This is a genomic window from Enhygromyxa salina, assembly GCF_002994615.1.
Taxonomy (GTDB): Bacteria; Myxococcota_A; Polyangia; order Nannocystales; family Nannocystaceae; genus Plesiocystis; species Plesiocystis salina_A.
In genome coordinates, this window is the sequence record NZ_PVNK01000231.1 from 1 (window position 1) to 51,529 (window position 51,529).

The 51,529-nt window shown below is 68.9% G+C and carries 38 protein-coding genes and 2 pseudogenes; 25 read left to right on the plus strand and 15 right to left on the minus strand.

All coding sequences use genetic code 11. From position 1 onward, the window contains the following. The coding region (locus tag ENSA5_RS38300; protein WP_181198161.1) for a hypothetical protein at positions 1–799 on the plus strand (799 nt) is incomplete at its 5' end. Between the two features lie 378 nt (positions 800–1,177). Here ENSA5_RS38300 and gdhA read toward each other — a convergent pair. From gdhA to ENSA5_RS26435, 3 genes are all read right to left on the minus strand, one after another. Beyond that, positions 1,178–2,518 (minus strand): NADP-specific glutamate dehydrogenase, encoded by a 1,341-nt coding sequence (gene gdhA, locus ENSA5_RS26425; RefSeq protein WP_106394467.1) that lies wholly within the window; start codon positions 2,516–2,518, stop codon positions 1,178–1,180. Between the two features lie 34 nt (positions 2,519–2,552). Next, on the minus strand, positions 2,553–2,783 hold the full coding sequence (locus ENSA5_RS26430) for a hypothetical protein (RefSeq protein ID WP_106394468.1): 231 nt from the start codon (positions 2,781–2,783) through the stop codon (positions 2,553–2,555). A 67-nt stretch (positions 2,784–2,850) separates the two neighbouring features. After that, complete coding sequence (locus ENSA5_RS26435) at positions 2,851–3,438, minus strand: HAD-IA family hydrolase (protein WP_106394469.1); 588 nt, start codon at positions 3,436–3,438, stop codon at positions 2,851–2,853. 380 nt (positions 3,439–3,818) lie between these two features. Here ENSA5_RS26435 and ENSA5_RS26440 point away from each other — a divergent pair, with 380 nt between their 5' ends. The 5 genes from ENSA5_RS26440 (at position 3,819) to ENSA5_RS26460 (ending at position 14,358) form a co-directional block, all read left to right on the plus strand. After that, positions 3,819–5,738, plus strand: coding sequence for a c-type cytochrome (locus ENSA5_RS26440; RefSeq protein WP_258183034.1), 1,920 nt, complete (start codon positions 3,819–3,821; stop codon positions 5,736–5,738). A 194-nt stretch (positions 5,739–5,932) separates the two neighbouring features. Continuing rightward, on the plus strand, positions 5,933–8,122 hold the full coding sequence (locus ENSA5_RS26445) for a hypothetical protein (protein ID WP_146156147.1): 2,190 nt from the start codon (positions 5,933–5,935) through the stop codon (positions 8,120–8,122). 427 nt (positions 8,123–8,549) lie between these two features. Continuing rightward, positions 8,550–9,413: a sensor histidine kinase gene (locus tag ENSA5_RS26450; RefSeq protein WP_106394472.1), complete on the plus strand. Its 864-nt coding sequence runs from the start codon at positions 8,550–8,552 to the stop codon at positions 9,411–9,413. 3 nt (positions 9,414–9,416) lie between these two features. Then, entirely contained in the window at positions 9,417–13,214 is a 3,798-nt protein-coding gene (locus ENSA5_RS39955) for an ATP-binding protein (RefSeq protein WP_106394473.1), read from the plus strand. Positions 13,215–13,233: 19 nt separating this feature from the next. Further along, positions 13,234–14,358, plus strand: coding sequence for a 3-oxoacyl-ACP synthase III family protein (locus tag ENSA5_RS26460; RefSeq protein WP_181198163.1), 1,125 nt, complete (start codon positions 13,234–13,236; stop codon positions 14,356–14,358). 23 nt (positions 14,359–14,381) lie between these two features. Here the strand turns inward: ENSA5_RS26460 and ENSA5_RS26465 are convergent, their stop codons facing one another. Further along, positions 14,382–15,995, minus strand: a complete 1,614-nt coding sequence (locus ENSA5_RS26465; RefSeq protein WP_106394475.1) for an ABC-F family ATP-binding cassette domain-containing protein — start codon at positions 15,993–15,995, stop codon at positions 14,382–14,384. A gap of 266 nt (positions 15,996–16,261) precedes the next feature. Here ENSA5_RS26465 and ENSA5_RS26470 point away from each other — a divergent pair, with 266 nt between their 5' ends. The 5 genes from ENSA5_RS26470 (at position 16,262) to ENSA5_RS26490 (ending at position 22,960) form a co-directional block, all read left to right on the plus strand. After that, the gene (locus ENSA5_RS26470; protein ID WP_106394476.1) at positions 16,262–16,936 is read left to right on the plus strand and encodes an MYXO-CTERM sorting domain-containing protein; all 675 of its coding nucleotides are present in this window, start codon (positions 16,262–16,264) and stop codon (positions 16,934–16,936) included. A 76-nt stretch (positions 16,937–17,012) separates the two neighbouring features. Continuing rightward, the gene (pruA, locus tag ENSA5_RS26475) at positions 17,013–18,662 is read left to right on the plus strand and encodes an L-glutamate gamma-semialdehyde dehydrogenase (RefSeq protein ID WP_219906867.1); all 1,650 of its coding nucleotides are present in this window, start codon (positions 17,013–17,015) and stop codon (positions 18,660–18,662) included. Positions 18,663–18,808: 146 nt separating this feature from the next. After that, positions 18,809–19,549 carry a hypothetical protein gene (locus ENSA5_RS26480; RefSeq protein ID WP_106394478.1) on the plus strand — a complete coding sequence of 247 codons (741 nt, stop codon included), beginning with the start codon at positions 18,809–18,811 and terminating at the stop codon, positions 19,547–19,549. 1 nt (position 19,550) lies between these two features. Then, the gene (locus ENSA5_RS26485) at positions 19,551–20,486 is read left to right on the plus strand and encodes a hypothetical protein (RefSeq protein ID WP_106394479.1); all 936 of its coding nucleotides are present in this window, start codon (positions 19,551–19,553) and stop codon (positions 20,484–20,486) included. A 53-nt stretch (positions 20,487–20,539) separates the two neighbouring features. Beyond that, the gene (locus tag ENSA5_RS26490; RefSeq protein WP_106394480.1) at positions 20,540–22,960 is read left to right on the plus strand and encodes a GH92 family glycosyl hydrolase; all 2,421 of its coding nucleotides are present in this window, start codon (positions 20,540–20,542) and stop codon (positions 22,958–22,960) included. A gap of 20 nt (positions 22,961–22,980) precedes the next feature. On the opposite strand, the gene nagZ is transcribed toward ENSA5_RS26490, so the two are convergent. After that, positions 22,981–24,069, minus strand: a complete 1,089-nt coding sequence (gene nagZ / locus ENSA5_RS26495) for a beta-N-acetylhexosaminidase (RefSeq protein WP_181198164.1) — start codon at positions 24,067–24,069, stop codon at positions 22,981–22,983. A gap of 280 nt (positions 24,070–24,349) precedes the next feature. Between nagZ and ENSA5_RS26500 the strand changes: the two genes are divergently transcribed. Beyond that, complete coding sequence (locus tag ENSA5_RS26500; RefSeq protein ID WP_181198165.1) at positions 24,350–26,362, plus strand: TIGR04551 family protein; 2,013 nt, start codon at positions 24,350–24,352, stop codon at positions 26,360–26,362. Positions 26,363–26,466: 104 nt separating this feature from the next. Here the strand turns inward: ENSA5_RS26500 and ENSA5_RS26505 are convergent, their stop codons facing one another. Continuing rightward, positions 26,467–28,290 (minus strand): DUF2254 family protein, encoded by a 1,824-nt coding sequence (locus ENSA5_RS26505; RefSeq protein ID WP_181198166.1) that lies wholly within the window; start codon positions 28,288–28,290, stop codon positions 26,467–26,469. A 53-nt stretch (positions 28,291–28,343) separates the two neighbouring features. Here ENSA5_RS26505 and ENSA5_RS26510 point away from each other — a divergent pair, with 53 nt between their 5' ends. The 3 genes and pseudogenes from ENSA5_RS26510 to ENSA5_RS39930 form a co-directional block, all read left to right on the plus strand. Further along, positions 28,344–29,144 carry a type III pantothenate kinase gene (locus tag ENSA5_RS26510; RefSeq protein ID WP_106394484.1) on the plus strand — a complete coding sequence of 267 codons (801 nt, stop codon included), beginning with the start codon at positions 28,344–28,346 and terminating at the stop codon, positions 29,142–29,144. Between the two features lie 102 nt (positions 29,145–29,246). Then, positions 29,247–29,546: pseudogene (locus ENSA5_RS39385) on the plus strand (VOC family protein); the annotation flags it as partial. Between the two features lie 171 nt (positions 29,547–29,717). After that, positions 29,718–29,804, plus strand: a pseudogene (locus tag ENSA5_RS39930) (histidine biosynthesis protein HisIE); the annotation flags it as partial. Positions 29,805–30,074: 270 nt separating this feature from the next. Here ENSA5_RS39930 and ENSA5_RS26520 read toward each other — a convergent pair. From ENSA5_RS26520 to ENSA5_RS26525, 3 genes are read right to left on the minus strand one after another with little or no spacing between them, the layout of a single operon-like run. Beyond that, positions 30,075–31,676, minus strand: coding sequence for a UDP-N-acetylmuramoyl-L-alanyl-D-glutamate--2,6-diaminopimelate ligase (locus ENSA5_RS26520; protein WP_181198167.1), 1,602 nt, complete (start codon positions 31,674–31,676; stop codon positions 30,075–30,077). A gap of 14 nt (positions 31,677–31,690) precedes the next feature. Further along, a complete protein-coding gene (locus ENSA5_RS38305; RefSeq protein WP_181198168.1) occupies positions 31,691–32,188 on the minus strand; it encodes a hypothetical protein in 498 nt (165 codons plus the stop codon). Beyond that, entirely contained in the window at positions 32,185–33,984 is a 1,800-nt protein-coding gene (locus ENSA5_RS26525) for a SulP family inorganic anion transporter (protein WP_181198169.1), read from the minus strand. The genes ENSA5_RS38305 and ENSA5_RS26525 overlap by 4 nt, the downstream gene beginning before the upstream one ends. 163 nt (positions 33,985–34,147) lie before the next feature. On the opposite strand from ENSA5_RS26525, the gene ENSA5_RS26530 reads away from it, so the two are divergent. Beyond that, positions 34,148–34,744, plus strand: a complete 597-nt coding sequence (locus ENSA5_RS26530; RefSeq protein ID WP_181198170.1) for a hypothetical protein — start codon at positions 34,148–34,150, stop codon at positions 34,742–34,744. Positions 34,745–35,057: 313 nt separating this feature from the next. Here ENSA5_RS26530 and ENSA5_RS26535 read toward each other — a convergent pair whose 3' ends face one another. Further along, complete coding sequence (locus ENSA5_RS26535) at positions 35,058–36,383, minus strand: vWA domain-containing protein (RefSeq protein ID WP_181198171.1); 1,326 nt, start codon at positions 36,381–36,383, stop codon at positions 35,058–35,060. A gap of 341 nt (positions 36,384–36,724) precedes the next feature. On the opposite strand from ENSA5_RS26535, the gene ENSA5_RS26545 reads away from it, so the two are divergent. Next, entirely contained in the window at positions 36,725–38,182 is a 1,458-nt protein-coding gene (locus ENSA5_RS26545) for a vWA domain-containing protein (protein ID WP_146156151.1), read from the plus strand. A 146-nt stretch (positions 38,183–38,328) separates the two neighbouring features. On the opposite strand, the gene ENSA5_RS26550 is transcribed toward ENSA5_RS26545, so the two are convergent. The 5 genes from ENSA5_RS26550 to ENSA5_RS26570 form a co-directional block, all read right to left on the minus strand. After that, a complete protein-coding gene (locus ENSA5_RS26550; protein WP_106394490.1) occupies positions 38,329–38,661 on the minus strand; it encodes a hypothetical protein in 333 nt (110 codons plus the stop codon). Positions 38,662–38,711: 50 nt separating this feature from the next. Beyond that, positions 38,712–39,728, minus strand: coding sequence for a zinc-binding dehydrogenase (locus ENSA5_RS26555; protein WP_106394491.1), 1,017 nt, complete (start codon positions 39,726–39,728; stop codon positions 38,712–38,714). Positions 39,729–39,762: 34 nt separating this feature from the next. Further along, entirely contained in the window at positions 39,763–40,230 is a 468-nt protein-coding gene (locus ENSA5_RS26560) for a hypothetical protein (protein ID WP_106394492.1), read from the minus strand. A 212-nt stretch (positions 40,231–40,442) separates the two neighbouring features. After that, a complete protein-coding gene (locus ENSA5_RS26565; RefSeq protein WP_106394493.1) occupies positions 40,443–40,832 on the minus strand; it encodes an RDD family protein in 390 nt (129 codons plus the stop codon). A 28-nt stretch (positions 40,833–40,860) separates the two neighbouring features. Continuing rightward, a complete protein-coding gene (locus tag ENSA5_RS26570) occupies positions 40,861–41,214 on the minus strand; it encodes a PDZ domain-containing protein (RefSeq protein ID WP_106394494.1) in 354 nt (117 codons plus the stop codon). A gap of 298 nt (positions 41,215–41,512) precedes the next feature. Between ENSA5_RS26570 and ENSA5_RS26575 the strand changes: the two genes are divergently transcribed. The 8 genes from ENSA5_RS26575 to ENSA5_RS26610 all read left to right on the plus strand — a co-directional run bounded on the left by ENSA5_RS26575 (position 41,513) and on the right by ENSA5_RS26610 (position 51,155). Next, positions 41,513–42,502: an SGNH/GDSL hydrolase family protein gene (locus ENSA5_RS26575; protein ID WP_181198173.1), complete on the plus strand. Its 990-nt coding sequence runs from the start codon at positions 41,513–41,515 to the stop codon at positions 42,500–42,502. A 3-nt stretch (positions 42,503–42,505) separates the two neighbouring features. Further along, positions 42,506–43,939, plus strand: coding sequence for a penicillin-insensitive murein endopeptidase (locus ENSA5_RS26580; RefSeq protein WP_106394496.1), 1,434 nt, complete (start codon positions 42,506–42,508; stop codon positions 43,937–43,939). Between the two features lie 123 nt (positions 43,940–44,062). Beyond that, complete coding sequence (locus ENSA5_RS26585; protein WP_106394497.1) at positions 44,063–45,256, plus strand: acyl-CoA dehydrogenase family protein; 1,194 nt, start codon at positions 44,063–44,065, stop codon at positions 45,254–45,256. A 6-nt stretch (positions 45,257–45,262) separates the two neighbouring features. Beyond that, positions 45,263–46,102, plus strand: coding sequence for a metallophosphoesterase (locus ENSA5_RS26590; RefSeq protein WP_146156152.1), 840 nt, complete (start codon positions 45,263–45,265; stop codon positions 46,100–46,102). A 105-nt stretch (positions 46,103–46,207) separates the two neighbouring features. Next, a complete protein-coding gene (locus tag ENSA5_RS26595; protein ID WP_106394499.1) occupies positions 46,208–47,944 on the plus strand; it encodes a DUF2330 domain-containing protein in 1,737 nt (578 codons plus the stop codon). Positions 47,945–48,171: 227 nt separating this feature from the next. Continuing rightward, entirely contained in the window at positions 48,172–49,920 is a 1,749-nt protein-coding gene (locus ENSA5_RS26600) for a DUF2330 domain-containing protein (protein ID WP_106394500.1), read from the plus strand. A gap of 283 nt (positions 49,921–50,203) precedes the next feature. Beyond that, entirely contained in the window at positions 50,204–50,764 is a 561-nt protein-coding gene (locus tag ENSA5_RS26605; protein WP_106394501.1) for a ClpXP protease specificity-enhancing factor SspB, read from the plus strand. A 4-nt stretch (positions 50,765–50,768) separates the two neighbouring features. Continuing rightward, complete coding sequence (locus ENSA5_RS26610; RefSeq protein ID WP_146156153.1) at positions 50,769–51,155, plus strand: hypothetical protein; 387 nt, start codon at positions 50,769–50,771, stop codon at positions 51,153–51,155. Positions 51,156–51,529: the final 374 nt, after the last annotated feature.

Sequence of the window (51,529 nt, forward strand, 5' to 3'; positions counted from 1 at the left end):
GGGCGGACCTTGCTCGGGCGGCGGGGCGCCCGCGCCCGCCGAGGAGATGCCGATCGCCGAGGGCCCGGTCGCCCCGCCGCCCGAGCAAGGTCCGCCCTACTACACCGAGGACGACATCGACCAGCTCCGCGCGCGCTACGAGATCGCTCCGGACCCCCGGGTCGAGCCGCGCAAGCCCAAGTGGCGCTGTCTGATCCCCGACCCCAGCTGCGGGTTCGGCGTCGAGCTGGTCGCGACCACGGCCTACGCCTACCGGGCGCGCCAGGGCAACATCTCGGTCGATGGCGCCTTCTTCGACTGGAACTCGGCTCGGGTCGCCTACGACTTGTGGCTCAACTTCCCCGCCCACGTGCAGACCGTCGGGACCTACAAGTTCACGCGCCTGACCCTCGGGCCCAAGCTCGCCGTCGTCGCCAGCGACAACCAGGATCTGTGGGGCAACATGGGCCTCGCGCTGCGTTACTGGTTCGGGACCGGCAAGTGGTCGCCCGCGCTCGAGTTCACGTCGGCGCTGAGTTTCAAGCTCGTCGCCGAGGACAACGGCGCCACGACCACGCAGCGCTCACCGGTTGGGATCACCGCCGACATCGGGGTCAACATCGGCGGCTGGGGGGCGATCATCCTCGGCGGCCAGTACGACTCTCCGCTCGCCCGCGAGGAGCTCCCGGAGAAGTTCCGCGTCTCCGCGGGCGGTCAGGTGTTCGTGGGGTTCCGCGGCAACATCTTGTGGGGAGTACCCGCGGCGGCCGCCGTCGGCACCCACATCGCGATCCAGCGCGCGCTCCCGGATCAACCCTGACGCGCTGAGCGACTAGCTTTTCCCGCACACTGCCCCGTCCCATGGGCGCAGTAGATTTTTCCGCGCACTCCCCGTCCAATGGGCGCAGAAAGCAAACGTTCGATCACGCGCCCCAAGCCCCCTTTTAGGGGGCCACGCATGCGGTTGCAGGGCACATGAGGGCCCACCGAGCGAGGAACGAGCGACCGGCCGCTTGCGGCCGTGCGTGGCAAAGTGCACAAGCGGCCAGGGGGGTCTAAAAAAAGCCCCCTTTAGGGGGCCACGCATGCCGTTGCAGGGCAGATGAGGGCCCACCGAGCGAGGAACGAGCGACCGGCCGCTTGCGGCCGTGCGTGGCAAAGTGCACAAGCGGCCAGGGGGGTCATAGACAGCAGTCATTCACAAACACCCCTGGGCGAGCATTGCGTTGGCGACCTTGATGAAGCCAGCGATGTTGGCCCCGGCGACGTAGTCGATCGAGCCGTCGGGGCGCTGGCCATGTTCGCAGCAGGCCGCGTGGATCTTGCGCATGATCGTGTGGAGCTCACCGTCGACGCGCTCGCGTGACCAGTACATGCGCTGGCTGTTCTGAGCCATCTCGAGGCCCGAGGTTGCGACCCCGCCCGCGTTGGCGGCCTTGCCGGGGCCGAACAAGATCTTGTGCGACTGCAGCTGCGCGACGGCCTTGGTCGTCAGCGGCATGTTGGCGCCTTCGACCACGCACATGCAGTGGTTGTCGAGCAGCTGCTTGGCGTCGTCGCTGTCGAGCTCGTTTTGGGTCGCGCACGGGACCGCGACGTGGCAGGGGATCGCCCACGGTCGCTGGCCCGGGTAGTACTCGACGCCAAAGTGCTCGGCGTACTCTTTGAGTCGCTCACGGCGGACGTTCTTGAGCTCCATGATCCACGCGAGCTTCTCGCTGTCGATGCCCGCGGGGTCGTGGATGAAGCCGCTCGAGTCCGACATCGTCACGACCTTGGCCCCGAGCGCGATGCACTTCTCGGCCGCGAACTGAGCGACGTTGCCGGAGCCCGAGATGATCACGGTCTTGTCTTGAATCCGCTGGCCTTGGGTCGCGAGCATCTCCTGAGCGAAGTAGATCGCGCCGTAGCCCGTGGCCTCGGGCCGGATCAAGCTCCCGCCCCACTCGGGGCCCTTGCCGGTCAAGACGCCGTCGAAGCGGTGCCGCAGCCGGCGATACTGCCCGAACATGTAGCCGATCTCGCGACCGCCGACGCCGATGTCTCCGGCGGGCACGTCGGTGTCGGGGCCGATGTGACGCTGGAGCTCGGTCATGAAGCTCTGACAAAAGCGCATGACCTCGGCGTCGCTCTTGCGCTTGGGATCGAAGTCCGCGCCGCCCTTGCCCCCGCCCATCGCCAGCGTGGTCAGCGAGTTTTTGAACACCTGCTCGAAGGCGAGGAATTTGAGCACGCTGAGGGTGACCGTTGGGTGGAAGCGCAGCCCGCCCTTGTAGGGCCCGATCGCGCCGTTCATCTGAATCCGGTAGCCGCGGTTGACCTGGATCTTGCCGGCGTCGTCGACCCACGCGATGCGAAAGCTGACCACGCGCTCGGGCTCGACGAGGCGCTCGAGGATCTGCGCGTCGAGGTAGCGCTGGCCCTCGCGGTGGAGCCACGGCCACAGCGACTCGACGACCTCGGCGACGGCTTGATGAAACTCGGGCTCGTTGGGGTCGCGGCTGCGGACCCTGTCCATGAATGCTTCGGCGCTGGTCATCGGAGCAACTCCTGCTGCCGCGCAGCGGAGCGACTCACCCTTGGCTGGATTCGTCGTCCGGGCGGCTCGTGATCAGGTAGTACACCGCACCGACGACCATCGCGATCAGCAGCCACTTGAGCCACGAGGACATCAGGCGCAGCGCGACGATCGCCGCGATGACGACGAGCACGACGAGCCCGGCGCGCTTGCTCAACCACGCGAGCGGGCCCTCGCTTTCTCCAGTTTTGGTCGTCGAGCGCTTCTCATCCATGTCGTCCGCCATCGCGCGATCGTGCCCGATACCGCGGTGAAGATCACCGCGATCCGTGATCCGCGTTGCGCGCGATCGCTCACAGGCAGCCGCATGCACGCAGCGCGCCGCGGAGCGAGACGGCGTCTTCAAAGCGCAGAGCGTTCATGCCCACGGCCTCGGCTCCCGCACAATTTTTGGCCTGGTCGTCGATGAACACACACGAGGCCGGGCCGCGCGCGAGCGCCTCGGCGGGGCCGAGGTAGGCGCGGGGATCCGGCTTGCGGACGCCCGTGAGACACGACACGAAGGTCCAGTCGAGGAAGCGAGACAGGCCAAGCTCGGCCTCGATCAGCTCCCACCAGACCGGATAGTTGGACAGCGCGTGCATCTCGACCCCGGCCTCGCGCAGCTCACCGAGCAGCGCCTCGATGCCCGGCAAGAAGCGGTACGCCGCCGTCATGCACGCCCGCAGACCGGCGAGGTCGAGCTCGCGGCCGTCGCTGAAGTAGCGCCGGATCAGCGCGGACTCGTCGAGCTCGCCGCGCTCGAACGCGAGCCATGCCTGCTCGGACTTGACGGCGATCAGCGAGGGCATGTCCATGCCGAAGAACTCGAGCACCTCGGTGTGAAAGGGGTCGTGGACCAGGGTGTCCATCACGTCGAGTAGCAGCACGGGCTTGGCCACGACCGCAGCCTAGCAGCCCGGGGTGCGCTGCCTCGCTTGGCCTTTTCGCCGATGGCTTTGTCGCCAAAACTTGCAGTACGCCCGATCGCCCAGGACTTTGTCGCCAACACCTGCGGGGGCCCTCGGCCTGGCGCCGCTCGAGAGCGCCGCTCGCTTTGATTCGCCGAGCGATTTCGCTCGGCGGGGGGAAGACGACGGTCGAACTCGCAAATTAGCTGGCATTTTTGGACCAAGGACTGAAAACAAACGCGCGCCTCAGGCGTCAGTGGGTCTCGATGGGCCCGCGCACGTCTCTCGCCTCCGCCTCGCTGCTCTCCCTCGCTGCCCTCGCCCTCGGAATTGGTCTTGGATCGTCCGACGCCGAGGGCCGCCAGGTGAAGATGCCCATCCAGGAGATGGACCAGATGATGTTCGAGGAGCCGATGATGGGCGGCTTCGGCGTCGCGATCGCGCAGTTTCGTCTCAACGACATGCCCCTCGGCGGAACCGCGGCGCCCACGCTCGCCCCCCACGTCGGCAGCCACGGGGGCACCCTCGCGCTCGATCGCCACGGCGTCCTGGCCCTCGACCGCGACTCCGGCAAGCTCGTTCGGACCAGCCGCAAAGGCGATCACCTAGCGAGTCTCGACTTCGCCGCGGGCGCCGGCGAGATGGTTCGGGACGGGACCAGTGATCTCGTGTACGTCGCGGACCGCCAGGCTCACCGGGTCGTGCGGGTTCGCGCCGGGGCCAGCAGCTTCGATGTCCTCGATCGCGCCGAGCTCCGCGAGCCTCACGGCCTCGCGTTGAGCCCCGACGGCGAGACCCTCTACGTGACCTCGGTCGCCGACCACGAGCTCGTGGCCTTCGACACCGAGACCATGTTCCCGCGCTGGCGGGTCGAGCTCGCCGCCGAGCCCCGCGGGGTCGCGGTCTCCGCCGACGGCCAGCACGCGATCGTCGGGTTCTTGACGACCGGCGCGGTCGCCAACGTCGAGCTCGGGACCAGCCCCAACGTCAGCTACGTCGCCCTCGATCCAGCCCACCGCGTCAACACCGACCCCTTCTCGGGCGCGCTCGTCGACAGCGGCCCGGTCCTCGTCGATGTCGGCGTTGCCCCGGGCCACAGCCCCTCGCTGGCCGACACCAAGGACGTCGGGCTTCGCTTCGCCCGCAACGCCTACGCGGTCGGCTACATCGGCGACGACCTCGCGATCGTCCCGCACCAGCTGAGCACGCCGCACCTGCCGACCAGCGGCTTCGAGAACACGGGCTCCTACGGCGGCGGCGGTGGCTTCACCGCCCCGATCACCCACCGGATGGCGATGATCGACGCCGAGAACAGCTTCGCCCCGAGCACCGCCTTCGCCGAGATCGGCGTCCACCAGCCCCGCGCCCTCGCCTACGACGCGGCCGATGACACCCTCTACCTCGCGGGCTACGGCAACGACCAGGTCATGGCCGTGGCCGAGGTCTCGCAGGCGTCGATCCACATGGCCTGGGTCACGACCGTGCCCAGCCCGACCGGCTGCGGCCCCGACGGGCTCGCGGTCGAGGGTGACGAGCTCTTCGTCCACTGCGAGCTCGACCGCTCGCTGGTCCGCCTCGACCTCTCGACGGTCGCGAGCGCGGGCGTGCCCTCGGCGCGTCAGGTCGGCGCGGCCCTCGGGCCCAGCTCGCGCTCGCCCGCGGCCCAGCGCGGCGCCGAGCTGTTTCGCCGCGGGCAGGACACGCGCGTCTCGACCGGCGGGTTCATGGCCTGCGCCAGCTGCCACGCCGAGGGCCGGACCGACGGCCTGTCGTGGCGGATCGAGGGCCACAACCTCCAGACCCCGCTGCTCGCCGGTCGCGTGGTGGGCACCCACCCCTTCAAGTGGGACGGCAAAGACAAGGACCTGCCGACGAGCTTGACCAACACCGTCGGGCGCCTCGGCGGCTCCGGGCTCACGGCCAACGAGGTCCGCGATCTCCAGGCCTTCTTGGAGAGCCTGCCGCAGCCGCTCGCGCCGACGGTCGACTCCGCCGACTCGATCGCTCGGGGCCAGGCGCTGTTCGAGAGCGCCGAGACGGCCTGCTCGGCCTGCCACGACGGCCCGCAGCTCGCCGACGGTGTTCAGCACGATCTCGCGACCAACATCGGGAGCGTCGACACACCCTCGTTGATCGGCCTGGCTCACACCGCGCCCTACTACCATGACGGCAGCGCGCGAACGCTGCGGGCGCTGCTGACCGACAAGGGCAGCGTCCACGACATGGGCGACACGGCGCACCTCGACGACCGCCAGCTCGACGACCTCATCGCCTACCTCGAGAGCTTGTGAGGCGGGGTCGGGCGAACCCTCAGGCCATCGCGCGCAGGCTCGGGTTATTCGTGATCTCCATGCTCTCGGCTGCTTCGCGTTCCCCCCTCTGGTTGTCTAGCAGCCCGGGGTGCAATGCCTCGCGCCGCCTCGCTTGGCCTTTTCGCCGATGGCTTTGTCGCCAAAACTTGCAGTACGCCCGGTACAGCGGCGTTTTGGCTTCGTGCCCTCGGCGAACATTCCGGCGCGAGGCGACACGATGCATTTCACCCCGGGCTGCTAGCGTCCTGACCGCGGTCGCGCTGCTTGGCGGCTGCAAGACCGACGGCCCGACCCGCCACCCGGGCGACGAGGCGGGTGCGTCGGGCGACGCTGACCACGGCGAGGCCGAGGTCGAGCCCGCGGGGGATCCGGTCGTGTTTGCGAGCGCCGGGGTCCCGCACGGCGCCGCGATCTCGCTGATCGCCGTCGATCCGGGGGGCGAGGCCGCGCTGAGCCGCGACACCGGGGGCGGCGTGCGCCTGTGGCCTGCGCTCGACGGCTCGCGCGAGCCTCTGGTCGTGCCGATCCGAGATCCTCGGGCGATGGCCTTGGCCTCGGACGGGGCCGGAGGTTGGACCTTGGCCTTGCTCGACGCGGCCGGGGGCGGGCGCCTCGTGGGCGTGGACGAGGCGGGCAACATGGAGGCGCTCGCGAGCCTCGCCCCGACCGACCCGATCGCCGAGATCGTCGTGCTGCCGGGGAGCTCGCAGATCGTCGCGGTCGGCAGCGACCACGTGGTCCGCCTCCTCGATCGTCGCGGCACCGAGCTCGCGCGCCTCGATCAGCCCGGCCTCCGACCGGCCTCGCTGCGCGTCGCGCTCGAGGCCGAGGGGGGCCCGCGGGTCGTGGCTGTGAGCGCCGGTGAATTCGACGACAAGGAGGGCCGCTTCGCCGTCGAGCTGCTCCCGCTCGCGCTCGCCGACGGCCGCATCGAGCTCGCGCCCGGCCGCCAGACGATCCACCTCGACTCCCCGCCGACGGCCGACAACCCTTCGATCTCGCCCGACGCTCGCGCGGCGGTGTTCATCCAGCGTCAGCGCCTCGGCGGCGCGACCTGGAAGGTCATCGGCGTCCAGCTCGACGACGGCAAGCGGGTCTCGGTCGACAGCCAGATCCCGCTCGGAGCCCAGCCGCGCTTCGGGCTCCTCGCTGGCGGTCGCGTGCTGCTCGACGACGGGACCGGGCTCGGCCGGGTGGTCGATCTGCGCGCGGGCGAGGTCGAGCTCGTCGCCCTGCGCAGCAGCCCGATCGTCAATCACCTGGCCGCATCCTTCGCGGCCGGTCTGCGCGTGGCCCCGGCCAGCAGCTGGCTCGCGGTCCACGATCTGCGCAGCGACGAGCTCGCCTACCTCGGCTACGAGCAGATCAGCGTGACCGATGCCGGGCTCTCGCCCTCGGCTCGGGCGGTCGCCTGGGCCCTCGGGGATCGTGTCGCGGTCGAGCAGCTCGACGCGGGCGTCAGCGAGGTGTTCGAGGTCCCCGGCACCCGCGCGTCGAGCCAGCGCTTCGTCGAGTTCCTCGACGAGGATCTCCTGATGATGGTCGACTGGGCCGGCGGCGCGCAGCTCGTGGGTTGGCGCGAGGGCGAGGTCGTCAGCGCCGTCGACCTCGGCAGCAACGTGCAGCTGGCCGAGCTCGCCCGCGACGGCAGCGGCAACGGCGTGATGTTCGTGCGCACGAACCTGTGGCAGAACCCGACCCTGGTCGAGCTCAGCGAGGGCCGCATCGCCGGGCGCTACCTGACCCACGCGACCGCCAACCTCGTCGGGGTGCTCGCGGTCGGCGGCGCGGGCATCGACGGATGGGGCGCGTGGACGATCGACGGGGCCGGCAAGCTGCGCGAGTTCACCCTCGGCCGGCTGCGGCCCGGGCTCGACACGGTCTCGGCCCTCGAAGGCGGCGAGGCCCTGAGCTTCGGCGCGCCCGAACAGTTCGCGGTCGGCGCCGACGGAGCCCGCTACTGGGTCCGCACCACCGGCATGCGCCCGACCCTCCACGTCGAGCGCGGCAGCAAGAGCGACGAGCTTCAGCTGCCCGCGGGCTTCGTCATGATGCTGGCCCCGAGTCGGGATGGGCGGCGGCTCGCGATCGTCCAGCAGCGCGACCCTGGCCAGGTGCTCAGTGTCTACGACAGCGCCAAGCTCGAGCCGGCCTGGGCCCAGCCCATGCCCGGGGTCAACGGGTTGAGTTGGTCCGACGGCGGTGAGTCGCTCGCGGTCTCCGCGACCCTCGGCGGTGGCGTGGTGCTCGACGGAGGCGATGGCGCGCCGCAGACCTCTCGGTGTGGGCTGGCCTTCGAGCTGCGGCGATCGCCCCCGGTCGTGCAGGGGTTCTCGAATCAGCTGAGCGTCTGCGACCTCTGACGTCGCCTGGTGGGTGGCGGCCAAAAGGCCGAGACGCGTATTCCACGCATTCGACCGTGAGCGGAGCAAGCGCGCCTGTTCCATCGACTCTTTCAGCTAAGGGGACGTGGCGACCCTATACACTCCACCACTGGTGCGATCATTGAAATCGCATGGGGCACGCATTTCTCCGCGTTCTTTTGTACAGTTGGCCTGGTCAGCCGACCACAGTTCGATCGATCGGACACTCCGATCGCGAACGCGCCCCGACCAACGCGAGCCAAGGTGATCGCCACACCATCGACAGCCGCCCCACGGGCCTGGCGCCGACTCCAACCTGAAGTGCAGGTGCGCCGGCCTTGGGCGTTTGAGCGCGGCCGCTCGATTAGTCGCAGTTTAAAATGTAGCCTGACTGACTCGCAGGTGAGCAGGTTAACACGACGAGTCGATGACTCCGCGCACCGAAGCGAAGGGCGGCATGGACCTCAAGTCCGAGCTTGACCGCCTCTACCGCGAGTCAGGTGACGCCGACGAATTCGGGCGGATCCTGCTCGGCTTTCTCGATGACCTCGGTCGGAGGGTCAAAGAGGAAAATGCCGACGCAATGACTTTCGTCGAGCGGATCGCGGAGCAGATCGATCGAGCCGCGACCGTGACGCTGGCCGCGGGGGCGATGCACGATCTGCGTTCACTGCTCCAGGTGCTGCTCGCCCACATCAACCACTCGCGCAATGGGGTGCTTGGCATGGCAGCGACCGCGTCGGACCCCGCTCAGGTCCGAGACGTGCTGCGCAGCCTCGACGAGCTTCGTTTGGTTGCGACAACGATGGCCAACATCGCGCGCGACGGCGTGGCGGTCCAGCGCGGGGCCGGGGCCGGGACGATCGTCGACCTGCCGGATCTGCTCAAGACCACCGTACGAATGCACCGTCGAGTCTCCAAGGGGCGGGTGCGGCTCGACGACCCGCCACGGACAGACGTCTTGGCACCTCGAGGTGCGCTCTTGCGCGTGTTGGCGAACTTGATCAACAACGCCGTCGACGTGATCCCCGACGGGCCCGACGGCCGCGTGACGCTGTCAGCCTGGGTTGCGACTGACGACGTGTTCGTACAAGTCGCCGACAACGGACCAGGCATTCCGCCGGAGCTTCAGCCCAAAATCTTCGATCTGTTCTACACGACCAAGGAGAAGGGCTCGGGGGTGGGGCTTCCGACCTGCCAACGCCTGGTGGAGGCCTGGGGCGGAAGCCTACAGCTTCAGTCGAAGATCGGAGAAGGCACTCGCTTTACCTTCGGAGTTCCGCGGGCCTGAGCTATGGCGGACACCGAGAATACCGAGGTGTTGCGGCTACCCGGTGAGCCGCCGTTTGTCGGCCGCCAGGATCCGCTGCACACGCTCAGCGAGGGGCTCGCGCGGGCCCAAATTGCGCAGCCGTCGGCGGTGGTGGTGTGTGGGGAGCGGGGCGTGGGCAAGTCTCGCCTCCTACGTCAATTTGTCTCGGCCCGGCTCGAGGCTGACGACGCGTTTGTGCTGTCGGGCACCTGGCAGACGCGCTCGGCCGAAATCCACGGCGGTCTGGCGAGCGCCCTCGAGCAACTCGCACGCGAGATGCGGAGGTTGCCGCCCGACGAGCGCGATGAGGTCCGCTATCGAGTCAATCACGCGACGAGGCACATGGGGGCGATTGTCGCTCGGAGCGCGCCCGCGCTCGGGAGCTTGCTGCGAGATCTCGAGGAGCTGCCGCAGCTCGAGCTGAGCGGTGATTTTAGCCGCCACACGGCAGTGATCGCCGAGCTGTTGCGATCAATTGGGACGCAGCGTCGCCCGTTGGTGCTCGTGCTCGACAACCTCGAAGAGGCAGACGCGAGCTCGCTCGGTGTCTTGAAGATCTTGACGCAAGCTCAGCCAGCGCACCATACGCTGGTGCTCGCTGGCGAGCGCACCGATGGAGATTGGCCCCTGCAGCCGCAGTTCGAGTCTGACTTGCTCGCGCTCAAGCCTCTCCGACCCACAGAGGTTCAACATCTGTTGTCTGCGACCTTGCCGGGCACGATCGTCGAACTCGCTACGGTCGCCGAGGCGCTTCATCGTGTCAGCGGCGGGTTCCCGCTCGCTGTTTGGGCCAACCTCCGTGCGTGGATCGACCAGGGGCTGCTCGTTCGCAACGTCGACGACGAAGCATGGAGCGCGCGAGCGCTGGAGCCCGACGAGCTTCGCGGCGACCGGGGCGTCGCGGATCTGTTCGGGCTTCGCTTCGTCGGCGCGAGCGACGAGGTCCGCGATGTCGCAGTGGCGTTGGCGGTCGTGGGCGTCGAGCTCGAGCTCGCGGCCGTGTACGAGCTCAGTCCTCTGGACCGGGAGCCGCTCGAGGCGGCGCTGGAGGAGCTCGTTGGGCGCGGGATCCTCTCTCGCAGCGCTGGCGGCTACCGCTTCCCCCATGACTCGATCCGCGAGGTCGTGCTCGAGTCCGTCGACGCGGACCAACGGCGTGCAGCCCACGCCCGGGCCGCTGCGTACATGCGCCAGAACAACGCCCCGATCGCGCAGATCGCCTACCACAGCGAGCATGCGTTCGATGACGAAGCCCCGGCTGAGGCCTCGGACGAGCTCTCTCGACTCCACACGGAGGCCGGGCGCGATCGACTTGCGGTCTACGATCTCAAGCGCGCACGCTGGCACCTCGAGTGCGCGCTCGAGCGCAGCCGGGATCCCGAATGTCGCGCCGTCTCCGCGGAGGGGCTCGCCGACGTATGTTTGCTGAGCGGCGATCTCGATGACGCGGTGATGCTCTACACCGCCATCATCGCAGCGTCCGAGGTTGGGCATGCGTTGCGGGCTGCGACCAAGGTCGTCTACTTCTTGGTGTTCAAGTCGGCCCTCGACGACGCCAAGCAGCTCGGGGAGATGGCGCTCGAGCGTGTCCCGGAGCCCGCGCCAAGCACGAGGTTCGGCAAGGTCGTGGCGGCCGCGAAAGCGCTCGTTAGCTCGTGGTTCCGGGACCCTCCCCACGAGCTCGAGATCCGTGAGGCGATCATCTCGCTCCACACGTCGATGATCCCGATTTGCCTCTCGGGGGACCCCTTCAGCTTGATGATGTACTTGGCGCGCGCGCGCTGGTTTGCGCGCGGCATCCAGTCCGGCAGCTCAGCGGCCATTCAGTGTTTCGAGGCCTCGGTTCGGGCGTTGTTGGGGAACTACCGCGCCGCAGACGAGTTGTTTGATGAGGCTGAGAAGGGCGCCCGTCGGGCGCGCGACCCCTGGGCCCTCGGTCTGATGTATCACACCCGAGCCCACAACTCGCTGCTTCCATCCAATCGCTACGAGGAGGGGCAAGACGCGCTCGTCGACGCGATCGCCTCGTTCCGTGAAACGGGCGACGTCTCGGTGGCGCTGCTCTCGCTGCTCTTCAAGGCGATCTACGGGCGTGACCGCGAGTCGACGAATACCTTGCTCGGCTGGATCGATGAGGGCATCTCGATGGCTCACCGCAACGGCAAAGAAATGGTCTTGCCCCATTTCCAGTCGGTGCGCCTGGCCGTGCTCGCTCGTCAAGGCCATACGAACCTGTCCGACCGTATCCTCGAGGTCGCCGAGCTCGCCGAACAGAGCGAGCCCTTCGATGCCGTGAGTGTCGTCGTGAATGGGCACCTGGCGACCGCAGCTCACGTGTCGGGAGACATCCCGCTGGCGCTCAAGTTCGTCGAGGCTGGACACGACGAGCTCGCCGAGCTCCAAGGCATCCTCGACGTGGCTCGTGAGATTCATGTTGCGACCGTGTTCGCGGTTCTCGACCGGCAGCACCCAACCCGCAGGCAGCTGAAGCTTCAGCGCAAGTCGCTGCGTGCGCTCAAGCGGGCCGCGAAGACGGCTCCGCGGCTTCAGGTCCAGGTCGACCTCTATGCCCTCAGGCGGGCGATCGCGGCTCGCAACACCAAGAAGATCCAGAGCAGGGCGGCGCACCTGGTCGAAGGGTTCGAGAGCCACGGCAACCTGTACGCGGCTCGTGAGGCACACTTGGCCCTCGCCCGAACACATCGCGGGGAGAACATCATCGCCGCGTCGGAGCATGAGCGGATCGCCTACAAGCTCGGCCGTCGCCTCGGACTCGTCGAGCAGAACATGCTCAGCGACTTGAGCGATCTCGACGGCGAGCTCCTCGCGCTTCCGTTCAGCTCAGATGCGTCAGCGGCGATCGATGACTCGCAGTTCGATATCCCGGCCGCTGGCATGCTCGACACCGCGGTCGGCAAGAAGCACAAGGCCAGGGAGCAGCAAAACAGCGTCCAGACGGTGACCGATGCCCAGGCGGAGACCCTGGAGGCCTGGGCGCTCGGCAGCGAACGCCATGACCATACGACCCTAGGAGACGTCCTCGCACGCGTGCGCCCCACCGTTGCGACGTCGGTCCCTGAAGCCGAACTGGTCGCTGAATGCAGCGCGCCCGAGGCCGAGGTCCCCCTCGCCTCGGGAGATCTCGAGATCCTCGTGATCAACTTGATCTTGACCAGTCGAGACGCAGTCGGGGCAAATTCGAAGATGCGGCTGACGCTCGAAGTCGAGGATGTCGAGGGCGCGGCTCGGCCCGACGGCAGCCCGGGCGCAGCACCAGGCAAGTATCTGGTCATCGAGCTCCGGACGCTTGGCCGCGGCACCTCGGTGCCAATAATCGGCGGCTTTTCGAACTGCGAGAACCTGGTCCACACCCTGGGCGGGGTGCTGAGCGCTTCGACCGATCGTGGCGTTGCGTTCTTGCAGGCCCGGATTCGCCTCGAGGTCAACACAGATGTACAGGCTGCGGACCAGGCCGGCGTCGTCATCGTCGTTCACCCCGACCCGGAGACACGCGAAGCGATCCGCGCTGCACTGGAGGATATGGGGAGGCCGGTTCGCGACTTTGGCCGAGGTGACTTTCAGTCGGTCTACCTCGAGACGGCGGCGGTCCTCATCGCGGACAGTGCGACCTTGAGCGACATCGCCGCGCTCGAGCCTTTCCTGACCACGCGTATCTTCGAGATCGCGCGGCGTGGTGATGAAGTGCGAGATGCCTCGCGAGCGTTGTTGCGTGTGCCGCTCGAGCGCTCCGAGCTCGAGGTGCTACTTGAACTGGGGTGAGCGAACGAGGGAGGATGAGATGCTGCGACACGACAAGGACAACATGGCAAACCCCACGAGCGTTGGAATTCTCGGCATGGGGGTGTTTCTCCCCGAGACGATCCGCCTCAACGACCACTGGGACGCATACGTCGAGGAGCATCAACGGCGCGCGGCCGAGTCCATACTGCGGAGCATCGAGACGCCGACGGCCGTCGGTGAGATGGACCCGGAGGTTGCAGCGGGACTGGCGGCCTATCGGGAGGACCCCTTTCGGGGAGCGGTGCGGCGTCGCGTCATCGACCCGGAGATGGGAGCGGCCGAGATGGGCGCGCGGGCCGCGAAACAAGCGCTGGACGACGCTGGCCTCAGTCCGCGCGACGTCGGCTTGCTGATGGTGTTCTCCGATCCCCCGGACAACCCGATCCCGGAGGACCATGGGCGCATCGCGGAGCTCTTGGAGCTGCCCGTGAACACCATGTCCTTGACGGCGTCAGCCGCGTGCGCCTCGTATGTGCATCAGCTGACGGTCGCCACTCACCTTCATGGGCGCGCGTATGAAGGCGTCGCTCTGGCGATCCAAACGAGCGCTGCCTCGCGCGTCTCGAACCCCGCGAGGTCCGGGAGCGTTGTGGTCGGCGACGCTTCGGTCGCCTCCGTCATTGGGCCCGTGAGCGCAGACCTGGGCTTTATCGATGCCACGTTTCGGACTCGTGGAAATTACTATCGCACCGTGCAAATAAGGCCATCCGAAGACCAGGGTGCCCTGTGGTACAAGGGCGGGGCGCACAAGTCTGACCTCGCGTACACGGGGCCAGACGCGGCGGGCCTCGCCGAGGTCGGCGCGCGGGCCGTGAGCCTCGTGACCGAGGTCTGCGAACAGCTCCTGGCAAAGGCGGGGTGCACGATCGAGGACGTCGCGTTCTTGGCCAGCCCTCAGACCTTTCCGTGGCTTCCTGGCGCTTGCGCGCGGGCCCTGGGTCTCCCGGAAGATCGAACGCTGGAGACCTTCAGTGACTACGGCCACTGCATGGCGGCCGGCGCCCCCTTGAACCTGTACACGGCCGCTCGCGCGGGGCGGCTGTCTCGCGGGGACCTCGTCCTCACCTACGCGCAAGGCGCAGGGTTCATGCAGGGGGCCTCACTGCTGCGTTGGGGCCGCTAGCGGCCCCCGGCCCCCGCCCCGCCTCAGCCCTTGCCGGTCTTGCGCAGGAAGTCCTCGTACCCGCCCGGAAAGAAGTCCCAGCTCCCATCCGGCCGGAGCTCCAGCACACAGGTCGCGACCTCCTCGAGCAGCGCCTGGTCGTGGGCGACGAAGATCAGCGTCCCCTCGTACTTGGTCATCGACTCCTCGAGCGCGCGGATCGACTCGAGGTCGAGGTGGTTGGTCGGCTCGTCGAGCAGCAGCAGGTTGTCCTTGGTCAGGGTCAACTTGGCCATCAGCAGGCGCACGGTCTCGCCGCCCGAGAGGGCCGAGACCGGCTTCTCGGCGTCCTCGCTCGGGAACAGCATGCGCCCGAGGAGGCCGCGGACCTCCTCGACGGTGGCCTTGATGTCCCACTGGTGCAGCCACTCGTAGGCGGTCATGCCCGCGGCGCCGGCGAGGCCCTCCTCGTGATCCTGGGGCATGTAGCCGGCGGTGACCTCGTGGCCGAGGCGGATCTTGCCGCGGTCGGGCTCGTAGACCGAGGCCAGGCACTTGAGCAAGGTGGTCTTGCCGACGCCGTTGGGGCCGACGACGGCGAGGCGGTCGCCGCGGGTCAGCGTGAAGGTCACGTCGTTGAAGACCACGTGGTCGTCGAAGCTCTTGGTCAGGCGCTCGACCTCGAGCACGAGCTTGCCCGAGGGCCGCGCGACCTCGAAGCGGATGAAGGGGCGCTGGATGTTCGAGCGCTTGAGATCGGCCATCGACAGGCGGATCTTCGAGACCTCGCGCTTGCGGGAGCTGGCCTGGGAGGCCTTCTTGGCGTTGGCCCCGAACCGACGGATGAACTCCTGGAGGTCGCCGATCTTCTTGGCCTTGCTGATGTTCTGCTTCTCCTCGGCGATCCGGTAGGCGACCTTCTGCTGCATCATCTTGTCGTAGCCGCCGGGGTACAAGATGATGTTCTCGTAGTCGACGTCGGCGGTGTGGGTGCAGACCCGGTTGAGGAAGTGGCGATCGTGGGAGATCACGATCAAGACCCCGCTGTAGTTGAGCAAGAAGGTCTCGAGCCAGCGGATCGAGTCGATGTCGAGGTGGTTGGTCGGCTCGTCGAGCAACAAGATGTCGGGGTCGCCGAACAGCGCCTGGGCCACGAGCACGCGGAGCCGGAGGCCGCCCTGGAGGACCTCGAGCTTGTTGTGGTGCTCCTCGGCCGGGATCCCGAGGCCGATCAGCAGCTCCTCGGCCTTGTTCTCGGCGTCGTAGCCGTCTTGCTCGGCGATGACCATCTCGAGCTCGGCGAGGCGCATGCCGTCGTCCTCCGACAGGTTGTCGTAGTCGACGGTCTCGAGCATCTTCTCCTTCTCTGCGAGCGCCTTCCACAGCGTGTCGTTGCCCATGATCACGACGTCGCGAACCTTGAAGTCCGCGTACTCGAAGTGGTCCTGGTGGAGCACGCTCATGCGCGCGTTGTTGGGTATCGAGATGTGGCCCTTGTCGGGCTCGACGTCGCCCGACAAGATCTTCATGAACGTGGACTTGCCGGCCCCGTTGGCTCCGGTGAGGCCGTAGCGATTGCCCGGATCGAAGGTCGTGGACACGTCCTCGAACAGGGTCTTGCCGCCGTAGGCTTTGGTGACTTCAGATACCGTAAGCATGGAGGACTCTCTTCATCGTCTCTCGACCTCGAGGTTGGGCCCGACACCTTCGCTGCGCTCGGCCCCCCAGGGTCTAAGAGACGGTGTTTTTGGGCTTTTTGGGGCCGCGCGAGGGGGTGTGTAGGTCAAGCTCGGGCGGGTTTCAAGGGCGCTCGCCAGCCACGCATGGCCGCACGCGCCAGCAGGCACGTCGTGTCGGGGGCTCGGGGGCCAGCTCACAGCGGTAGTCGCGGGCTGGGAGCTGCGCCCGGTGGTAGCTTGGGCGGATGCGACGACTCCTCGGCGTTGGCATCCTGTCCCTCACCCTGCTCCCGGCCGCGCTGGTCCTGGCGCCAAGCGAAGCGGCCGCCTGCTCGTGCATCCCCACGCCGGGCGCGCTCGAGTCGGCCCGCGACTCCGATGCAGTGTTCGCCGCCAAGCTCGTCTCGGTGAGCGACGCGCCCAAGGCCGGGCCCCACGACCTGGAGACCAAGAACGTCACCTTCGAGGTCACGCGCACCTTCAAGGGCCAGCTCGACGCCCAGATCAACATCAACACCGCGGCCAACAGCGCCGCGTGCGGCCGCAACTACGGCGACCCGGGCAGCGAGTGGCTGGTCTACGCCCGCATCGACGACCAGGGCCAGGCCCGCGACAACCTGTGCTCGCGGACCAGGCCCCTCGCCGACGCGGCCGCCGACATCGTCGAGCTCGAGGCCAACGCCGACACCCTCGATCAGCCCAACGAGGCGCCGTCGAGCACCGACCCGGGCCCGGCGGACCCCGAGCCCGAGCCGGTCTTGCCCGGCGAGGCCGGCGGCGAAGCGGGGCCGGAGCCGACCGAGCCGAGCAAGAAGGGCTGTGCGCTCGCTGACACCGATCCCGGCGCCGGGGGCCTCGCAGGCTTGCTCGGTCTGGGGCTGGTCGTCGGGTGGGCGCGGCGCCGCCGATCGGGTCGCTGAGAAGTCGCGAAACTCGGCGCCGAGCTGGCCGTCCGAGCCGCCTGGGCCCTCGAGATCCGCCTCGCGCGGTTGTGGTATGTGCGGAGTCATGTCGTCGTTCGGTTCTGCTCCAATTCCCGTGCCTGCCAACGAACCCGTGCGTGACTATGCGCCCGGCAGCCCCGAGCGCGCGCGCATCGAGGCCGAGCTCGATCGTCAGCTCGGCATGAAGGTCGAGGTCCCGCTCGTGATCGGCGGCGAGAAGGTCTCGACGAGCACGACCCGCGACATGGTCATGCCCCACCGTCACAGCCACGTGACCGGGGTCGCCCACCAGGCCGGCGAGGCCGAGGTCGCCAAGGCCCTCGCCGAGGCCGAGCGCGCGCGCGGGCCGTGGGCTGCGATGCCCTTCGAAGACCGCGCGGCGATCTTCCTGCGCGCGGCGCGGCTGCTCGAGGACGAATTCCGCGACAAGCTCAACGCCGCGACGATGCTCGGCCAGAGCAAGACCGTGTACCAGGCCGAGATCGACTCGGCCTGCGAGCTCATCGACTTCCTCCGCTTCAACGTCCACTACCTCGAGGGCATCTACGCCAACCAGCCGATCTCGCCGAGCTCGGCGGTCTGGAACCGGGTCGAGTACCGCCCGCTCGACGGCTTCGTGTTCGCGATCACGCCCTTCAACTTCACCGCGATCGCCGCCAACCTCCCGTCCGCGCCCGCGCTGTGCGGCAACACGGTGATCTGGAAGCCGGCGTCGACGGCGATCTTGTCGGGCCACTACATCATGGAGTTGTTCGAGGCCGCCGGGTTGCCGCCAGGGGTCATCAACTTCTTGCCCGGCGCCTCGTCGGTGATCGGCGCGCCGATCATGGCCGACGCGCGCCTCGGCGGCGTCCACTTCACGGGCTCGACCTCGACCTTCAAGTCCCTGTGGCGCCAGGCCAGCGCCAACCTCGACAACTATCGGGCCTACCCGCGCCTCGTCGGCGAGACCGGGGGCAAGGACTTCGTCGTCGCCCACCCGAGCGCCGAGCTCGAGACCCTGACCGTCGCGTTGCTGCGCGGGGCCTTCGAGTACCAGGGCCAAAAGTGCTCGGCGGCGTCGCGGGCCTACATCCCGGACAACCTGTGGCCGCAGCTGCGCGAGCGCCTCGCCGACGGCCTGACCGAGCTCGGGACCGGCGACGTCCGCGACTTCTCCAATTTCTTGGGCGCGGTCATCGACAAGCACGCGTTCGCGGATCACAAGGCGGCGATCGACGCGGCCAAGGCCGCGATCGGGTCCGGCGTCGCCGAGGTCATCGGTGGTGAGTACGACGACTCCGTGGGCTACTTCGTCCGCCCGACGATCATCGTCGCGACCGATCCCAACTACCCGAGCATGGTCGAGGAGCTGTTCGGGCCGATCCTGACGATCTACGTCTACCCCGAGGCCGAGTTCGAGCAGACCCTGCAGCTGTGTGACGAGAGCAGCCCCTACGCGCTGACCGGGGCGATCTTCGCCGAGGACCGCCAGGCCGTGGTCACGGCCGTCGAGCAGCTGCGCTTCGCGGCCGGCAACTTCTACATCAACGACAAGCCGACGGGCGCGGTCGTCGGCCAGCAGCCCTTCGGCGGCGGCCGGGCGAGCGGGACCAACGACAAGGCCGGGAGCATGTGGAACCTGATCCGCTGGCTCTCGCCGCGCACGATCAAAGAAAATTTCAGCCCCCCGCGAGACTGGCGCTACCCCTTCCTCGGCTGATCACAAAGACAGTCGATCCGAGCCGTTTTGTTGCCGCTTTGGTCTCTCGGCTGTTACTCGTGATCCAGGAGGCCGCCCGTTCGGCGGCAGGACGCATGAATAGGTTCGCGCCGCGAGCTCGAAACCATCTCAAGAACGGTCTGACGATGGGCCTGCTGGTCGCCACCTCGATGGCGGCCAGCGGCTGCACCCCCAACACCGGACCGGCGGCGACCGTCGGGCCGGCCGAGCCCGCGCGACGCGCGGCTCAGTCTTTCGTCCACTGTGTCGAGAGCGAGGGCGGCGGCTGCGTGGCCCGGGATCCCAAGCAGGGCTCCTGGGACGCCTTCGCGCTGCTGCAGTGGTTGGGCGCGGGGTCGCCGACCTCGATCCTCCAGGCCCTCAGGCGCGAGCTCGAGCATCACCGCAACCCCTTCGCGGTCCAGGACCGCTTCGTGGTCGTGGCCAGCCGCTACCGCGAGCCCCTGCGCGGGGCCGAGTGCACGCCCGAGTCGGCGACGCCGATCGCCGAGCTGCTGCCCAAGGCCGTGAGCCAGGTCGAGACCCGCATGCAGAGCCTGGGCCTGTGGCGCAACGACCTCGAGGAGGTCGTCGGCGGCCTCGCCGAGGAGGCCGAGACCGGGCTCGCCGACGGCTGGCTGGTCCACATGACCTGCTACGGCGACCCCTACGAGATCTGGGTCGCGACCGCCAAGCGAGACGAGCGCCAGGTCGTGGTCGGGATGCTGACCAGCATGCCGGGCTGGCTCGGCAGCGGCCCGCTCGACGACGAGCGGGTCGAAGGCCGAATTCACAGTCGCACGCTCGGCGACTCGACGACACTCGGCGTGGTCCGCGAAGGCTCCGTCGACACCCGCTGGATTCCGATCCCGATCGAGGAGTTTTGACATGCTCGAGCTCGCTGTACTGAGCGCGACGCTGCTGGCGACGCCCCTGAGCGTCAACGTGATCGACGCGACCACGGCCGGCGTGGCCCAGCTCGAGGCTGCCACGCAGCTCGACGCCGGGTTGCCCGAGCCACCCTCGCTGGCCGAGCTGATCCGGGCCCAGACGGCGCCCGAGACCCTGCAGGGCTTCGACACCGTCGTGCTCACGCAGATCAACGCCTCGTTCGGCTCGGAGAACTTGCCGCTGGCCAACGGCGGCTCGCTCGAGCCCGGCATCTACGTGACCGTGTCGCCGCAGGAGGCCATGATCTTCGACGAGAAGATCATGGATCTGCAAGACGGCGTGGTCCCGCCGGGCCCGGCCTCGCGCGAGTGCAAGAGCGGGTGCAAGGCCTCGCTGTGGAGCCCCTTTCGCAACGTGTGGCTGCGCGCGCTCGAAGAGGCCCAGACCTACGTGCTCGAGGTCCCCAGCCGCGTGCTGTTTGGGGCCGAGGCCAGCGTGCCGGCCAAGACCCTGGTCGAGCTGGCCTACGCGGCCGCCGAGACCCGACCCGGCCAGCCCCCGAGCTTTTCGTTGCTCGTCAACGGCAGCAACGCCGGCCTGCGCGCGCGGCCCTTCTACCTGATGCCGCCCGGCGGCATGCGGGTGTCCCCCGGCGACAACGCCCTCGGCCTCCGGGTCACGATCGGGGCCGGCGAGACCTTCACGATCAGCGCCGCCCACCCCCGCTTCTCGCCCAACATCGAGGGCGTCGGGTGGAAGGAGCTGGCCAAGCAGCTCGTCGCTGTCAAGAAGCGCTACCCCAACAAGGGCACGATCATCATCGACGTCGGTGACGACGCGACCGTCGGCGACGTGGTCATGGTCATGGTCGCGTCGCAAAAGCAGTTCCCGACCGTCGTGCTGACGGACGCCTTGCCGGTCCGCTGGGGCTGATCGGCGGCTGATTCGCGTGACAAGGCGTCGGCGCGGCGACTATCGTCGGGCCGATGTCTCGCTCGTCTGCGCGTTGGTGGGGATCGCTGGGCCTGTCGATCGGGCTGGCTTGCGCTTGCAGTGACGACCCGGGCGGGGCCGAGGCTGAGGCCGGCGACGCGACGGGCGAGCTCGCTACCGACACCGCGGCCGACGACACGAGCGACGACACGACCGGGGGCGAGACCGAGGACGGCTTCGAGCCCTACCCGTGGCCCGAGGAGGCGCTCGGCGAGCTCGTCGATCCGACGATCGGGACCGGCGGCGTCGGCTACACGGTCGGGACCATGAACCCGGGGCCCTCGCTGCCCTTTGGCATGATCAAGCCGGGCCCCGACACCGGGCTCGGACCGATCCAGCTCTCGTTCCTCAATTGCACGGGCTACCACTGGGATCAGACCTACATCTGGGGCTTCTCGCACTCGCGCATCAACGGCATGGGCGTGCCCGACTACGGCGCCGTGCAGGTCTCGCCGACGCTCGGGATGGACGCCGACAAGGCCGTGGTCGGCGGCGCGCGCTCGCTCTTCGATCACGCCCAGGAGCAGGCGGCGCCGGGCTACTACGCCGTGTCCTTGCTCGAGCCGGGCGTCGAGGCCGAGCTCACGGCCACGACCCGGGCCGCCCGCCACCGCTACACCTTCGATGAGCCGAGCCCCGAGGCCACGCTGGTGTTCAACCTCGCCTACAACCCCGGCGAGGGCCGCTCGATCGCCAGCGAGGTCACGATCGATCCGGCGAGCGCCACGATCCGGGGGATGATGACCGTCCACGGCAGCTACTCCGATCGCTTCGGCGGGGTCCCGACCTACTTCGCCGCGCGCGTGTCCCAGCCGATCACCGACTACGGGGTCTGGGATGACATGGCCACCCTCGCGCCCGGCGTCGCAACCATGACCGGGGCCGAGATCGGCGCGTGGCTGAGCTTCGATCTCGACGGCAGCGAGGACCCCAACCCGCTCAGCGTCGAGCTCGAGCTCGCGATCTCTTACGTGTCGATCGAGGAGGCCGAGGCCAACCTCGCCGAGCTCGACGGCCAGTCCTTCGAAGACACCCGCAGCGCCGCCGCGCAGGCCTGGGACGACGAGCTCCGCCGCGTCCGGGTACTCGGCGGGACCGACGAAGAGCGCGGCCTGTTCTATTCGGCCATGTACCGGGCGTTCCTGGCCCCGACCACCTTCACCGAGGCCAGCGGCGCGTACCGGGGCTTCGACGGCCAGGTCCACAGCGCGGAGGGCTTCACCTACTACAGCGACTTCTCGCTGTGGGACACCTACCGGACCCTCCACCCGCTGCTCAACCTGATCCAGCGCGAGCGTCACGCAGACATGCTGCAGTCGCTGGTCATGATGGCCGAGTACGGCGGCGACCTGCCCAAGTGGCCGCTGGGCATCGGCTACACCGGTGGGATGCTCGGGACCAGCGCCGACATCGTGCTCGCCGACGCCTACCTCAAGGACGTCACGGGCTTCGACGTCGACGCGGCCTACGCGGCCGCCCGGCTCCACGCCCTCGAGCCGCGACCCAATGCCGGGCGCGGGGGCATCGCTGGCTACCGGGAGCGCGGATGGGTTGCGAGCGAAGACTCGGGCGCGTCGGCCTCGCGGACCCTCGAGTTCGCCCACGCCGACTACGCCCTGTCGCGCTGGGCCGAGGCCCTCGGTCACGCCGACGACGCGGCCCTGTTCGGGGCCAGCGCGGGCAACTGGCGCAACCTGTGGGCGCCCGAGCTCGAGTTCTTGATCGGCCGCCGCGCCGACGGCAGCTTCGAGCTCGACGGCTTCGATCCCGAGGTCTGGGCCAGCTACTACAGCGAGGGCACCGCCCACCACTACCTGTGGGCGGTCCCCCACGACGTCGCCGGGCTCGCCGAGCTCATGGGCGGACCCGAGGCCCTGCGCGAGCGCCTGGCCGCCTACTTCGAGACCTCGGCGGCCTTCCTTCAAGGCAGCGACTACAGCCCGCTGATGCCCGTGCCCTTCTACTGGCAGTCCAACGAGCCCTCGCTCCACGACGCCTACCTGTTCACCGAGGTCGGCGATCCGGCCTCGACCCAGCGCTGGGTCGACTGGGCGCGGCGGCGTCACTACGGCCCCGGCCCCGACGGGCTGCCCGGCAACGACGACGCCGGGACCATGAGCGCCTGGTACGTGTTCGCGTCGATCGGGCTGTACCCGCTCCCGGGCAGCGACGGCTACTGGATCACCGCGCCGATCTTCGAGCGCGTCGAGCTCGACCTGTCCGACGCCGCCGCGCCCGAGCGTCGCCTCGCGATCGTCGCCGACGGGGCCGGGCCCGGGATGATCTACGTGGCCGGGGCGAGCTTCAACGGCGTCGAGCTCGAGCGGCCCTGGATCACCTGGGAGCAGCTGCGCGACGAGGGCGGGACCCTGCGCCTGACGCTGTCGGACGAACCCTCGGACTTCGGCGCGTGATCGTCGAGCCGAGGGCGCGCTCACGCGCGCTCGGTCGGATCGTGCGCGTCCGGGGCGTCAACGCCGTCTCGCAGCCGCGTCGCCAGCTCGCAGTGGCTGGCAAAGGGCGGCCCAGCCTCGGTCAAGGGGACCACGCTGAGCTTCGCGCCGAAGCGCTGCTTGAACGCGACCAGCCGCCGGAGGCCGTGCTCGACCACGCGATCGGGCGCCCGCTCGAGCTTGGCGAGGACCTCCTCGCGCAGATCCGCCTGCGAGCAGACCAAGACCACGTCGACGCCCGCGCGCAGGACCCCGAGGCTGCGCTCCTCGACCGAGAAGTGATCCGCGACCGCCTTCATCTCGATGTCGTCCGAGAACACCAGGCCGTCGTAGCCGAGCTCGTCGCGGAGCATGCCCATGACCTCGGGCGAGAGCGTGGCCGGCCGCTTGGGGTCGAGCTTCGGGAACAGCACGTGGGCGGTCATGATCGACGCGACCTCGGCCGCGATCGCGGCCCGAAAGGGCGGCAGCTCCGTCCGCTCGAGGCGCTCGCGCTCGAGCTCGAGGCGCGGGAGCGCGAGGTGGCTGTCGAGGTCGGTGTCGCCGTGACCGGGGAAGTGCTTGGCGCAGGTTGCGACCCCGAGCTCCTGCATCGCCTCGATCATCGCGGCCGCGTGGCGGCCGACGGTCGCGGGCTCCCGCGCGAAGCTGCGGTCGCCGATCACCGGGTTGTCGGGGTTGCTGTCGACGTCGACGACCGGGGCGAAGTCGAGGTCGAAGCCGGCGTCGAGCAGCTCGAGGGCGAGGGCCCGGGCGAACCCGCGGGTCTCGGCCACGGGCCGGCCGCCGAGGGTCCGCATCGGCGGCCACTCGGTCCACGGATCGCGCAGCCGCTGGACGCGACCGCCCTCTTGATCGAGCGCGATCGTCAGCGGGGCGTCGGGCGGCGCGAGCTCGTGGAGCGTCCGGGTCAGGGCTCGGACCTGGTCCGGATCTTTGATGTTGCGCCGGAACAGCACGACGCCGCCGACTCGACCCTCGCGGATCCGGGCGGCGAGATCCGGGGGGACCACGGTGCCCGAGAAGCCGACGAACAACAGCTGACCCGGCTGCCACTTGCTGGCGCTCACCCGAGGGACTCTACGCCAAGCCACGCCAACGGCGCTCGGCCGGGTCGCTTTCACCGCCTGCGCAGATGAGCAAAATTCAGTCAAAGTGGCCGTTTTGGGCTGGTTTGGACGATTTGGGCCGAGTTGACGGTCCCAGGCGCGGTCGCTATCGTGCCCCGCTTTCATGCCCGTACAACGGCGACTTTGCTCTCTCGGTGGACCGATCCTCGCGCTGTCGCTCGGACTCGGGATCTCTGCGACGGCCCTAGCCAACCAGCCGCCGCCGGGAGGCGTCGGGGGTATGGGCGGCGGCGGTGGTGGTGGCGGCCACGGCGGCGGTGGTGGCGGCGGCGGACCTGGCGGTGGCGACGACAAGGAAGGCCCGGCCGAGGCGGCGCCCAAAGACAAGGGCGCGCTGGCGCCGGTCGTCTCGGTCCCGGCCCAGCCCGAGGGTCGTCGTCGGCTGCAGCTGTTCGAGCTCCACGGCAACCTGCGCATGCGCGCGGACTACTTCCACCGCCTCGATCTCGATCTTTCGCTGCCCGACGACAGCAACCTCGAGCACAAATTCTTCGTCCCGCCGTCGACCTACGAGCCGATCGCCGACGACGGCAGCGGGGACACCGGCATCCAGTACAACGACGCCGGGTGTCAGGCCCAGCTGGCGGCGAGCGGGGTCTCGGCGGCGCGGATCGCCAAGCGCTGCGATCGGCGCCGGGGCTTCGGCGGCGCCAACATGCGCCTGCGCCTCTCGCCGACGATCCACGTGACCGACACGGTCAAGGTTCACGCGCAGGTCGACCTGCTCGACAACCTCGTGCTCGGCAGCACGCCCGACAGCTTCGCGGCCGAGAGCCCCTTCGCGCCGATGGATCTGTTCACGCGGACGCAGTATCCCCCGCTCGAGGGCGTCAACTCCTTCGACGACAGCATCACGGTCAAGCGCGCCTGGGGCGAGATCCGCTTCGGCTTCGGCATGACCCTCGAGTTCGGCCGCATGCCCAACCACTGGGGCCTCGGCATCGTCCAAAACGACGGCAACGGCGTCGATCGCCAGGAGAAGGGCGACATCATCCGGATGATCGACACCGACTACGGTGACTCGGTCGACACCGTGCGGCTGACCTTCGATTTTGGCCCCGACAAGCGCAACGCGATCACCCTCGGGGTCAGCTACGACTGGGCCGCGAGCGGGCCGACGACCGCGCAGCTGCTCGGGCCCGAGTGGGAGAGCGGCAACCTCGTCGCCCAGACCCTGTCGGCCGAATTCTACGACAACGTCCACCAGTTCAGCCTCTGGATCGAGCGCCGCGACGACCCGAGCATGCTGCGGCGCAAGCTCTCGACCGGGAACCCGGTCGTCAACTACGGGTTCAAGACCTGGATGCGCTGGCAGACGATCGATCGCGCGATCGGTGCCCCGGGCCTCGGCGACGGCCTCGGCACCAACCCGTCGATCTACCCCGACGACCCCAACGCCGAGCCCGGCGACCCCGACGGCCTCAACCACGCGGGCGTGCCCCTCGGCAACGGGATGTTGGACGAAGACGGCAACAGCGGCCTCGACAACTACTCGGCCAGCCTCGTCCACCGCCGCGGGTGGTTGCTGACCCCGGATCTGTGGCTGCGCATCAACTGGCGGACCCTCCGGGTCGAGGCCGAGGCCGCGCTCGTGGTCGGCAACTTCAGCCACCGCGACATCGGCGACAGCCGCATCTTCCCCGACGAGATCGCCGCGGTCACCGCGACCGAGGACACGGGCATCTTGCAGTTCGGCTACGCCCTCGAGTTCAAGTACGGGCTGTTCAAGGACCGCTTCCACATCGGCCTCGACCAGGGCTTCGCGAGCGGCGACAGCTCGCCGCCCTACAGCAACCAGTACCAGTCCCCGCTGCCGGTCACCGGGGGCGACTACGCCGGGTTCGGGACCTTCCGCTTCAACCCGGCCTACGTCCAGGATCTGCTCTTGTTCAAGGAGCTGCTCGGGACGGTCGCCAACGCTGCCTACGTCAAGCCCTGGGCCGCCTTCTACTTCTTCCAGAACAACGTCAGCGCCCGGGCCGACGTCGAGTTCGCGGGCGCCGTCGATCCCAACGGGACCCTGGCCGGAGACCGCTCGCTGTGGGGCCTCGAGCTCGCGGGCTCGGTCCGCTACCACGACGCCGAAGAGCCGATCTTCTTCCAGCTTCAGTACGGCGCGATGTTCCCCTTCGGCGCCTGGAACCCCACAATCACCGACAGCGAAGGCAACGTGGGCCGCGTCGATTCGCGCGCAGCCCAGACCGTCCAAGCCCAGCTCGGCGTCCGGTTCTAGTCTAGCTACCCCCCCCCGTGCGGCCTGCGCGCTGCCGCGCGCGGCCTCCAGGGGGCTCGGTTCGCGGGGCCCTGGCCCGTGCCCGTGGGCGGCCGCTCGTGTGATCAGGGCGCCGTGGTCACGAGCTTGCTGGCCCCGGGCGGCTCGGTCTTGCCGTTGCGCAGGGCCGTGAGCGCGTCTTTGTTGAGGGCAGGGAACCACGAGAAGAACACGGGCAGCTGGCCCTTTTGCTCGTCGCTCAGGTAGTCGAAGTTGGACCCGCGGTCGTTGACCTCCCAAAACTCGCGGGTGCGCAGGGCCGAGAGGTGCTGCCAGATCCCGCGCATGCGCTCGGCCGGCTCGTTCTTCATGTCGGCCTGGATCCGCCGGGCCAGCGACTCGGCGCCGTGGAGCATGTAGATGGTCGCGAGCTTGACCTGGGCCCGACGCACGCCCTGGAGGGTGGTGTCGGAGGTCTCGGTCTCGGTGCTGTCGTCGACCCGCAAGAAGGTCGCGAGGAGCTCGTCGTGGAATTGGGTGTCGGCGTGAAAGGCCCTGGCGCACAGGGCCCCGACGTCGTGGGCGATGACCTCGGTGATGAAGGCCATGTTGCGGCTGAAGGCGATGCCGCTGTAGTAGCGCATGTAGCGCGCAATCTCGAGCCCGCGCCGCTCGAGCTCGCTGAGGTCACCCGCCGGAGCCCCGATCGTGACCGTCAGCGTCGAGGTCATGCTCAGCGGCTGGTCGAGGATCAGATCTTCGGGGTTCGTGTCGGTGTGCTCGATGACGAACTCACCGAGCTGCCGATACTGGTGGAGGATGTTGTAGCAGGTGCGGATGTCGTTGGCGTTGATCGTCGCGCGCAGGTAGGTGTTGAAGAACTTGATCGCGAGGTCGAGGGCCGGCAGGTCCCCGTGGCGCGCCGCGGCCTCGCCGAGCCGCCGGGTGTTGATCGCGATCAGGTAGCAGAGGTCCTTCATCCGCTCGAGGCCCTCGCCGTACAACATCTGGTACTGGCGGAGGATCTTCCACTCGAGCCAGGTCCCGCGGTTGCGCAGGTCGTCGACGGCCTCGTCCGAGAGGCTGACGAAGTCGGGGCTCTGGCGGTTCCAGTCGGGGATCGAGTGCCAGGCGTGGATCATGCCGGCCTTGGTGTCCCCGTAGTAGATCGCGTAGTTGCACAGGGCGTTGGTCGCGCTCGACGCGATGTTCTTGTCTTTTTGCTGGACCGCGTTGAGGCCGATGTTGGCCAGGTGCTCGACGCCCTGGGTCGCCTCGCGCTGGCGCCCCCCGATCGAGCGCCGACCGCGGCCGCGGTAGGGCGTCGACGCGGCGAGGCCGTCGGTCGTGATCCGCGAGATGATCGAGTCGGGCTCGAGGAAGTTGAACACGAACGAGAAGTAGGGAAACAGCAGCAGGAGGCTGGCCGTCATCAGCAACATCGAGACCAGCACGCCGTAGCTCGGGACCGACTCGGGCCCGACGACGAAGTTGATCCAGAGCACGTAGATGTTGCAGACGACGAAGAAGCTCAGGACCAGCTGGTTGGTGCGGTCGCGGAAGAAGAGCGAGGTCACGATCGGCGTGAAGCGCGTCGCGGCCAACTGAACGATGATGCTCGAGACCGTGAGCGCGAGGCCGAGGACCGCGGCCATGATCTCGCCGAGGCTGCCGAGGGTGTTGCGGGCCTGATCGGGCTCGACGGCCAGGAGCGCCTCCTTCAGGCCGTGACCCGTGAAGTCGGACCCCCCGAGGAGCAGGTCGAGGCAGATCGACAGCCCGAAGAACAGGCCTGCGACCGAGCCGATCGCCGCGAAGGGCCGGAGCCAGTCCTTGAGCGGTAGGCGCAGCTCCTTCTGACGTTGGCCGATCAGCGTGACCGGATCGGTCTGCGCTGGGGCCGGCGCGCCGAGGTCGAGGCGCTCGCCTGGCTGAGAACCCTCGCTCACGGGCCGTGAAGGTAGCAGATGCGGTGTCCGGCTGTGGGGTAAAGTCCCAGCCCATGCTCCTCGCCGTCGACGTCGGCAACTCCAACACTTCGATCGGCGTGTTCGAGGGTGATCGCATGTGCTGCGAGCTGCGCCTCGCGACCCACCGCGACTGGACCCGCGACGAGTTCGCTATCAAGCTCGAGCGGGCCCTGGCGCTGCAGGGGCTCTGCTTCGAGGGCATCCATGACGGGGTCCTGGCCTCGGTCGTGCCCCCGGTCACCGAGCCGATCGTCGCCGCGCTGGCGCGCTATGTCGGCGTCGAGGCCCTCGTCGTCGGCCCCGGCCTCGATACGGGCATGCCCGTGCTCTACGAGCCCCCTCGCGACGTCGGCGCCGATCGCATCGTCGCCGCGATCGCGGCTCACGAGCGCTACGCGACCCCCGCTGACGGCTCGGCGGGGGCCGCGACGGTCGGGATCATCATCGTGGACTTTGGCACCGCGACGACCTTCGATGTCGTCTCGCCGACACCCGAATACCTCGGGGGCGTGATCTCCCCGGGCGTGGGGATCAGCGCCGACGCCCTGTTCAAGCGCGCAGCCAAGCTGCCCCGGGTCGACGTCGCCAAGCCGGCCGCGGTCATCGGTCGCAACACCGTCACCGCGATCCAGTCGGGCTTGTTCTACGGCTACGTGGGCCTCGTCGAGGGCATGCTCGGCCGCATCCGGGGCGAGCTGCCCTGGACCGCCCGGGTCGTGGCGACCGGGGGTCTCGCCCGCAAGATCGCGCCCGAGACCGCGGCGATCGACGTCGTCGACGACAACCTGATGCTCGACGGCCTTCGCCTCCTTCACCGCCGCAACCGCGGCTGAGGCCGCGCTCATCCGGCGCGGCGAGATCAGCTGCGATATCCTCCTTCTCGCTCACCGAGGTGAGTGAGAAGGAGGAACCACGCAATGAGCAATTTCGTTCACATGGAGCTGAACACATCGGATCCCGAGGGCGCCAAGGCGTTCTATGGGGCCGTGTTTGGTTGGACCTATCAAGACGTCGCCATGCCCGACGGCACCTACTCGATGATCTTGACCCCGACTGGAGGAATCGGGGGCATTGAGCGAAGCTCGGCCCCGGACGCGCCGAGCCACTGGCTCGGCTACGTCGGCGTCGAGTCCTTGGAGCGCACGATCGCCAAGGTCGAGGAGCACGGCGGCAAGGTCCTCATCGGCGAGACCGAGGTCCCGGGCATGGGCAAGCTGGTCGTGTTCAGCGACCCCGCCGGGGCAGTGGTCGCCGCCTGGGAGGACGCAGCCACGCTCGACGAAGAGGCCGCGGCCGACGAAGAGGGCGCGGCCGACGAAGAGGCCGCACCTGCGAAGAAGAAGGCGGCGAAGAAGAAGGCTGCGAAGAAGAAGACCGCGAAGAAGAAGGCGACGAAGAAGAAGACCGCGAAGAAGAAGGCGACGAAGAAGAAGGCTGCGAAGAAGAAGGCGACGAAGAAGAAGGCGGCGAAGAAGAAAACCGCGAAGAAGAAGGCGACGAAGAAGAAGGCGACGAAGAAGGCGGCGAAGAAGAAGGCGACGAAGAAGAAGGCGACGAAGAAGGCCGGGACGAAGAAGGCGGCGAAGAAGAAGGCCGGGACGAAGAAGAAGGCGGCGAAGAAGAAGGTCGGGACGAAGAAGAAGGCGACGAAGAAGAAGGCGGCGAAGAAAAAAGCCGCGAAGAAAAAAGCCGCCAGCTAGCAGCCCGGGCTGCTAGCCAAATCGGCCCCGGGCACGGGACCGACCGCGGCCCCGTGCCCTTGCTCAGTCCGGTTGGCGGCGCCGTCCAGAGGCTGGGCAGGGTCCCGCGATCAAAGCAGCCCGCAGCGCTCGCTCGGCCTGCTCGCGATCGTCAAAGTGGATCTTCGTCGTGCCGAGGATCTGATAGTCCTCGTGCCCCTTGCCGGCGATCAGCAGGACATCCCGGCGGTCGGCCTCGGCGATCATCCGGGCGATCGCCGCCCCGCGATCGACCTCCCGGATCAGCTCGGCGCCGCCCTCTTTGGGGGCGAGGGCGCCCGCGATCATCTGATCCACGATCGTGTCGGGATCTTCGGTCCGCGGGTTGTCGGAGGTCGCGATGAAGCGGTCCGCCCCGCGGCTGGCGATCTCGCCCATGAGCGGCCGCTTGCTGGCGTCGCGGTCGCCGCCGCAGCCGAGCAGGACGACGAGCTTGCCCCCGCTCCGCGTCGCGCTCGGGCGCAGGGCCTCGAGCGCCCGGGCGACGGCGTCGGGCGTGTGGGCGTAGTCGACGTAGACCGTCGGGCCGTCGAGCTCGGGGACCGTGACCAGCTCGAGCCGACCGGGGGCGCCGCCAGCGAGGGCGAGGGCGGCCTCGATGTGCTCGAGCTCGACGCCGAGCCCGATCGACAGCCCGATCGCAACCAACAAGTTGTCGAGGTTGTACTCGCCGACGATCGGCGAGCGGAGCTCGAGCTCTCCGACCGGCGTGCGGACCCTGGCCGCGAGACCGAGCGGGGCCGTGTGGCGCTCGACGACCGCGATCTCGGCCTCGCGCGTGGCGACCGGGGTCCGCGAGCTTCGCCAACAGCGGGCGACCCCAGCCTCGGCCGCGGCGCGCAGGAAGGCCGCCGCCGCCTCGCCCTGCTCGCGCGGGGCCACGGCCACCCCGCTGTGCAGGCAGTACTCGCGCGCGAGCAGACACTTGGCCTCGAAGTAGTCGGCCATGGTCCGGTGGTAGTCGAGGTGATCCTGGCTGAAGCTGGTCAGCGCGACCGCGCGAAAGCGCAGGGGCTTGGCCCGACGCTGGACGAGGGCGTGAGACGCGACCTCCATGACCCCGTGGGTCGCTCCGCGTTCGCGGGCTTTTGCGAGCAGGCTCTGGAGCTCGGTCGGAAAGGGCGTGGTGAAGCCCGCGTCCGACTCGTGGTCGACGAGCCAGTTGCCGGTCGTCCCGAGCCGCACGTGGGGTCGACCGGCGGCGCGCAAGACCGCCGCGACGAGGTGCGCCGTCGTCGTCTTGCCGTTGGTCCCGGTGATCCCCGCGAGCCACATGTGCTCGCCGGGCCAGTCGTAGAAGCCCGCGGCCAGGGTTGCGAGGGCCGCGACCGTGTCGTCGACGACGATCCGGGCCGCGGCGCTCGGGACCTCCCGATCGCGCTGGACGACCAGCGTCGTCGCCCCAGCCGCGAGCGCGCGCTCGATGAACGCGTGGCCGTCGACGGTCAGCCCCGGGATCGCGACGAAGCAGTCGCCCGGCTCGACCGCGCGCGAGTCGGTCTTGGGCGGCCCGAGCGGCGTCGTTGGGCCGCAGGCGAGGGCCTCGGCGCGGAGCTCAGGGTCGAGCACCGCGAGCAGCTCGCCGACGGATCGCAGCGCGGTCTTGATCTCGCTCGAGTCGGTCACGGTCGGACGCGAAGCTAGCACGGGCGCGCGGACTCCAAGAGTCGCTCGCCGATGAAGCCCTGGGCGACCACGAAGCTGGTCGAGACGCCGACGCAGATGAGGACCGGCAGCGGCTCCCCGCCGACCATGAGGCACAGCGTCGAGATCAGGCCGGGGACCTGCGGGATCGAGGTCATGAGCAGCAGCGTGTCGCGGACCTTGGCCTCGGGCGTGGCCTCCTCGGCCTCGCCGCCGGTCGCGCGGCGGACGGTGCGGTGCAGGAGCGCGATCCCGATGATCCCGGCGACCACGGTCACGGCGATCAGGATCCAGGCCAGCCGCGTGGCCCGCGTGGCGAGGAGCTCGGAGCTCAGCTCGGGCCAGTAGTATCCACGCAGCTCGGTCAGGATCGGGCCGTAGAGAGGCCCGATCACATGGATCCGGAGCAGCGTCTCGATGCCGAGGAGCATCGGCACCGAGATCGCGATCAGCACGACGATGACGCGCAGACCTGGCTGAGACGGCGCGCTCATATCTGGGGGGTGAAGCGGGCGGCCTTGGCCCGATCTCGAACCAGGGCCGCGCGGGGGATCAGGGTGCAGCTCGGGAACGCGAACGCGCGGCAGGTGCCCTCGCAGTAGCTGCGGTCGACGGCGGCGCTGAGCTTGGCCGCGGCCTCGGCGAAGTTGCGGTGCATGTGATCCTCGCCGAGCAGCTCGAGCAGGCCGCTGCGGGCGAAGAGATCGCGCACGGGCCCGATCGCCCCGATGATGTGGAGATCGTTGCCGCCCGCGCGCAGGGCCTCGATCAGGCGGTGGAGCGAGAGGACCGCGGTCGCGTCGACGTCGTTGACGGCGGCGAAGTCGAGCGCGAGCAGCTTCATCGGCTCGCGCTCGGCCAGCAGCGAGGTGATCCGATCGTCGAGGAAGCGGGCGTTGGCGTAGTAGAGCGGCGCGTCGATCCGCAGCATGCTGACCTGGGGGCAGACCTCGGCGGCCTCGACCCGCTCGATGTTGCGGTAGACGGTCGTGCCCGGGACGCGGCCGAGCTCGGCCGTGTGCGGCTGCGTGGTCCGGGCGACGAAGAAGACCAGCGCCGCGACGATGCCGACGGCGAGCCCGACCTCGAGGCCGATGACGAGCGTCGCGATGAAGGTCAGGACCGAGGTCACCCCGTCGGCCCGCTTGGTCTTGAACACCTCGCGCACGCCGCCGACGTCGATCAGGCTCGAGGCCGCGAGCATCACGATCGACGCGAGCACCGGTCGCGGGAGCCACTCGAACAGGGCCCCGGCCAGGATCAGCGCCGCGAGCACCCCGAGCGCCGCGATCACCCCGGTCAGGCGCGTGCGGGCCCCGGCCTGGGCCGTGACCGTCGCGCGCGCGAGCCCGGAGCTGACCGGGAAGCTGCCGAACACCCCGCTCGCGAGGTTGGCGAGCCCGAACGCGAACAGCTCGCGGCCGGGCTCGACGGTCCCGCGGGCCTTGGCCTCGAGCGCCTTGACGACCGTGATCGACGACACGTAGCCGATCACGAGGATCGAAGCCGCGGCCGGCAGCAGCGCGCGCATCGTGTCGAGCTCGAAGCTCGGGAGCTGCGGGCGCGGCAGCCCGCGCGGGATCTCGCCGACGACCGCGACCCCGTGGGCCGGGAGGTCGAGCGCCCACGCCAGCACGATCCCGACCACGCAGACCAGCAAGTAGTTGGGCCAGCGCGGCGCGTAGCGGCGCATCGAGACCAGCGCGACCAAGGACCCGGACGCGACCGCGAGGGTCGGCAGGTGGACCGCGTCGAGATGCAGGAGGATCGGCCACGGCTTGGTCGCCGGGAGGCCCGGCGCGATCTCGCGTGGGATCCCAAAGAAGGGCCGCAGCTGGCTGCCCGCGGTGATCAAGCCGGCCGCCGCGTTGAAGCCGAGGATCGTCGGGTAGCCGAGGAAGTTGACCAAAAACCCGGCCCGAACCAGCCCGAAGAGCACGAACAACACCCCGACCTCGAAGCTCAGCAAGACCGCGAGCTCGGCCCACTGCTCGGTCCCCGGCTCGGCCAGACCCTCGAGCCCCGACGCGATCATCAGGGAGGTCAAGGCGACCGGGCCGATCGCCATGAACCGACTGCTGCCGACCAGCGCGTAGACCAGCGGCGGGATCGTGGCCGCGTAGAGCCCGTAGACCGGCGGGACCCCGGCGAGGACCGCGTAGGCCAGCGCCTGCGGGACCAGCACGACCATGACCGTGATGCCCGCGAGGAGGTCGCCGCGGAAGTGTTGGCGGAGCGTCGCGAGCCCGCGCGCGTGGGCTTGGCTCAGGCGCTCGCGAAGACCGGGCACGCGCGAGAGGATACTTGATGCTCGGGTTCGAGTTCGGGGCCCGCCGTGAGCGCCAGTGCGCTGAACGACCCCCGCGGCCGCTCTCGCACCTCGTCTCGCGCGCGCTCGACCCTCGCGGGTGAGCGCGTGGACGGGCAAGCGCGCAGCTGCCACACTTTGGGCGATGTCCAAAGATCGCAACAAGCTGATCACACTGGCCCTCGTGGGCGCCTGTAGCTTCGGGGTCTGGAAGGCTGGCCAGGCGCTGCTCGCCGACGACGAGACCCAGGGCACCGAGCACGCCGTCAACCAGGTCTGGATCGACCACATCCCGCGCGACGATCGCGACATGATCAAGCACTTCGTGCTCATCGATCACCGCGACGGCCAGTTTGGCTCGGTCGGCCGATCCTCGCAGTGGCGTCACTCCATCGAGGTGTTTCGCTGGCGGCTGCAGCACAACACCTTGAACCTGTTCTTTCCACAGGAGCGCCAGCGCGGCGAGGTCAAGGTCCGGACTTGGCGTTGCGAGGGCGAGGCCCCCGCGCCCTTCGAGCTGTGCCTCGAGCTGACCAACAAGAGCGGTCACAGCCTGGTGCTCTACAGCCGCGACGACTGGAAGATCGAGCCCCGCGACGTCCGCGACTCCCTCGACGACATCGCCGAAGACGCCCCGACCCTCGCCGGCGTGCTCCACAGCTTCGAAGACGGCGAAGCCGAGGCCCTCGCCGAGCTCGATCTCGAAGGCGCCGAGTCCTGGCAGCTACGCGACTGGTTCTAGGGGAGGGGGTTAAAACCCCCCCGGGCGCTTTCGGACCTTGCCATGCACGGCCGCTGCGCGGCCGGTCGCTGCGTCGCTTCGCTCCTTCGCTCGATGGGCTGGTATGAGCTTCGCTATCTGGGTGCGTGGCCCCCTGGAAGGGGGCTGGTCAAGACCCCCCGGGCGCTTTCGGACCTTGCCATGCACGGCCGCTGCGCGGTCCCCTGGAAGGGGGCTGCGTCGCGTATGGTCCCCTGGAAGGGGGCTGGCTTAGGCCCCCTCGGGCGCTTTCGGAGCGAACTGAAGTGCAGGCTGGCTGGGGGGCCTCAACGGCTCACCCGGCGTCGCAGAAGTACTTGACGTCCGCGCTGCCGGCGATCTTGAGCGCCTCGCAGGACTGCCCACACACCTCGACCGAGTCGTAGGGTCCGTTCGGGTTGGGGTAGACCCAGCCGTCTTCGCTGTCGCAGTCGTCGACCTTGGGGATCGTCATCCCGTCGATCTCGACCTCGAGGAGGTCGGGGAAGGGCGGGACCGGGTCGAGCAGGACCACGCAGCTGATCGCGTCTTCGATGATGGCCTGGAGGGCGTCCTGAAGCTCGATCTCGTTGCTGGCCGAGTAGAAGTCCTGGTTGTCGGTGTTGGTCTCCTGGCAGGACATGCCCGGGGCCTCGTCCTTGGGCTTGCCGCCCTTCTCCCCGAGCTCGTCCATCTTGCACCACGGGACGATGCCGTCGGGGGAGCCGTCGACGCCGTTGCCCGAGTTTTGCGTGCTCATGTCGATGCCGACCACGTAGGTCGAGATCTCGCTGTCGTCCCACAGCTCCTGGATCGTCTGGGGCAGCTTGAGGTCGTAGTCCTCGAACAGCTCGTTGGGGCTGTTGGCCGCGTCGCCACAGTTGGCGGCGCCGTCGCTGATATAGAGGAGGACCTTGGGCAGGTCGGGGTCGAGGCCGGCGAGGTGGGCACCGGACACGGCGACCGCGTCCTCGCCCGGGGTGCCGCCGGCCAGCGACATGTCGCCCGCGAGCGGGATGCCGTCGAGCACGGCCTGGCCGTCGGGGCCAACCGGGACCTCGGGCGCGTTCGAGGTCACGCAGGCCGCGTTGCTGTATGAAGCGATCGCCTGAGTCGACGGGAACAGCATCGCGCCGAAGTCCATCTTCGTGTCGAAGTTGTCGATGATGAAGGAGACGACGTTGTGGAGGCTGTTCCAGCGGGTGATGTTGGGCGTGCCGTTGTTGTTGTCGTGGTCCCAGGTCGTGAGCATGCTGCCCGACTTGTCGAGGACCAGCATCACCTGCGGCGTGGCCGGGGCGAGGTTGGCCTCGGGGATCTCGCAGGGCATCGGGCCCTCGCCCGTGTCGCCGTCGCCCGAGTCGCCGTCGCCGTCGCCCGAGTCGCCGTCGCCCGTGTCACCGTCGCCCGTGTCTCCGTCGCCGTCGCCCGAGTCACCGTCGCCGTCGCCCGAGTCGCCGTCGCCCGAGTCGCCGTCGCCCGAGTCGCCGTCGCCGTCGCCGTCGCCGTCGCCGTCGCCGTCACCGTCGCCGTCACCGTCACCGGTCTCGGTCGTGACGCCGGTCTCGGTCCCGCCGACCGACATGAACCCGCTGTCTTCGGCCGCGCCCCCGTCGTCCGAGCACGCGAGCGTCATCGTCAAACCCACCAAGCTAAGAATTGAGATTGTCTTATTCATGTCCCCTCGGCCGTCTCCGGGTGACCTACCCATCCACGGGTAGCTGTCACTCGGTACGAGTGCACGATAACACAAGGGCACTTCGGGGACGGACGTCGTTGGGGGTCACCGGGAGAGGCCAGGCGCGATTTGTGCCGGTCGAAGACTCCCATATCTGCCGGGTACAAAACGAAGCCTGAGGCTGTAAGGCGGCTTCTGGAGCCTGCGTTCTCGGGCGCGACTCACGGACATTCGCCATGCGACGCCTCTCGATTCAGCTCACCTGCATCCTCGCCCTTTTCCCCGCCCTCGGTCTCGGTTGCGCCATGAAAGCCTCCGAGGACTACGCCTACCCCGACGACAGCTCTCACGATGGGGCCGTTGCGATGGAGAAGTCCTACGACGGTGACGATGCGGCCGCGGACATGGTTGGTGACGAGCCAGTCCCCAGTGAGGGGCCGGGCGCGGTTGCGCCCGCGCCCTTGGCCCCGATGGGCGAAGCCGAGGCGTCTGTGGCCGCGGACATGGGCGGCGCCGAGGGCAGCGGGCCGATCGGGACGAGCTCGCACAAGGCCAAGATCGCGAGCAGCAAGGGCGACAAGCGCACGGGCGGCGCTCGGGACCGCGCGCCCGCCGAGGAGGCCAAGATCGCCGTCGACGACGAGCGCTCCAGCCGCTTCGATCGCAACATTCAGTCGGGGACCCTGACCGCCGGGAGCTTCGACGACAACCTCAACCCGTGGGTGTTCGACAAGTTCGTCGACCAGGCCCGCGCCCAGCCCGACCTCTCGCCGCTGGCCTCGGCCTTCGCGACCCAGCGCACGGTCCTGCGCGTGCAGGACGCCCAGGGTCGCCCGATCGGCGACGCCAAGGTCGAGATCGACGGCAAGCAGATGATGACCCGCAGCGACGGCCGCGTGGTCTGGGTTCAGGGTTGGGACAGCGACCGCCAGGGTCGGGGCAAGGCCACGATCGAGCACGGCAACGCCCGCGCGACCGTGAGGATCAACAACCAGATCGAGCAGCTCGTGACCCTCAAGGACGCCAAGGGCACCTTGCCGGACCAGCTCGACATCGCCCTGGTGATCGACGCGACCGGGAGCATGGGCGACGAGCTCGAGTACCTCAAGGTCGAGATCCGCGACATCGCCGAGGCGATCGACCATCACTTCCCGGGCGTCGACCAGCGCTTCGCCCTCGTCGTCTACCGCGACAACGGTGACCAGTACACGACCCGCGTGTTCGACTTCACCGGCGACCTCGACCGCTTCCAGAAGGATCTCAGCGCGCAGTCGGCCAACGGCGGCGGCGACTACCCCGAGGCCATGGACGCCGCGATGGCGGCGGCCGACAAGCTGTCGTGGCGCAAGGGCGACACCGCCCGCGTGACCTTCTTGGTCGCCGACGCCCCGCCCCACGCCAACAAGGTCGACGACACCCTCGACGCCGTCGACGGGCTGCGCAGCAAGGGCGTCGCCGTCTACCCCGTGGCCAGCTCGGGCGTCGCGGGCGAGGCCGAGTTTGTCATGCGGGCCGCCGCGATGCTGACCGGCGCCCAGTACATGTTCCTGACCGACGACTCCGGCGTCGGCAACCCCCACGCCGAGCCGCACATCCCCTGCTACACCGTCGAGCAGCTCGCGCCGCTGATGGTCCGCGCCGTCCGCTCGGAGCTGTCGGGCCGCCGGGTCGAGGCCGAGCCCCAGTACTCGATCCGGACCGTCGGCAAGGGCCAAGGCGGCGTCTGCCACAAGCCTCGCCGCACGACCAAGATCGCCAAGTGACAACCAAAACGTGAGGCGCGCGGGCCGGGGTCGAGACCTCGGCCCGCTCGCGTTTCATGCCGCCCATGAAGCGCATGACCGCCCACCGAGCGACCTGCCGCTTGCGGCCGTGCGTGGCAAAGTGCGAAAGCGCCTGCGGGGGGCAATCATCGCTCCTGGATTGCTTCGCGGGCGGTTTCGTCGGCGTAGAATTTGCCGAGCGGGTTGCTGCCGACCCAGCCGCTGATCATCTCGTCGCGCGTGCCCTTGTCGATCCCGGTGTCGTCGAGCGACATCTCGAGCGCCATGCTGGTGATCTTGGTGCAGTAGTGGGTGCCCGGGTCGGCGCCGACCTCTTCGGTGATCTTCTTGCACTCGGCGAAGGCGTTCTCGTACTTCTCGAACACCTTCTCAGCCTTCTCTTCGGGCGAGCAGGCGAGCATCAGCGTGCCGAGGGCGAGCAGGGCGGACGAGCGCAGGGCGACGCGGATGGCCTTCATCGGCCGGGGATAGCGCGGCGCTCGCTCGCCACGCAAGCGCCAAGGCGAGCTCAAGCGACGAGCAGGACCTTGCCGAAGTTGTTCCGACCCTGGATGTAGGCGTGGGCCGCCGCGGCCTCGTCGAAGCCGAACTCGCGATCGATGACCGGGACCAGGGTCTGATCGCCGATCTTGGCCATGACCGCCTCGAACAGGACCTCGAGTCGGTCGATCTCGTGCCAGAGGTGGCCGAGGTTGACGCCGTGGACCCCCCGGTTGAGGTCGAGCAGCTCGAAGGGCTTGAACTTCGGGGTCTTCATCAGGCCCTTCAAGATCGGCAGGAGCCGGCGCTTTTCCGAGGGCGCGAAGCTCGACGCCCCGAACATGAACAGGCGGCCGCAGTGGCGCAGGCACCGGTAGCTCTTGGCGTAGGACTCGCCGCCGACGGCGTCGAGCACGATGTCGACGCCGAGCTTGTCGGTGATGCGCATGACCTCGGGCTCGAAATCCTGGGTGCGGTAGTCGATGCAGTGATCGATCCCGACCTCGCGGAGGCGCTCGTGCTTGCCCGCGCTCGCGGTCCCGATCACCGTGGCGCCGCGCCACTTGCAGATCTGCAGCGCCGCCTGGCCGACGCCGCCGGCCGCGGCGTGGACCAAGACGGTGTGGTCCGCGCGGACGTTGCCGAGCTCGACGAGCATCAGCCACGCGGTCAGGTAGTTGACCGGGACCGCCGCGGCCGCGCTCATCGAGATGCCCTCGGGGATCCGCACGACCTGGGCCCGCGGGATGCAAACGACGTCCGAGTAGCCGCCGAAGCGGGTCAGGGCGACGACCTTGGCCCCGTCCTCGAGATCGTCGACGCCCTCACCGCGGCCATCGACCACGCCCGAGACCTCGTAGCCGACGACGCAGGGGATCGGCGGCATGTCGGGGTAGATGCCCATGCGCGCGGTCAAGTCGGCGAAGTTGATGCCGCTGGCCGCGACCCGGACGCGGACCTCTCCGGGGCCCGGCTCGGGGTCGGGCGCCTCGCGCAGCTCGAGGACTTCGGGGGCACCCGCACGGCTGATCCAGATCTGCCTCATCGGCGCGGAGAGTACCCGCGGGGCGGAGCGAGTCCTAATTCAGCAGGGGCTCGTCGTCGTCGAGGTCGAGGTCGAGGTCGAGGTCGCCGAGCTCGTCGTCGAGGTCGAGCTCGTCGTGCCCGCCGACGAACTCGAGGGTCCCACCGGTGTAGTGGGTGCCGAAGGTCTGGACGAGGGACGCGACCTGATCGAGGGCCGAGCGCGCGAGCCCCGGCGCGAGCGAGCTCAGCGGGTGGATGAAGGCCGCGAACAGGAGGCCGTTGGAGCTGCCGTAGCGGGCGTCGAGGGCGGTGTGGAAATTGGCCTCGAGGAGCCGGTCTTTGATCGCGGGGCCGAGGCTGCTGAGCTCCGTGACCGGCGCGATGAAGCGCATGCGGTCGAAGCTTGGATCCATCAGGCACGCCATCGGGATGTTGTTGTGGGCGAACTGCCAGTGCGTCGGGCTCTGCCGAAAGTCTTCGGTCGTTTGCTCGAGCAGCGTGGCGAGCTCGTCGAGGGTCATGGTTAAACCCTACCCGGTCGCGTGGACTTGGGCTCGTGATGGCCGGGATCGTGGCCATACCGTTTTGCGCGATCACGTCGGTTTGGGCTGCCGTCGTGTCGCGGACTTCACCGCCTGTATGCGCCGTGTTGGCGGCTATCGTGTCGATCGCGGCTTTAGGCCTAGCACCCCGGGCTGCTAGCAGCCGGCGCGAGGCATTGCACCACGGGCTGCTAGCGCTGAACGACGACGGTGCCCGCGATCAGATCGTGCAACGTCTGGTTCTTGTCGGTGAACAGCGCGAGCAAGTAACCCAGACCCAGGACCAGACCGGACGCCCAGCGCCCGACCCACCGGATGCTGGCCCGCGAGAAGCTCAGCTGGCGACCGTCGACGCCCTGGACGGCGAGGCCCATCGCGCGCTTGCCGAGCGTGGCCATCCACCCGCTCGACTCCTGGACGGCGAAGTACAGCCAGCTGATGACGGAGGCGACGACGCCGTGGCTGTCGGTGCCGAGCACCGAACTGATCATCGTGGTCACGAAGCCGATCAGCACCAGATCGATGGCCAGAGCCACGGCGCGTGGCGCGATGCGCCCGTAGCCATTGCCCTGTCCCTTCATGGCGCGGCGCCGTCAGCGAACGAACGAACTAGTAGCGGACGCGGACGAGGTCACGCTCGAGCACGACGGTGTCGCGACCCGAGCATGGGTACACGACCTCGAGCTCGACGGAGCTGCCCTGCTCGCCGCGGATCATGTTGGTCCACTGCTGGATGTGGCGGGGCGACTCGCCGTCGACGCTCAGCAGCACTGCACCTTCGAACAGCTTGCCGTCGGCCGGGGTCCCGGGGAACACGCGCGCGACGACCAGGTCGTCGCCGTCGCGGGTCAGCTCGATGCCGATCCCCGAGTAGGTGTAGTAGCTCTGGATGTCGGCGCGGGCGTGGGCCCCGTTGCAGGGGTGGTCGGCGACGCGATGAGCGATCGCGGCCGCGGTGGACATCGTACCGGCGACGACGATGGTACCGAGGGCGATGCGACGGGCAGTACGCCAACGAGCGAGGGCAGACGAGTCGATCTTCATGCGCTGTGGTTCCTTCGTGACGCTGCCAGTGTTTCATAGTCGCCGCCTCGTTGCCAGCGGCGCATTGGGCGATCGGCCCTGCGCGAGCCCGCCCCACCGGAGCCTCGGGCCGGGCGAGATCGGCCTGGAATCAAGCGTTTGGGCCGCGCGTGCTCATCGAGCCGAGGCCGTCACCACTTATTTTCCCGTGCGATCGAACTCCGTTAGCTTGCGGGCCATGATCCGACCCTTGACCGCGCGCGCTTCCGCGCTGTTCACGCTGCCCTCGCTCGCGCTGGCAGTCGCGCTGGTCGGCTGCGCCGACCCCTCCGGGACCGGGGGCACCGTCGACTCGCCGTCGGACGCCCCGGTCGAGTCCGAGCAGCACGAGCCGGGCGAGCCCGAAGCAGATGCGCCCGTCCTGGCCGCGGCCGACTCGGCCGCGAATGACCAGGATACCGAGGGGCAGCCCGCGCTCGAGGATCAGGACGAGGCGGCCGAGGGCGAGGGCGAGGCAGCCGAGGCCGCAGACGAGCCGCCCGAGCCCGAGGCGATCCTCGAGCCTCGCCGCGTGCTGATCGTCGGGTCTTCGCTGGCCGCGACCGGCCTCGGTGCCGTGCTCGAGGACACCCTCGACGCCAACCCCGACGTGGTCTGCTACCGCAAGGGCAAGAGCGCGTCGGGCCTGGCGCGGCCAGACTTCTATGACTGGTTCGACCAGGGCAAGCGTCAGGTCGAATTTCGCAAGCCCGATCTCGTGATCGTGATCATGGGCGCCAACGATGGCCAGGATCTGACCCCGTGGAAGGGCAGCCGCCGCGTGCGCTGGGACAGCGAGGGCTGGCCCGAGGCCTACCGCGGCCGCGTCGATCAATTTCTGGCCGAGCTGGCCGCGCCGATCGAGGAGGCCGAGGGCGCGAAGGTCATGTGGCTCGGGCTGCCAAAGGTGCCAAGCCCCAGCCTCGAGCGTAAGCTGAAGGTCATCCGCGAGATCCACGAACAGGGCGTCGGGGCCCTCGGTGACGGTGGTCTATACTTGGACACGACCCAGTACCTCGTCGACGAACAAGGCGCGCTGTTGCGCAGCGCGGAGGTCAAGGGCAAGCAGCGAGAGCTCCGCAGCGAAGATGGCGTCCACTTCACGATGTCGGGGTGTGAGTACCTCGCCGCCAAGATCTACCCCGAGGTCCTCGAAGCCCTCGGGCTACCCGTCGAAGCCAGCGAGTGAACCATGACGAAGTCCAAGGGCGACAACCACCGACAGCGGCTGTGCGCGGGCCCGAGTTGGTGGGTTCGCTCGCGCGGGCTGCTCGTGACCGCCGCGCTGTCGAGCGTGTGGCTGCCCGCGCTCGTGGCCGCGTCACCCCCGGAGGTCGACTCGCGCTTTGGGGATCTGCCCTCGCCCGACGAGCTGCCCACGCTCGACGAGCTGGCCCCCGCGCCAGCTGTGATCGAGTCCGAGGCCGAGGCCGAGGCCGAGGCCGAGCCCGAGTCGAGCCCCCCGGCCCAAGACCAGGCTCCAGCGCCACCCCAAACCTCCGAGGAGCCCGAGGACGCCGAGCAGGCCGACGCGCCCGAGCCCAAGTTCGAGATCAAGACGCTGAAGAAGGCCAAGTGGATCAAGCACCGGATCATCCCCGGTGAGCGGCTCGACGACATCGCCGCCCGCTACAGCGTCCGCCGCAGCTCGCTGATCCGCTGGAACAAGCTCGACAAGAAGAAGCCGCGGATCTACGCCGGGCGCGAGCTCGCGGTCTACACCAAGCACATCCCGCCGCCGCAGCAGAAGCTGATCTACACGGTCAAGTACGGCGACACCTGGAACAAGATCGCCAAGGCGCACCACGTCGATCCGGATCACCTGCGCCTGCGCTGGAACTCCAAGGTCCCGCGCAAATTCAAGGCCGGCCAGGAGCTCGTGATCTGGCTCGATCCCCTCGATGATCCGGATCTGCTCCGCGACCCCGTCGACACCCGGTCCCAGGCCAGCGCCGGGACCAGCGCCAAGGGCGGCGCCAGGTCCGGGTCCGGGCCGGGCAGCAAACGGGCGGTCGCGAGGCTGCCGCTGGCCAAGATCAAGACCGGCTCGGTCTCGGTTGGCAGGCCCAACCGCGGCAAGATCGTCAACGCGATCCCGCTGCCCGAGAACAGGCCGCTCTACACCCTGCGCAAGCCCGACCAGGCCTACGGCAGCAGCCACGCCCTCCACAACCTCCAGCTCGCAATCGCCAATTTCCGCCAGGCCAGCGGCTTCTCCGGCGAGATCGTCATCGGCTCGATCAGCAAGAAGGGCGGCGGTCGGCTCAAGCCGCACTCGTCACACCAAAGCGGCCGCGACGTCGACATACGCCTGCCCGTCAAGAACAAGTCCGGCTCGTCGGACGACGTCAGGGACGTCGACTGGGACGCGACCTGGAGCCTGATCCAGGCGCTCGTCTCGACCGGTGAGGTCCAGTACATCTTCTTGACCACGAGCCGGCAAAAGCACCTCTACAAGGCCGCCAAGCGCGCTGGCGCGAGCAAAGACATGATCGAGCGGGTCATCCAGTACCCGAACAAGTCCGGCAGCAACTCCGGGATCGTCCGCCACGCGAAGGGGCACACCGCCCACTTCCACGTCCGCTTCACCTGCGCCGCCAACGAGACCCGCTGCGAAAGCTACTAGCAGCCCGGGGTGCTAGCCCCGGATCAAGCGCTGAATTGAAAAAGCTGAATGATTCAGGGTTCGTACGAGCCGAGAGGCGAGCGTTTGGGGTGAGCAGAGGGGGAGCGTGGTATCGATCGCGCCATGGCGTCGAAAGACCCGCGCACCTACCTCCTGGGCATCGATCATCTGCTCGACGAAGACGAGCGCCTGACCTGGAAGGCTGCCCACGACTTTTGTCAGTCGCGGGTCTTGCCCGTGATCGAGCGCCACTACGAGGCCGGGACCTTTCCGAGGGAGCTGATCCCCGAGTTCGCGGAGATGGGCTTTTTGGGCTGCTCGATCGAGGGCTACGGCTGCGCGGGGCTCAACCCCGTCGCCTACGGCACGATCATGCTCGAGCTCGAGCGCATCGACTCGGGCATCCGCTCGTTTTGCTCGGTCCAGACCGCGCTGGCCATGTACCCGATCTTCGCCTACGGCAGCGAAGAGCAGCGCCAGCGCTGGCTGCCCGGGATGGCCGCGGGCGAGCTGATCGGCTGCTTCGGCCTGACCGAGCCCAACTCCGGCTCGGACCCGGGCTCGATGCGGACCCACGCCAAGCAAGACGGGGAGGGCGGCGACTACATCCTCAATGGCCAGAAGATGTGGATCACCAACAGCCCGATCTCCGACCTGTGCGTGGTCTGGGCCAAGACCCTCGACCACGGCTCGGACACCCCGGTGATCCGCGGCTTCGTGGTCGAGCGCGCGACGAAGGGCCTGAGCACGCCCGAGACCCACGGCAAGCTGAGCCTGCGCGCGTCGATCACCGGGGAGATCGTGCTCGACGAGGTCCGCGTACCCAAGGCCAACATGTTGCCGGGCGTCCACGGCCTCAAGGGCCCGCTCGGCTGCCTGACCCAGGCCCGCTACGGGATCGGCTGGGGGGCCGTCGGCGCGGCGATGGACGTCTACGAGCGGGCGCGCCGCTACACCCTCGATCGGACCCAGTTCGGGCGCCCGATCGCGGGCTTTCAGCTGACCCAGCAAAAGCTCGCCGAGCTCCACAACGAGATCGTCAAAGCCCTGCTTCTGGCCTACCACTGCGGCCGGCTCAAGCAGGACGGGAAGCTCGACCCGGTCCAGGTCAGCCTGCTCAAGCGCGACAACGTCCGCATGGCCCGGGTCGCCGCCCAGACCGCCCGCACGATGCTCGGCGGCAACGGGATCATGGGCGAGTTCCACATCATGCGTCACCTGTGCAACCTCGAGACCGTGTTCACCTACGAGGGCACCCACGAGATCCACACCCTCGCGATCGGGCGCGCGCTCACGGGCCTCGCGGCCTTCTCTTGAGTGATCATGGGCCGCGTCCGCGTCTTGCCCGATCATGGCCAGCTGCTGATCTCGACCGATCTGCACGGCAACCGCGAGGACTTCGAGCGCCTCCGGGCCCGCTTCTTCGAGCTGCGCGAGCGGGCCGAGGATCCGGCCAGCGTGCACTGGGCGCTGCTCGGCGACCTCGTCCACGGACCCAGCCCGGCCGCGCGCAAACATGACCCGCTGCGCTTTGGCTACGCCGACGACAGCCCGGCGCTGGTCGAGGCCCTGATCGAGCTCCGGGCCGAGTATCCCGACAACGTCCACCTGATCCTCGGCAACCACGACTTCGGCCACATCGGCGGGCCCCACCCGCGCAAGTTCTACGATGACGAGGTCGAGGCGCTCGAGCAGCGCATGCCCGCGAGCGCGGTCGAGCGCCTGCGCGGGCTCTTCTCCCGGGCGCTGCTGGCCGTGGCCACGCCCTGTGGGCTGCTCTTGTGCCACGGCTCGCCCGACGAGCAGCTGACCTCGCTCGACGAGCTCGACGGGATGGATCCGAGCGACAGGCGCGAGGCGTTCGAGCGCCGGGCGATGTTGTGGACGCTGCTGACCAGCTACGGCCAGGGCGGCGAGACGACCGCGACGATGCTGCGCCAGATCTCGCGGCCGGGGCTCGAGCTGCGCGTGGTCGTCCATGGCCACGACGTCGACCTCGACGGCTGGTACGTCGAATACGGCAACCAGGCCTGCCCCGTGCTGTTCGGCGCCCCGCCTGCCAAGCGCCGCTACCTCGTCGTCGATCTCGGCGCTCGCTACGAGCGGGCCGAGGACCTGCGCGAGGGCTTCGAGGTCTTGCACCTCTATCCAGAGCTGGTGTGACACCCGGGTCCCGGTCGCTCGATTCGGCCGAATCGCGCAGCAAACACCGGTTCAGCGGATGTCGTTGGCGTGGGTGCGGCGTGGGTGCAAGATCCCATTGCTGTCATGACTGTCTTGCCCTCGAGCCCTTCTAGCTTCCCCCGTGTCCTTTGTGCCTCGCTCGCGCCGCTGCTCGCGGTCGCGGCCCTGTCGCTGACCCCGAGGGTCGCGGACGCCTGCGGCGGGACCTTCTGCGACGCGGGGCCGCAGGTGATGCCCGTCGACCAGACCGGCGAGAGCATCGTGTTTTGGATCGACGACGCGGGCGACGAGCCGCACACCGAGGCGCACATTCAGATCCAGTACGAGGGCGACGCCGAGCGCTTCGCCTGGATCATCCCGGTCCAGGAGGTGCCCGAGGTCCTCGTCGGCTCGCAGGCGCTGTTCGACAACATGCTCCAGAGCACGGTCCCGACCTTCACGGTCAACTCGAGCTCCGTCGGCGACTGCGGCGGCGGCGTCGGGTTCGGCTGCGCGTCGGCGGACCTGGCCGGGGGTGACCGCAACGAGGCCTGGTCCGGCGACGGCGGCGACGGCGGCGAGGGCGGCACCACCGGCCCCAAGATCCTCGATCGCGGCTTCGCGGGCGCCTTCGAGTACGTGACCTTGACCGGCGACACGATCGAGGAGGTCATCGACTGGCTCGACGACGCGGGCTACGCCCAAGACCCGGACGCGCCGCCGATCTTGCAGGAGTACCTCGACGACGGCCACGTGTTCGTGGCCGTCAAGCTCGCGAGCGGGGCCGGCGTCGACGAGATCCACCCGCTCGCGATCCGCTACCCCGGGATCGAGCCCTGCATCCCGATCAAGCTCACGCGGATCGCCGCGGTCGACGACATGGCGATCCGGGCCTTCTTCCTGGGCGACGCCCGAGCCGCGCCGCAGAACTGGCCGCACGTCGAGATCAACCACTCGCGCTACGACTGGGTCAACGGGCCGAGCGTCAACTACAACCAGGTCGTCGGGCTGGCGATCGACGAGGCCGGCGGGCGAGCCTTCATCACCGAGTACGCGGGGACCGACGCGGTCGTGTCGACGGCGGGGGTGTTCGATTCGAGCTGGGACCCAGCCGCGTTCGAGGGCATCGATCCGATCAGCGTCGTCGATGAGCTCATCGCCCAGGGCCTGATGAGCTGCACGGGCGACGCGTGCACCTTCAACCACCCGCAGGTCGAGCCGCTGCTCCAGACCTACCTGCCGGCCCCCGAGGGCGTCGACGCCCTCGAGTTTTGGGCCTGCCTCTCGTGCGACGAGAACGAGATCGATCCGGTCGCCTGGGGCGCGCAGCCCGGGTTTGCGAGCGAGTTCGCCGAGCGCATCCACGGCCCCGGGCAGCACGCCGTCGACATGCTCACCGACGCGACCGAGCTGACCCGGCTGTTCACGCTGATCTCGCCCCACGAGATGATCGAGGACCCGCTGTTTCACGAGACCGAGGGGCTGCCGGGCGTCTCCAACAACATCGCCGCGACTCGGGTCAACGACTGCGACGGCGGGCCGTCCTACATCGAGCTCTCGGACGGGCGACAGATCTCGCTGACCGAGACCGGCGTGATGCCCGAGCTCGACGACAACCCGGCGGCCCTGCGGATCGAGCTGGTCCCGATGATGGGCCCGCCGCAGGTCGAGCTCGACAACGCCGCCGAGATCGACGCCGCGCTCGCGGCCTGGAACGACGCCCAGGTCACGGGCCCGCGCCCGAGCTGCTCGATCCGAGGTCTCGGCGTGGAGGGCCTGTTCGGGCTGCTCGGGATCTTCGGGATCGCGTGGTTCAACCGGGGCCGCCGCCGCGTGCCCTAGCACCCCGGGCTGCTAGTACGAGCCGCTCGACAGCCGGCTGACAGCGATGTCGTGACGGGGTCCAGATCAGCGACGCCGACGTCGCAAGCCGTGGGCGATTGTGCGCCCGGATCCGGCCCTGTCGCCCAAATTGGCCGAAATCACTGCGCAGTGGTCTGCCTGGCGAGTCGGCTCGCCACCTGCAAGGGTGAATGTCGCGAGGCCTGAGACGCCCTCGCCACCTTGCCATGACTTCTTCATACGCTCGACTCCTCCCCCCCTTCACGTTGACCCTCGGGCTCGCCGTCACGGCGGCCGTGACTGTGGCCCCGTCCCCAGCCTCGGCCTGCGGGGGCACCTTCTGCGACACCGGGCCGCAGGTGATGCCCGTCGACCAGTCCGGCGAGAACATCCTGTTTTGGATCGACGAGGGCGAGGCCGAGGGCGAGCCCCACACCGAGGCCCACATCCAGATCCAGTACGAGGGCGACCCCGAGCGCTTCGCCTGGCTGGTCCCGGTGCAGGAGGTCCCCGAGGTCCTCGTTGGCTCGCAGGCGCTGTTCGACAACCTCCTCGCGGGCACCGTCCCGACCCTGACGATCAACACCCGCTTTGACGGCGACTGCGGGTCCGGCAGCGGCATCGGCTGCGGGGTCGCCTTCAACGAGGTCGGCCTCGCCGAGGGCGACGACGGCGGCGGCGGGGCCGGGTTCGGCGACGAGGGCGAGGGCGAGGGCCCCGAGATCCTCGACCGTGGGTTCGCGGGCGCGTTCGAGTATGTCGTCCTGAGCGGCGACTCGGTCGAGGTGATCGTCGACTGGCTCGACGCGGCCGGCTACGCCCAGGACCCCGACGCCCCGCCGATCCTCGACGAGTACCTGCAAGAGGGCTTCGTGTTCGTGGCCTTCAAGCTGCGCGGCGGGACCGGGGTCAACGAGATCCACCCGCTAGCGATCCGCTACCCCGGCGTCGAGCCCTGCATCCCGATCCGCCTGACCCGGATCGCCGCGACCGAGGACATGGCGATCCGTGCGTTCTTCCTGGGCCAGGACCGCGCGGTCCCGCAAAACTGGCCCCACGTCGAGCTCAACCTGGCCAAGCTCGACTGGCTCAACAGCGCGACCGCCGACTACCGCGAGCTGGTCTCGATGGCGATCGACGAGGCCGGCGGGCGGGCCTTCATCACCGAGTACGCGGGCACCGACGCGGTCGTGTCGAGCAGCGGCATCGACGACGCCGCGTGGTCGAGCGAGGCCTTCGTCGGGGTCGAGCCCGTCGAGGTGGTCGCGCTGCTCACGAGCCAGGGGCTGCTCAGCTGCGACGCCTCGGGGGTCGCCGAGTGCCAGTACAACCACCCCCAGGTCCAGCCGATCCTCCAGCGCTACCTGCCCGCGCCCGAGGGCATGGACGAGGAGGAATTTTGGGCGGAGCTCGAGGCCAACGCCGAGCAGATCGACCCCGTGGCCTGGAGCGCGCAGCCGGGCCTCGTCGCCGAGCTCGACGAGCGGATCTTCGTGCCCGCCGAGCACGCCCTCGACATGCTCGGTGAGGCCAGCTACCTGACCCGGCTGTACACGCTGCTCTCGCCCCACGAGATGATCGAGGATCCGCTGCTCCACGAGACCTCGTCCCTCGGTGACGTCGACAACAACCTCACGGCCACGCGGGTGTTCTCGTGTGACGAGGGCCCCGACTTCATGGAGTTCAACGACGGTCGCGTGGTCGCGCTCGAGGGCTTTGGCACCTACCCGGCGTTCACCGACATGCCCAGCGCCGAGCGCATCGAGCGGGTCCCGATGGTCGGTCCGGCGCAGGTCGAGTCCGACAACGCCGCCGAGATCGACGACATCATCGACGCGTACAACCGCGACAAGCTCGTCGGCCCCTCGCCGTGGAACTGCTCGATCGCCAGGCTGCGACCCGAGGCGATGTTGACCATGCTCGCGCTCTTCGGCCTCGCCTGGCTGCAGCGAGCGCCCCGGCGTCGACGCACCTGAGCGCGGGCCTGGCAGCCCCGTTCACACCCGCGCAGGCTGCTGCTGTCGTGTCACTCGCTCCTGCCGCGGAGCAGCCCTCGCCGGCATCGTCGAAGTTCGCGAGCGCGAGCAGGCTGCCGAACAACCCCGCGCGGCCCCGAGTGCGTCACTGGCGTTCGAGGCCGCGAGGCCAAAACGAAGCTGTATCGGCCATACTGCGAGCTTTTGGCGACAAAGGGTTCGGACCTCAGGGCCGCGCTCAGGATCGTGGTGGGTTTTTCAGCGGCCTGCTAAAGTTTCGGCGATGGTCCATCCGGTCCAGAGCGTCGTCGAGTCGTTGTATGCGGCGGGGCGCTGTCCGCGGTTGCACGTCAACGCCGCCTGCGATGGCGTCGTGTGTCCCGACTTCATCCGCGAGCAGTGGCAGGAGCGGCTGATCATCGACCTCGACGCCAGCTACCCCCTCGACCTGTCCTTCGTCGACGAGGGCATCGACGCCGACCTGTCCTTCGGTGGCTACGTGACCCGATGCAGCTTCCCGTGGAAGGCGATCTACGTCGTCGCCGACCGAGCGACCGGTCGCGGGATCGTCCTCGACCAGAACATGCCCGAGTCGGTCCGCCGCAGCCGCCAGCCCCCGACCACGGGCCCGCTCCCGGCCGAGGGAGATCTCCGCAGCACCTTCGAGAAGGGCCAAGCTCGTCGCGTTGGCGGCCCGAGCAAGCGCCTCAAGCCCAGCAAGTCGACCAGCGCTGCGGGCTCGAGCTCGCAGCCGGCGACCGACGCCGAAGCGAGCAACCCCGAGGGCGACCAGGAGGCCAAGCGCAGGCGCGCGGCCTTCAGGGTCATCGACGGCGGGAGTTGAGCAGATGTCCGAACCAGCTGAAACACCGGCCCAGGGTCAGCCGCCCGGGAGCCCGGACAACCCCGAAGACGTGATGGCCGAGACCCGGGTCATGCTCCGCAGGGTCTCACTGGCTGTCCTCGCCTTCTTTGTCGTCGCGGTCGTCATCTTTTGGCTGGGCTGGGTCCGCGCGCCCTCGCCCGAGCAGATCTGCAAGCACAAGATCGAGCTCGTGGTCGAGACCGCCGGCCAACAGCAAGACGAGGGCGCCGACGCCCTGATCGGCCAGCTCGAGGCCAAGTGCGTGGCCGCAGCGAGGCGCAAGATCCAGTTCCGCGGCAAGCTCGTCTACGCCAAGTACGCCAAGTGCGTCATCGCAGCCACGACCCTCGCCGAAGCCGAGCGCTGCTAGAGCGGCCCCAAGCGGGGCGAGAGCGGCCAAGTCCGAAACAAGGTGTCTGAGCGGAGCGGCCGCCTGCGGCCGTGCGTGGCAAAGTGCAGGGAGGCCGGGGGGGTCCAAAGGAGCCCCCTCCTAGGGGGCCACGAGTGGGCTTGCGTAGCTCATACCAGCCCACCGAGCGACGAGCGGAGCGAGGAGCGACCGGCCGCTTGCGGCCGTGCGTGGCAAAGTTGCAGACGTTCGGGGGGGTCCAAAGGAGCCCCCTCCTAGGGGGCCACGAGTGGGCTTGCGTAGCTCATACCAGCCCACCGAGCGACGAGCGGAGCGAGGAGCGACCGGCCGCTTGCGGCCGTGCGTGGCAAAGTTGCAGACGTTCGGGGGGGTCC

Coding starts and splice junctions, on each gene's coding strand:
- ENSA5_RS26605 (WP_106394501.1), top strand. CDS start 50,204: ATGGTCCATCCGGTCCAGAGCGTCGTCGAGTCGTTGTATGCGGCGGGG.
- ENSA5_RS26565 (WP_106394493.1), bottom strand. CDS start 40,832: ATGAAGGGACAGGGCAATGGCTACGGGCGCATCGCGCCACGCGCCGTG.
- ENSA5_RS26490 (WP_106394480.1), top strand. CDS start 20,540: ATGTCTCGCTCGTCTGCGCGTTGGTGGGGATCGCTGGGCCTGTCGATC.
- ENSA5_RS26570 (WP_106394494.1), bottom strand. CDS start 41,214: ATGTCCACCGCGGCCGCGATCGCTCATCGCGTCGCCGACCACCCCTGC.
- ENSA5_RS26560 (WP_106394492.1), bottom strand. CDS start 40,230: ATGACCCTCGACGAGCTCGCCACGCTGCTCGAGCAAACGACCGAAGAC.
- ENSA5_RS26440 (WP_258183034.1), top strand. CDS start 3,819: ATGCCCATCCAGGAGATGGACCAGATGATGTTCGAGGAGCCGATGATG.
- ENSA5_RS26545 (WP_146156151.1), top strand. CDS start 36,725: ATGAAAGCCTCCGAGGACTACGCCTACCCCGACGACAGCTCTCACGAT.
- ENSA5_RS26430 (WP_106394468.1), bottom strand. CDS start 2,783: ATGGCGGACGACATGGATGAGAAGCGCTCGACGACCAAAACTGGAGAA.
- ENSA5_RS26585 (WP_106394497.1), top strand. CDS start 44,063: ATGGCGTCGAAAGACCCGCGCACCTACCTCCTGGGCATCGATCATCTG.
- ENSA5_RS26580 (WP_106394496.1), top strand. CDS start 42,506: ATGACGAAGTCCAAGGGCGACAACCACCGACAGCGGCTGTGCGCGGGC.
- ENSA5_RS26610 (WP_146156153.1), top strand. CDS start 50,769: ATGTCCGAACCAGCTGAAACACCGGCCCAGGGTCAGCCGCCCGGGAGC.
- ENSA5_RS26470 (WP_106394476.1), top strand. CDS start 16,262: ATGCGACGACTCCTCGGCGTTGGCATCCTGTCCCTCACCCTGCTCCCG.
- ENSA5_RS26485 (WP_106394479.1), top strand. CDS start 19,551: ATGCTCGAGCTCGCTGTACTGAGCGCGACGCTGCTGGCGACGCCCCTG.
- ENSA5_RS39955 (WP_106394473.1), top strand. CDS start 9,417: ATGGCGGACACCGAGAATACCGAGGTGTTGCGGCTACCCGGTGAGCCG.
- ENSA5_RS26510 (WP_106394484.1), top strand. CDS start 28,344: ATGCTCCTCGCCGTCGACGTCGGCAACTCCAACACTTCGATCGGCGTG.
- ENSA5_RS26555 (WP_106394491.1), bottom strand. CDS start 39,728: ATGAGGCAGATCTGGATCAGCCGTGCGGGTGCCCCCGAAGTCCTCGAG.
- ENSA5_RS26450 (WP_106394472.1), top strand. CDS start 8,550: ATGACTCCGCGCACCGAAGCGAAGGGCGGCATGGACCTCAAGTCCGAG.
- ENSA5_RS26575 (WP_181198173.1), top strand. CDS start 41,513: ATGATCCGACCCTTGACCGCGCGCGCTTCCGCGCTGTTCACGCTGCCC.
- ENSA5_RS26530 (WP_181198170.1), top strand. CDS start 34,148: ATGTCCAAAGATCGCAACAAGCTGATCACACTGGCCCTCGTGGGCGCC.
- ENSA5_RS26500 (WP_181198165.1), top strand. CDS start 24,350: ATGGGCGGCGGCGGTGGTGGTGGCGGCCACGGCGGCGGTGGTGGCGGC.
- ENSA5_RS26550 (WP_106394490.1), bottom strand. CDS start 38,661: ATGAAGGCCATCCGCGTCGCCCTGCGCTCGTCCGCCCTGCTCGCCCTC.
- ENSA5_RS26600 (WP_106394500.1), top strand. CDS start 48,172: ATGACTTCTTCATACGCTCGACTCCTCCCCCCCTTCACGTTGACCCTC.
- ENSA5_RS26595 (WP_106394499.1), top strand. CDS start 46,208: ATGACTGTCTTGCCCTCGAGCCCTTCTAGCTTCCCCCGTGTCCTTTGT.
- ENSA5_RS26480 (WP_106394478.1), top strand. CDS start 18,809: ATGGGCCTGCTGGTCGCCACCTCGATGGCGGCCAGCGGCTGCACCCCC.
- gdhA (WP_106394467.1), bottom strand. CDS start 2,518: ATGACCAGCGCCGAAGCATTCATGGACAGGGTCCGCAGCCGCGACCCC.
- ENSA5_RS26465 (WP_106394475.1), bottom strand. CDS start 15,995: ATGCTTACGGTATCTGAAGTCACCAAAGCCTACGGCGGCAAGACCCTG.
- ENSA5_RS38305 (WP_181198168.1), bottom strand. CDS start 32,188: ATGAGCGCGCCGTCTCAGCCAGGTCTGCGCGTCATCGTCGTGCTGATC.
- ENSA5_RS26590 (WP_146156152.1), top strand. CDS start 45,263: ATGGGCCGCGTCCGCGTCTTGCCCGATCATGGCCAGCTGCTGATCTCG.
- ENSA5_RS26460 (WP_181198163.1), top strand. CDS start 13,234: ATGCTGCGACACGACAAGGACAACATGGCAAACCCCACGAGCGTTGGA.
- pruA (WP_219906867.1), top strand. CDS start 17,013: ATGTGCGGAGTCATGTCGTCGTTCGGTTCTGCTCCAATTCCCGTGCCT.